At 39.4% G+C, this 57,671-nt stretch carries 57 protein-coding genes and 2 rRNA genes; 34 read left to right on the forward strand and 25 right to left on the reverse strand.

What is annotated here, in order from left to right; genetic code table 11:
- Positions 1 to 1,676: ribosomal RNA gene (locus GWI97_RS10395) — 23S ribosomal RNA — on the forward strand; the annotation flags it as partial.
- Between the two features lie 116 nt (positions 1,677 to 1,792).
- A 5S ribosomal RNA gene (gene rrf / locus GWI97_RS10400) occupies positions 1,793 to 1,908 on the forward strand.
- A 167-nt stretch (positions 1,909 to 2,075) separates the two neighbouring features.
- On the opposite strand, the gene idi is transcribed toward rrf, so the two are convergent.
- Both idi and GWI97_RS10410 read right to left on the reverse strand, forming a co-directional pair.
- Positions 2,076 to 2,612, reverse strand: a complete 537-nt coding sequence (gene idi / locus GWI97_RS10405) for an isopentenyl-diphosphate Delta-isomerase (protein WP_036934617.1) — start codon at positions 2,610 to 2,612, stop codon at positions 2,076 to 2,078.
- 135 nt (positions 2,613 to 2,747) lie between these two features.
- Complete coding sequence (locus tag GWI97_RS10410; RefSeq protein WP_036934612.1) at positions 2,748 to 3,392, reverse strand: epoxyqueuosine reductase QueH; 645 nt, start codon at positions 3,390 to 3,392, stop codon at positions 2,748 to 2,750.
- A 252-nt stretch (positions 3,393 to 3,644) separates the two neighbouring features.
- On the opposite strand from GWI97_RS10410, the gene GWI97_RS10415 reads away from it, so the two are divergent.
- The gene (locus tag GWI97_RS10415; RefSeq protein WP_036934610.1) at positions 3,645 to 4,748 is read left to right on the forward strand and encodes a glycerol dehydrogenase; all 1,104 of its coding nucleotides are present in this window, start codon (positions 3,645 to 3,647) and stop codon (positions 4,746 to 4,748) included.
- A gap of 56 nt (positions 4,749 to 4,804) precedes the next feature.
- Here GWI97_RS10415 and metA read toward each other — a convergent pair whose 3' ends face one another.
- Positions 4,805 to 5,734: a homoserine O-acetyltransferase MetA gene (gene metA, locus GWI97_RS10420; RefSeq protein WP_036934608.1), complete on the reverse strand. Its 930-nt coding sequence runs from the start codon at positions 5,732 to 5,734 to the stop codon at positions 4,805 to 4,807.
- 340 nt (positions 5,735 to 6,074) lie between these two features.
- On the opposite strand from metA, the gene aceB reads away from it, so the two are divergent.
- From aceB to aceK, 3 genes are all read left to right on the forward strand, one after another.
- Entirely contained in the window at positions 6,075 to 7,667 is a 1,593-nt protein-coding gene (gene aceB / locus GWI97_RS10425; RefSeq protein WP_036934607.1) for a malate synthase A, read from the forward strand.
- A gap of 69 nt (positions 7,668 to 7,736) precedes the next feature.
- Positions 7,737 to 9,044: an isocitrate lyase gene (aceA, locus tag GWI97_RS10430; RefSeq protein ID WP_036934605.1), complete on the forward strand. Its 1,308-nt coding sequence runs from the start codon at positions 7,737 to 7,739 to the stop codon at positions 9,042 to 9,044.
- A 76-nt stretch (positions 9,045 to 9,120) separates the two neighbouring features.
- Positions 9,121 to 10,842, forward strand: coding sequence for a bifunctional isocitrate dehydrogenase kinase/phosphatase (gene aceK / locus GWI97_RS10435; protein WP_036934601.1), 1,722 nt, complete (start codon positions 9,121 to 9,123; stop codon positions 10,840 to 10,842).
- Positions 10,843 to 10,923: 81 nt separating this feature from the next.
- Here the strand turns inward: aceK and GWI97_RS10440 are convergent, their stop codons facing one another.
- The 3 genes from GWI97_RS10440 to iclR form a co-directional block, all read right to left on the reverse strand.
- Complete coding sequence (locus tag GWI97_RS10440) at positions 10,924 to 11,565, reverse strand: bifunctional 4-hydroxy-2-oxoglutarate aldolase/2-dehydro-3-deoxy-phosphogluconate aldolase (protein WP_036938828.1); 642 nt, start codon at positions 11,563 to 11,565, stop codon at positions 10,924 to 10,926.
- Between the two features lie 78 nt (positions 11,566 to 11,643).
- Positions 11,644 to 13,500 carry a phosphogluconate dehydratase gene (edd, locus tag GWI97_RS10445; protein ID WP_087803317.1) on the reverse strand — a complete coding sequence of 619 codons (1,857 nt, stop codon included), beginning with the start codon at positions 13,498 to 13,500 and terminating at the stop codon, positions 11,644 to 11,646.
- Positions 13,501 to 13,813: 313 nt separating this feature from the next.
- Positions 13,814 to 14,650, reverse strand: a complete 837-nt coding sequence (gene iclR, locus GWI97_RS10450; RefSeq protein ID WP_036934598.1) for a glyoxylate bypass operon transcriptional repressor IclR — start codon at positions 14,648 to 14,650, stop codon at positions 13,814 to 13,816.
- Positions 14,651 to 14,903: 253 nt separating this feature from the next.
- Between iclR and metH the strand changes: the two genes are divergently transcribed.
- Together metH and GWI97_RS10460 are read left to right on the forward strand one after the other, a co-directional pair.
- Positions 14,904 to 18,581, forward strand: a complete 3,678-nt coding sequence (metH, locus tag GWI97_RS10455; RefSeq protein ID WP_087803319.1) for a methionine synthase — start codon at positions 14,904 to 14,906, stop codon at positions 18,579 to 18,581.
- A 128-nt stretch (positions 18,582 to 18,709) separates the two neighbouring features.
- On the forward strand, positions 18,710 to 19,288 hold the full coding sequence (locus tag GWI97_RS10460) for a hypothetical protein (protein ID WP_036934591.1): 579 nt from the start codon (positions 18,710 to 18,712) through the stop codon (positions 19,286 to 19,288).
- A gap of 174 nt (positions 19,289 to 19,462) precedes the next feature.
- Here GWI97_RS10460 and GWI97_RS10465 read toward each other — a convergent pair whose 3' ends face one another.
- Together GWI97_RS10465 and lysC are read right to left on the reverse strand one after the other, a co-directional pair.
- Positions 19,463 to 19,690: a hypothetical protein gene (locus GWI97_RS10465; protein WP_036934590.1), complete on the reverse strand. Its 228-nt coding sequence runs from the start codon at positions 19,688 to 19,690 to the stop codon at positions 19,463 to 19,465.
- Between the two features lie 143 nt (positions 19,691 to 19,833).
- Positions 19,834 to 21,213, reverse strand: a complete 1,380-nt coding sequence (gene lysC / locus GWI97_RS10470; RefSeq protein ID WP_036934589.1) for a lysine-sensitive aspartokinase 3 — start codon at positions 21,211 to 21,213, stop codon at positions 19,834 to 19,836.
- Positions 21,214 to 21,478: 265 nt separating this feature from the next.
- Between lysC and pgi the strand changes: the two genes are divergently transcribed.
- The 3 genes from pgi to ubiA all read left to right on the forward strand — a co-directional run bounded on the left by pgi (position 21,479) and on the right by ubiA (position 24,739).
- Entirely contained in the window at positions 21,479 to 23,125 is a 1,647-nt protein-coding gene (gene pgi / locus GWI97_RS10475) for a glucose-6-phosphate isomerase (protein ID WP_036934588.1), read from the forward strand.
- 221 nt (positions 23,126 to 23,346) lie between these two features.
- Positions 23,347 to 23,856 (forward strand): chorismate lyase, encoded by a 510-nt coding sequence (gene ubiC / locus GWI97_RS10480; RefSeq protein WP_036938822.1) that lies wholly within the window; start codon positions 23,347 to 23,349, stop codon positions 23,854 to 23,856.
- 28 nt (positions 23,857 to 23,884) lie between these two features.
- Positions 23,885 to 24,739 (forward strand): 4-hydroxybenzoate octaprenyltransferase, encoded by an 855-nt coding sequence (gene ubiA / locus GWI97_RS10485; protein ID WP_036934587.1) that lies wholly within the window; start codon positions 23,885 to 23,887, stop codon positions 24,737 to 24,739.
- A gap of 102 nt (positions 24,740 to 24,841) precedes the next feature.
- Here the strand turns inward: ubiA and plsB are convergent, their stop codons facing one another.
- Complete coding sequence (plsB, locus tag GWI97_RS10490; RefSeq protein WP_036934586.1) at positions 24,842 to 27,325, reverse strand: glycerol-3-phosphate 1-O-acyltransferase PlsB; 2,484 nt, start codon at positions 27,323 to 27,325, stop codon at positions 24,842 to 24,844.
- A 130-nt stretch (positions 27,326 to 27,455) separates the two neighbouring features.
- Here plsB and GWI97_RS10495 point away from each other — a divergent pair, with 130 nt between their 5' ends.
- Together GWI97_RS10495 and lexA are read left to right on the forward strand one after the other, a co-directional pair.
- Positions 27,456 to 27,827: a diacylglycerol kinase gene (locus tag GWI97_RS10495; RefSeq protein WP_036934584.1), complete on the forward strand. Its 372-nt coding sequence runs from the start codon at positions 27,456 to 27,458 to the stop codon at positions 27,825 to 27,827.
- 127 nt (positions 27,828 to 27,954) lie between these two features.
- Positions 27,955 to 28,566, forward strand: coding sequence for a transcriptional repressor LexA (gene lexA, locus GWI97_RS10500; RefSeq protein WP_036934582.1), 612 nt, complete (start codon positions 27,955 to 27,957; stop codon positions 28,564 to 28,566).
- Between the two features lie 109 nt (positions 28,567 to 28,675).
- Here lexA and zur read toward each other — a convergent pair whose 3' ends face one another.
- Positions 28,676 to 29,206: a zinc uptake transcriptional repressor Zur gene (gene zur, locus GWI97_RS10505; RefSeq protein ID WP_036934579.1), complete on the reverse strand. Its 531-nt coding sequence runs from the start codon at positions 29,204 to 29,206 to the stop codon at positions 28,676 to 28,678.
- Between the two features lie 275 nt (positions 29,207 to 29,481).
- Complete coding sequence (ssb1, locus tag GWI97_RS10510; RefSeq protein WP_036934577.1) at positions 29,482 to 30,009, reverse strand: single-stranded DNA-binding protein SSB1; 528 nt, start codon at positions 30,007 to 30,009, stop codon at positions 29,482 to 29,484.
- A gap of 252 nt (positions 30,010 to 30,261) precedes the next feature.
- Between ssb1 and uvrA the strand changes: the two genes are divergently transcribed.
- From uvrA to GWI97_RS10525, 3 genes are all read left to right on the forward strand, one after another.
- The gene (uvrA, locus tag GWI97_RS10515) at positions 30,262 to 33,096 is read left to right on the forward strand and encodes an excinuclease ABC subunit UvrA (RefSeq protein WP_161709959.1); all 2,835 of its coding nucleotides are present in this window, start codon (positions 30,262 to 30,264) and stop codon (positions 33,094 to 33,096) included.
- A gap of 664 nt (positions 33,097 to 33,760) precedes the next feature.
- The gene (locus GWI97_RS10520; RefSeq protein ID WP_036934573.1) at positions 33,761 to 35,092 is read left to right on the forward strand and encodes an amino acid permease; all 1,332 of its coding nucleotides are present in this window, start codon (positions 33,761 to 33,763) and stop codon (positions 35,090 to 35,092) included.
- A 64-nt stretch (positions 35,093 to 35,156) separates the two neighbouring features.
- Positions 35,157 to 36,506: an L-cysteine desulfidase family protein gene (locus tag GWI97_RS10525; RefSeq protein WP_103005140.1), complete on the forward strand. Its 1,350-nt coding sequence runs from the start codon at positions 35,157 to 35,159 to the stop codon at positions 36,504 to 36,506.
- 103 nt (positions 36,507 to 36,609) lie between these two features.
- Here GWI97_RS10525 and GWI97_RS10530 read toward each other — a convergent pair whose 3' ends face one another.
- From GWI97_RS10530 to dnaB, 3 genes are read right to left on the reverse strand one after another with little or no spacing between them, the layout of a single operon-like run.
- Entirely contained in the window at positions 36,610 to 37,806 is a 1,197-nt protein-coding gene (locus GWI97_RS10530; RefSeq protein WP_161751948.1) for an aromatic amino acid transaminase, read from the reverse strand.
- Between the two features lie 53 nt (positions 37,807 to 37,859).
- On the reverse strand, positions 37,860 to 38,951 hold the full coding sequence (gene alr, locus GWI97_RS10535) for an alanine racemase (protein WP_036934569.1): 1,092 nt from the start codon (positions 38,949 to 38,951) through the stop codon (positions 37,860 to 37,862).
- Between the two features lie 40 nt (positions 38,952 to 38,991).
- The gene (dnaB, locus tag GWI97_RS10540; RefSeq protein ID WP_036934568.1) at positions 38,992 to 40,401 is read right to left on the reverse strand and encodes a replicative DNA helicase; all 1,410 of its coding nucleotides are present in this window, start codon (positions 40,399 to 40,401) and stop codon (positions 38,992 to 38,994) included.
- Positions 40,402 to 40,554: 153 nt separating this feature from the next.
- Here dnaB and GWI97_RS10545 point away from each other — a divergent pair, with 153 nt between their 5' ends.
- Positions 40,555 to 41,538, forward strand: coding sequence for an NADPH:quinone reductase (locus tag GWI97_RS10545; RefSeq protein WP_036934563.1), 984 nt, complete (start codon positions 40,555 to 40,557; stop codon positions 41,536 to 41,538).
- 195 nt (positions 41,539 to 41,733) lie between these two features.
- Entirely contained in the window at positions 41,734 to 42,048 is a 315-nt protein-coding gene (locus tag GWI97_RS10550; protein WP_036934560.1) for a hypothetical protein, read from the forward strand.
- Positions 42,049 to 42,092: 44 nt separating this feature from the next.
- Here the strand turns inward: GWI97_RS10550 and dusA are convergent, their stop codons facing one another.
- Positions 42,093 to 43,127 (reverse strand): tRNA dihydrouridine(20/20a) synthase DusA, encoded by a 1,035-nt coding sequence (dusA, locus tag GWI97_RS10555; protein WP_161751949.1) that lies wholly within the window; start codon positions 43,125 to 43,127, stop codon positions 42,093 to 42,095.
- Positions 43,128 to 43,223: 96 nt separating this feature from the next.
- Here dusA and GWI97_RS10560 point away from each other — a divergent pair, with 96 nt between their 5' ends.
- Positions 43,224 to 44,306 (forward strand): tyrosine-type recombinase/integrase, encoded by a 1,083-nt coding sequence (locus tag GWI97_RS10560; RefSeq protein ID WP_109402803.1) that lies wholly within the window; start codon positions 43,224 to 43,226, stop codon positions 44,304 to 44,306.
- A 53-nt stretch (positions 44,307 to 44,359) separates the two neighbouring features.
- On the forward strand, positions 44,360 to 44,647 hold the full coding sequence (locus GWI97_RS10565) for a DinI-like family protein (RefSeq protein ID WP_072065180.1): 288 nt from the start codon (positions 44,360 to 44,362) through the stop codon (positions 44,645 to 44,647).
- Positions 44,648 to 44,690: 43 nt separating this feature from the next.
- Here the strand turns inward: GWI97_RS10565 and GWI97_RS10570 are convergent, their stop codons facing one another.
- The 8 genes from GWI97_RS10570 to GWI97_RS10605 form a co-directional block, all read right to left on the reverse strand.
- A complete protein-coding gene (locus GWI97_RS10570) occupies positions 44,691 to 44,936 on the reverse strand; it encodes a pyocin activator PrtN family protein (protein WP_072065179.1) in 246 nt (81 codons plus the stop codon).
- Between the two features lie 60 nt (positions 44,937 to 44,996).
- A complete protein-coding gene (locus GWI97_RS10575; protein ID WP_123822537.1) occupies positions 44,997 to 45,437 on the reverse strand; it encodes an SAM-dependent methyltransferase in 441 nt (146 codons plus the stop codon).
- Between the two features lie 19 nt (positions 45,438 to 45,456).
- On the reverse strand, positions 45,457 to 45,678 hold the full coding sequence (locus GWI97_RS10580) for a hypothetical protein (RefSeq protein ID WP_006533963.1): 222 nt from the start codon (positions 45,676 to 45,678) through the stop codon (positions 45,457 to 45,459).
- A 2-nt stretch (positions 45,679 to 45,680) separates the two neighbouring features.
- Positions 45,681 to 46,259, reverse strand: a complete 579-nt coding sequence (locus GWI97_RS10585; protein WP_161751950.1) for a hypothetical protein — start codon at positions 46,257 to 46,259, stop codon at positions 45,681 to 45,683.
- A 1-nt stretch (position 46,260) separates the two neighbouring features.
- Complete coding sequence (locus tag GWI97_RS10590; protein WP_159242316.1) at positions 46,261 to 46,716, reverse strand: hypothetical protein; 456 nt, start codon at positions 46,714 to 46,716, stop codon at positions 46,261 to 46,263.
- Between the two features lie 8 nt (positions 46,717 to 46,724).
- The gene (gene ssb, locus GWI97_RS10595; protein WP_161751951.1) at positions 46,725 to 47,222 is read right to left on the reverse strand and encodes a single-stranded DNA-binding protein; all 498 of its coding nucleotides are present in this window, start codon (positions 47,220 to 47,222) and stop codon (positions 46,725 to 46,727) included.
- 58 nt (positions 47,223 to 47,280) lie between these two features.
- Positions 47,281 to 48,108: a YfdQ family protein gene (locus tag GWI97_RS10600; RefSeq protein WP_161751952.1), complete on the reverse strand. Its 828-nt coding sequence runs from the start codon at positions 48,106 to 48,108 to the stop codon at positions 47,281 to 47,283.
- Between the two features lie 65 nt (positions 48,109 to 48,173).
- Complete coding sequence (locus GWI97_RS10605; protein WP_161751953.1) at positions 48,174 to 48,548, reverse strand: hypothetical protein; 375 nt, start codon at positions 48,546 to 48,548, stop codon at positions 48,174 to 48,176.
- Between the two features lie 397 nt (positions 48,549 to 48,945).
- Here GWI97_RS10605 and GWI97_RS10610 point away from each other — a divergent pair, with 397 nt between their 5' ends.
- Complete coding sequence (locus GWI97_RS10610; RefSeq protein ID WP_072070917.1) at positions 48,946 to 49,440, forward strand: hypothetical protein; 495 nt, start codon at positions 48,946 to 48,948, stop codon at positions 49,438 to 49,440.
- 225 nt (positions 49,441 to 49,665) lie between these two features.
- On the opposite strand, the gene GWI97_RS10615 is transcribed toward GWI97_RS10610, so the two are convergent.
- Together GWI97_RS10615 and GWI97_RS10620 are read right to left on the reverse strand one after the other, a co-directional pair.
- Entirely contained in the window at positions 49,666 to 49,869 is a 204-nt protein-coding gene (locus GWI97_RS10615) for a hypothetical protein (RefSeq protein ID WP_161751954.1), read from the reverse strand.
- A gap of 111 nt (positions 49,870 to 49,980) precedes the next feature.
- Positions 49,981 to 50,628 carry a LexA family protein gene (locus GWI97_RS10620; protein WP_161751955.1) on the reverse strand — a complete coding sequence of 216 codons (648 nt, stop codon included), beginning with the start codon at positions 50,626 to 50,628 and terminating at the stop codon, positions 49,981 to 49,983.
- A gap of 105 nt (positions 50,629 to 50,733) precedes the next feature.
- On the opposite strand from GWI97_RS10620, the gene GWI97_RS10625 reads away from it, so the two are divergent.
- From GWI97_RS10625 to GWI97_RS10685, 13 genes are all read left to right on the forward strand, one after another.
- Positions 50,734 to 50,910, forward strand: a complete 177-nt coding sequence (locus GWI97_RS10625; protein WP_161751956.1) for a Cro/CI family transcriptional regulator — start codon at positions 50,734 to 50,736, stop codon at positions 50,908 to 50,910.
- A 54-nt stretch (positions 50,911 to 50,964) separates the two neighbouring features.
- The gene (locus tag GWI97_RS10630) at positions 50,965 to 51,423 is read left to right on the forward strand and encodes a YmfL family putative regulatory protein (protein ID WP_161751957.1); all 459 of its coding nucleotides are present in this window, start codon (positions 50,965 to 50,967) and stop codon (positions 51,421 to 51,423) included.
- A gap of 88 nt (positions 51,424 to 51,511) precedes the next feature.
- Entirely contained in the window at positions 51,512 to 51,721 is a 210-nt protein-coding gene (locus GWI97_RS10635) for a hypothetical protein (protein WP_161751958.1), read from the forward strand.
- Complete coding sequence (locus GWI97_RS10640) at positions 51,711 to 51,890, forward strand: DUF4222 domain-containing protein (RefSeq protein WP_064720326.1); 180 nt, start codon at positions 51,711 to 51,713, stop codon at positions 51,888 to 51,890. Before GWI97_RS10635 ends, GWI97_RS10640 begins: the two co-directional genes overlap by 11 nt.
- A 9-nt stretch (positions 51,891 to 51,899) precedes the next feature.
- On the forward strand, positions 51,900 to 53,021 hold the full coding sequence (locus tag GWI97_RS10645) for a replication protein 15 (protein ID WP_161751959.1): 1,122 nt from the start codon (positions 51,900 to 51,902) through the stop codon (positions 53,019 to 53,021).
- A complete protein-coding gene (locus tag GWI97_RS10650) occupies positions 53,018 to 53,656 on the forward strand; it encodes a phage N-6-adenine-methyltransferase (RefSeq protein ID WP_161751960.1) in 639 nt (212 codons plus the stop codon). The genes GWI97_RS10645 and GWI97_RS10650 overlap by 4 nt, the downstream gene beginning before the upstream one ends.
- Positions 53,653 to 54,045 carry a hypothetical protein gene (locus tag GWI97_RS10655; protein WP_072069180.1) on the forward strand — a complete coding sequence of 131 codons (393 nt, stop codon included), beginning with the start codon at positions 53,653 to 53,655 and terminating at the stop codon, positions 54,043 to 54,045. Before GWI97_RS10650 ends, GWI97_RS10655 begins: the two co-directional genes overlap by 4 nt.
- Positions 54,045 to 54,215 carry a Lar family restriction alleviation protein gene (locus GWI97_RS10660; protein WP_023582529.1) on the forward strand — a complete coding sequence of 57 codons (171 nt, stop codon included), beginning with the start codon at positions 54,045 to 54,047 and terminating at the stop codon, positions 54,213 to 54,215. The genes GWI97_RS10655 and GWI97_RS10660 overlap by 1 nt, the downstream gene beginning before the upstream one ends.
- Positions 54,216 to 54,277: 62 nt before the next feature.
- Complete coding sequence (locus tag GWI97_RS10665; protein ID WP_099660106.1) at positions 54,278 to 54,664, forward strand: RusA family crossover junction endodeoxyribonuclease; 387 nt, start codon at positions 54,278 to 54,280, stop codon at positions 54,662 to 54,664.
- A gap of 18 nt (positions 54,665 to 54,682) precedes the next feature.
- The gene (locus GWI97_RS10670) at positions 54,683 to 55,486 is read left to right on the forward strand and encodes a KilA-N domain-containing protein (protein WP_099660107.1); all 804 of its coding nucleotides are present in this window, start codon (positions 54,683 to 54,685) and stop codon (positions 55,484 to 55,486) included.
- Positions 55,483 to 56,508: a DUF968 domain-containing protein gene (locus GWI97_RS10675; RefSeq protein ID WP_161751961.1), complete on the forward strand. Its 1,026-nt coding sequence runs from the start codon at positions 55,483 to 55,485 to the stop codon at positions 56,506 to 56,508. The genes GWI97_RS10670 and GWI97_RS10675 overlap by 4 nt, the downstream gene beginning before the upstream one ends.
- Before the next feature lie 27 nt (positions 56,509 to 56,535).
- A complete protein-coding gene (locus GWI97_RS10680; RefSeq protein WP_072065161.1) occupies positions 56,536 to 57,207 on the forward strand; it encodes a bacteriophage antitermination protein Q in 672 nt (223 codons plus the stop codon).
- Between the two features lie 101 nt (positions 57,208 to 57,308).
- Positions 57,309 to 57,557, forward strand: coding sequence for a hypothetical protein (locus tag GWI97_RS10685; RefSeq protein WP_115370633.1), 249 nt, complete (start codon positions 57,309 to 57,311; stop codon positions 57,555 to 57,557).
- Positions 57,558 to 57,671 lie beyond the last annotated feature (114 nt).

Here is a 57,671-nt window from a genome sequence, read left to right on the forward strand (position 1 = left end):
ATGCTGGAGGTATCAGAAGTGCGAATGCTGACATAAGTAACGATAATGCGGGTGAAAAACCCGCACGCCGGAAGACCAAGGGTTCCTGTCCAACGTTAATCGGGGCAGGGTGAGTCGACCCCTAAGGCGAGGCTGAAAAGCGTAGTCGATGGGAAACGGGTTAATATTCCCGTACTGGTGGTAACTGCGATGGGGGAACGGAGAAGGCTAGGTTGTCCGGGCGACGGTCGTCCCGGTTCAAGCATGTAGGCAGAGTGATTAGGCAAATCCGGTCACTTAATGCTGAGGTGTGATGACGAGCCACTAAGGTGGTGAAGCAATTGATGCCCTGCTTCCAGGAAAAGCCTCTAAGCTTCAGGTTACCAACAATCGTACCCCAAACCGACACAGGTGGTCAGGTAGAGAATACTCAGGCGCTTGAGAGAACTCGGGTGAAGGAACTAGGCAAAATGGTGCCGTAACTTCGGGAGAAGGCACGCTGGCGGTAAGTGAAGTCCCTTGCGGACGGAGCCGAAGCCAGTCGAAGATACCAGCTGGCTGCAACTGTTTATTAAAAACACAGCACTGTGCAAACACGAAAGTGGACGTATACGGTGTGACGCCTGCCCGGTGCTGGAAGGTTAATTGATGGGGTTATCCTTAGGGAGAAGCTCTTGATCGAAGCCCCAGTAAACGGCGGCCGTAACTATAACGGTCCTAAGGTAGCGAAATTCCTTGTCGGGTAAGTTCCGACCTGCACGAATGGCGTAATGATGGCCAGGCTGTCTCCACCCGAGACTCAGTGAAATTGAACTCGCTGTGAAGATGCAGTGTACCCGCGGCAAGACGGAAAGACCCCGTGAACCTTTACTATAGCTTGACACTGAACATTGAGCCTTGATGTGTAGGATAGGTGGGAGACTATGAAGTGTGGACGCCAGTCTGCATGGAGTCAACCTTGAAATACCACCCTTTAACGTTTGATGTTCTAACCTAGGCCCGTAATCCGGGTCGGGGACCGTGTCTGGTGGGTAGTTTGACTGGGGCGGTCTCCTCCTAAAGAGTAACGGAGGAGCACGAAGGTTGGCTAAGCATGGTCGGACATCATGCGGTTAGTGCAAAGGCATAAGCCAGCTTGACTGTGAGAGTGACGGCTCGAGCAGGTACGAAAGTAGGTCTTAGTGATCCGGTGGTTCTGAATGGAAGGGCCATCGCTCAACGGATAAAAGGTACTCCGGGGATAACAGGCTGATACCGCCCAAGAGTTCATATCGACGGCGGTGTTTGGCACCTCGATGTCGGCTCATCACATCCTGGGGCTGAAGTAGGTCCCAAGGGTATGGCTGTTCGCCATTTAAAGTGGTACGCGAGCTGGGTTTAGAACGTCGTGAGACAGTTCGGTCCCTATCTGCCGTGGGCGTTGGAAGATTGAGAGGGGTTGCTCCTAGTACGAGAGGACCGGAGTGAACGCACCACTGGTGTTCGGGTTGTCATGCCAATGGCATTGCCCGGTAGCTAAGTGCGGAAGAGATAACCGCTGAAAGCATCTAAGCGGGAAACTTGCCTCGAGATGAGTCTTCCCTGTCACCTTGAGTGACCTAAAGGAACGTTTAAGACTAAGACGTTGATAGGCTGGGTGTGTAAGCGTAGCGATACGTTGAGCTAACCAGTACTAATGAACCGTGAGGCTTAACCTGACAACACCGAAGGTGTTTTGTCTGAGAGACGAAGAGTAGATAAAGTAGGCTTGTTTAAGATTGATATTACTGGCGACTGACCGAAAGGAAAGAAGCGGGTAATAAAACCGAATTTGCTTGGTGGCCATAGCGCAGCGGTCCCACCTGATCCCATGCCGAACTCAGAAGTGAAACGTTGTAGCGCCGATGGTAGTGTGGGGTCTCCCCATGTGAGAGTAGGGAACTGCCAGGCATTAAATAAGACGAGAAAGCCAACCCACTGGGTTGGCTTTTTTGCGTTTAAGGTTTTTATAATAGATATATTAGTCGCTAATTCATTGAATTTAATAGTGACTAGATAGAAACAAAGACCAAAAACATAAGTTGCTTATTTTATTTAGATCGTTAATAAGATAATTGCTAAATAATGCCTTGGCTCCAACGAGAAAACTGTTCAATTCCCATTCGGTTTAAGATATAACGAAACCAAACACTGTAATTTTTCGCATTCTCTTCAATATCTTGATAAAGAGAATCGAGAGCGACCCAACGATAATCCATCACTTCATCGGGATTGCTATGTGGTAATTCATCACTAAATCCCAGAAATAGATGATCAAATTCATGCTCTATCAGATCATCTGTCACTTTTTCGTTATACAGAATGGTTCCGATAGATTGCATATCACATTTCATGCCTAATTCTTCATCTAAACGGCGATGAATAGCGTCTGACAGTAATTCGTTTGGAAGCGGGTGGCTACAACATGTATTTGCCCATAAACCACCAGAATGATATTTAGATATTGCACGTTGTTGAATAAGTAAATGCTGATTTGAATTAAAGATAAATAATGAAAAGGCTCGATGTAAGGCGCCTACAATATGAGCTTCAAGTTTTGGCATTGTTCCTAGCTCATTATCATTTTTATCTACGAGAATGACAGCGTCTTCCACAAGAAATCACCTTAATAAAATAATATATGTTGTTATAACGTGAATATAACATGACTGTATATCAAATAACGATTTATTGTGTTGTCCTTTTTATGGCATCACTTTTGTGATGCCTGGAATAAAAGGAAAAAAGATCTAAGCAGTATAATATTGAACACCAATCTTAATAAGTTCTCGACCTTGTGATTTACGGTGTTTATTTGTATCTCTTAATGAATAAATACACCCACAATATTCTTGTTGATAGAATTGTTCTCGCTTACTTATTTCTATCATCCTGGCTGAGCCCCCTTTTTTACGCCAATTATAATTCCAATAAACCATATTTGGATAAGGCGCTACTGCTCTTTCGCCACAATCATTTATTTGTTTCATATCTTTCCAGCGTGAGATCCCAAGTGAACTTGAAATAACAGAAAAACCATTTTCAGCGGCATAAAGAGCTGTTCTTTCAAAACGCATATCAAAACACATTGTGCATCGGATACCACGTTCAGGCTCTTTTTCCATTCCCTTAGCTCTTTCAAACCAATTGTCGGTATCATAATCGGCATCGACAAAAGGAATATTATGTTTCTTAGCAAAACGGATATTTTCCTCTTTACGAATTAAGTACTCTTTTTGAGGGTGAATATTGGGGTTATAAAAAAAGATTGTATATTCAATGCCTGAAGCTTGTAATGATTCCATGACTTCACCAGAACAAGGGGCACAACAAGAATGCAATAAGAGTTTATTGGCATTTGCAGGTAACGTCAGTTTTTCTCGTATAAGTGTCATTGATGATCCTAAATTACGTTATTTTAGTTATAAAACAATGCTTATATTATAGGTATAAATGTTTAATTAACCGGTTGTTTTGAAATTATTTAAAAATAATCATATGTTTTTTATGAATTTTAATCAGGCGATATCAATATATTAGATAACACCTATCAGAGAGTTTACTAGATTCATATTCTGATGAGAGGTAAGATGAAAGACTAATTCTGCTATTGTTTATAGCAAAATCTAAAATAAAGGAATTTAGTTATGCCGTCTATATTACCTCGTTCTGTAACCTCCCCAAAAAAATTCTTTATTGGTAGCCAACTTCTTGCTTCTGTTGGCAAATACGTTAAAGATTTTGGTGATAATGCTTTTATTATTAGTGATGAATTTTTCTTAGAAAAAGTAACCCAAGAAGCGCTTCCTTCTCTTAAAGAAAATAAGATTGAAGCAATGGTTGAAAAATTTAATTACGAATGTACTGAAGCTGAAGTTCATCGCCTTGGTAAAATTGCGATTGAGAATAAAGCGAACGTTATCATTGGTATTGGGGGTGGCAAGACATTGGACGTGTCTAAAGCGGTTGCTTACTATCAACATATTCCTGTTATTTTATTCCCTACGATTGCCTCTACTGACGCACCTTGTACGGCACTTTCAGTGTTATACAAAGAAAATGGTGAGTTTGATAAATATTTATTTTTACCACAAAACCCTGATGTTGTTATTGCAGACACTGCGATTATTGCCTCTGCACCACAACGTTTTTTCTCAGCGGGTGTAGGTGATGCTCTAGCGACTTACTTTGAAGCACGTGCTTGCTATCAAGCAGACGGTTTAAACTTAGTCAATCAACGCCCATCACGTACAGGCCTTGGTTTAGCACAATTATGCTTTGAAATGTTAAGTGAAAACATTGATAAAGCAATGGATGCTATCCGCCATAAAATTACTACACCAGCATTAGAACAAACTATTGAAGCAACAATTTATCTTAGTGGTGTTGGTGCCGAAGCTGGCGGTTTAGCCGCTGCTCATGCGGTCAACAATGGTATGTCTGCGGTTGAGTCTTTACATCGCGTTCAACATGGTGAAAAAGTTGTTTTTGGTTTATTAACACAATTAGTGTTAGAAAATGCGCCACAAGAAGAAATTGATGAAGTGATCCGTATTATTAAAGCGGCTGAATTACCACTGACACTTGAAGATATGGGTATGAAAGAATTCATTGAAAGCGAATGGCGTACTGTGGCGAAAATTGCTTGTGCAGAAGGTGATACCATGGGCAATATGCCGATGAGGGTTACTGAAGAAGACGTTTATAATGCAATGATTGCTGCTAATGCATTGGCTCACCGTTATAAATAATCCTTAATTTGACAAGCCGTTATCTTAAAACCCCAAATTGATTTTGGGGTTTTTCTTTATTCTAATGTTGGATTCATTTGCGTAAGATCGAAAGGTGTTATCTGATAAACATAGTAGTTTAACCAGTTTGCAAACAATAAATGACCATGACTACGCCAAGAAGCGATAGGTTTTTTATTCGGGTCATTATTAGGAAAATAATTTTCTGGTAATTGTGGATCTAAACCTGCTTTAACATCTCGATGATATTCATCTGCCAGTGTATTGGGATCGTACTCAGGATGCCCTGTTGCAAAAACGACTCTTTTATCTTTTGATGCAAATAAATAAGCGCCGGCTTCTTCTGAAGTTGCAAGGATTTCTAAATCAGTATTATGTTTAATAAAGTCGATAGGAAAGCCAGCATAGCGAGAATGAGGAGCAAAAAAAGTTTCATCAAATCCGCGAGTTAACAATGAAAGAGGAGAGCAAGTATTATGACTGTATACCCCTGAAATTTTTTGCTCTAGCGTATATTTTGGCAAGCCATATAAAATATTTAATCCTGCTTGTGCCGCCCAGCAAATAAAAAGTGTTGAGGTGACATGTTCTTTAGCCCATGTAATCACTTCTTTTATTTCAGTCCAATAAGCCACATCTTCGAATTCAATTAATCCTAATGGTGCCCCTGTCACAATAAGACCATCAAAATTTTGTTCTTTAATTTGGTCAAAATCACAATAGAAAGTATCGAGATGTTCTACAGGTGTATTTTTAGGAATACGTGAGTCAATACGTAATAATTGAATATCAATTTGAAGGGGGCTATTAGAAAGCAACCGCAGAAATTGGTTTTCTGTTTCTATTTTCTTTGGCATTAAATTAAGGATAAGCACTTTTAAAGGGCGAATATCTTGAATACTCGCTCTACTGGATGTCATGACAAAGACATTCTCTTTTTGTAAACAACTGACTGCGGGTAGTTCATCCGGTACTCTAATTGGCATTTCAATAACCTCCATGAAACATCTAGACATCTAGAAGCCTAAATCTATCTAATAACTTTTTGAATGTCGAGGTTTTCATGTTGTGTATGAAGAATATTCATATAAGGAAATGCTATATAGCTAAAATCATCAAGTATTCACATTCCTCTTTTCCTTTCATTGTCGATCTCTTCTTGATGCCTCAAGTTATTTTTGAAAATTTCATTTTTGTACAATAAAAAAACACCATTGTAATCACATTGTTAAAAATTATTTAAATAAAAATGGAATTCATTTTTGATTTTTGTGAAAACTGCATTAATCTTAATCAGGTGTGTAAACGATTTTAGGGGAATGCCGAATGTCACAATCGTTAATAATAGAAGAATTAAATTTTACGCAATCTTTTGGTGAACAGGAAAAAGAAATAATAAATCATGATGTTAAGTGTTTTTTAACTGATTTGGTAAGTCACTTTTCAGAGAGAAGGCATGCATTATTAGCAGAAAGGGATCATTGGAAAAATAAAGTTGATAACGGAATGCTCCCTGATTTTATTTCGGAATCGAGTTCCATTATAAATTCAGAGTGGAAAGTAAACCCAATACCTAAAGATCTGCAAGACCGTCGTGTCGAAATAACCGGACCTGTCGATCGCAAAATGGTTATCAATGCATTAAATGCCAATGTGAAAGTCTTTATGGCAGACTTTGAAGACTCTTTAGCGCCTACGTGGGATAAAGTGATTGATGGACAAATCAATTTGCGCGATGCGGTCAAAGGCACCATTTCTTATACGAATGAACAGGGTAAATGCTATCAACTAAATGCATCACCAGCAGTATTGATCGCTAGAGTTAGAGGGTTACATCTTCCTGAAAAGCATGTCTTATGGCAGGGGAAACCCATTGCTGGCGGGTTATTTGATTTCGCATTGTATTTTTACCATAACCATAAAGCACTGTTAGAAAAAGGAAGTGGGCCGTATTTTTACATTCCTAAATTGCAAACCTGGCAAGAGGCTAAATGGTGGAGCGATGTTTTTCATTTCACAGAAAAACGTTTTGGTTTAGCTATAGGTACGATTAAAGCTACCGTATTGATTGAAACCTTACCGGCTGTTTTTCAAATGGAAGAAATTCTCTTTCACATGAAAGAGCATATTGTCGGGCTTAACTGTGGTCGTTGGGATTATATTTTCAGTTATATCAAGACATTAAAAAATTATCCTGATCGTGTATTACCTGATAGACAAGGGATCACGATGACTCAGCCTTTCTTAAGTGCTTATTCTCGTTTACTTATTCAAACTTGCCATAAGCGTGGTGCTTTTGCGATGGGAGGAATGTCGGCTTTTATTCCAAGTCGAGATCCAGAGCAAAATGGTGTCATTTTGAAAAAAGTATTTGATGATAAAGAGCTTGAGGCAACAAATGGCCATGATGGTACTTGGATTGCCCATCCGGGACTAGCTGAAACGGTATTAGCGGCTTTTGATGCAGTGTTGGGATCTCGTTCAAATCAACTCGATGTGCAACGTAATGAAAAAATAACAGCTGACATGTTATTAGCGCCTTGTACTGGTGAACGCACAGAAAAAGGGATGAGAGCTAATATCCGTGTTGCTGTGCAATATATCGAAGCGTGGATCTCTGGCAATGGTTGTGTGCCTATCTATGGATTAATGGAAGATGCCGCAACAGCAGAAATATCACGTACCTCTATTTGGCAATGGATCCGCCATCAAAAAACACTGTCTGATGGGCAAATCGTGACTAAAGATCTTTTTCGTAACATGCTGAAAGAAGAGCTTGAGGTGATACGTCAAGAAGTCGGTGATACACGTTTTGAAGAGGGGCGTTTTAAAGAAGCTGCCTCTTTGATGGATAACATTACAACCCAAGATGAATTAGTCGATTTTCTGACTTTACCGGGTTATCAACTTTTAAATTAAAAAAGATACGCCAAAACGTATTTATAAACTGCAAACATCATCACTACCGTATTTATAGGAGCTGTTTTTATGACTATTAGTAGATCAGAGCAAATCGCCCAATTAGAGAAAGAGTGGGAACAACCTCGCTGGAAAGGTATTACTCGTCCTTATAGCGCTGAAGATGTCATTAAATTAAGAGGTTCGGTTAACCCAGAACATACCTTAGCGCGACGTGGCGCTCAAAGGCTTTGGTCATCATTAAATGGAAAATCGAAGAAAGGTTATGTTAATGCACTCGGTGCTTTAACGGGTGGGCAAGCCTTGCAACAAGCAAAAGCAGGATTAGAAGCGGTTTATCTTTCAGGCTGGCAAGTTGCTGCAGATGCTAACACCGCGGCAAGTATGTATCCTGATCAATCTTTATACCCTGTTGATTCAGTGCCTAATGTTGTTCAGCGTATTAATAATACCTTTAGACGTGCAGATCAAATTCAATGGTCAAATGGTATTGGCCCTCAACATAAAGACTATATTGATTTTTTTCTTCCTATTGTGGCTGATGCGGAGGCTGGCTTTGGGGGAGTATTAAATGCTTTTGAATTAATGAAAGCCATGATTGAAGCTGGGGCAGCGGGGGTTCACTTTGAAGATCAGTTAGCTGCTGTAAAAAAATGTGGCCATATGGGGGGAAAAGTATTAGTTCCAACCCAAGAGGCTGTACAAAAGCTGGTTGCAGCACGTTTAGCTGCTGATGTATCTGATGTGCCAACGTTATTGGTTGCAAGAACAGATGCTGATGCTGCTGATCTCTTAACTTCAGATTGCGATCCTTATGATAGTTCGTTCTTAACAGGGGAACGTACACCTGAAGGCTTCTTCTGTACTCATGCAGGTATCGATCAAGCTATCAGCCGAGGTCTAGCTTATGCGCCTTATGCTGATCTGGTGTGGTGTGAAACATCGCTCCCTGATTTGAAAATGGCGGCTAAATTTGCAGAAGCTATTCACGATAAATATCCCGGAAAAATGCTGGCTTATAACTGTTCACCTTCCTTTAATTGGAAAAAGAATCTTGATGATCGCACGATTGCACATTTCCAAGATGAGCTCTCGGCAATGGGATACAAATTCCAATTTATTACTTTAGCAGGGATTCATAGCATGTGGTTCAACATGTTTGATTTAGCACATGATTATGCCAAGGGCGAAGGTATGAAACATTATGTTGAGAAGGTACAACAAAAAGAGTTTGCTGCACTTAATCAAGGTTATACCTTCTCATCACATCAACAAGAAGTAGGGACCGGTTATTTTGATAAAGTGACGACGATTATTCAAGGTGGTATGTCTTCTGTGACGGCATTAACGGGCTCAACAGAAGAGCAGCAATTCTAAAGTTTAAAAATATTGTTCTCTCTTTTTGTGGTGATAATTCAGGAGCAGGATGCTCCTCTTTTTCGTGAGGTTGTGAATGACGCCGGAAGATTTGATTGCTCAAACAATTTTACAAGGTTTTGATGCTCAATATGGTCGTTTCCTTGAGATAACGTCAGGAGCGCAATATCGTTTTGAGCAAGCAGATTGGCACGGTGCTCAGCTAGCGATGAAAGAGCGCATCCGTTTATATGATAATCATGTTGGATTAGTGGTTGAACAGCTTAGATCTATTCGTCATGATATTGATAAAGAAAGTTTTTTTTTACAAAAAGTAAAAGAAAACTATACATTATTACTCCCCAATTATCCTCGATTTGAGATTGCAGAAAGCTTTTTTAATTCTGTTTATTGTCGTCTATTTCATCATCGTGAATTAAATAAAAAAAACCTCTTTGTTTTTTCCTCGCAACCTGCTTATCGCTTTACACAAGCGCCTCGACCGTTATCAAAGCAGTTTGTTATTCAAAGTGATTTGGCGACATTGTTGCATGACATTCTATCACGTTTACCTTTACGATTGCCGTGGCAAAATAAGCAACGAGATATTACTTCAATCTGTAATGTGCTTAATGCCCAATATTCTTCTTTGCAGTTACACAATGCGGTATTTCATATTGCAAATGAACTATTTTATCGTAATAAGGCTGCTTGGCTAATAGGTAAAATTGTGATTGATAATCAATATATTCCGTTCTTATTACCTATTCATAATATTGAACAACAATTGTTGATTGATACTTGTTTGATAACCGCAGATGAAGCCAGCATTGTCTTTGGTTTTGCCCGTTCTTATTTTATGGTTTATGCCCCATTTCCTGCGGCATTAGTCGCATGGCTAAGAGATATATTACCGGGTAAATCTATCGCTGAGCTTTATATGTCTATAGGATGCCAAAAACACGGTAAAACAGAATACTACCGGGAATACCTTGCTTTTATGAATTTTTCATCGGAGCAATTTATCGAAGCACCTGGAGTAAAAGGTATGGTGATGTTGGTATTTACGTTACCAACGTATGATCGCGTTTTTAAAGTCATCAAAGATAAGTTCGCACCACAGAAAACAATCACAGCAGAGCGCGTAAAAGAGTGCTACCAGTTGGTTAAAGAGCACGATCGTGTTGGACGAATGGCGGATACTCAAGAGTTTGAGAATTTCGTGATCGATAAGAAAAGAATTAGTCCTGAATTAATGGTTATTTTGGAACAAGAGATCCCCAATAAATTAGAAGATCTGGGTGATAAATTACTGATCCGTCATCTTTATATGGAACGAAGAATGACGCCACTTAATATCTATATGGCGCAGTGTGATGATAATCAACTTAAAGCAGTCGTTGAAGACTACGGGCAAGCATTAAAAGAGCTTATCGCTGCGAATATTTTTCCCGGTGACATGTTATTTAAAAACTTTGGTGTAACTCGTCATCATCGTGTTATTTTCTATGATTATGATGAAATTAGTTATATAACAGATATGAATTTTCGGGCGATCCCGCCAGCTCGTTATCCTGAAGATGAATTAGCCAGTGAACCCTGGTATAGCGTTGCACTTAATGATGTTTTCCCAGAAGAATTTCGTTATTTTTTATGCAGTGATAAGCAAGTTTGTTGTTATTTTGAGGCTCAACATCGTGATCTTTTATCACCAGAGTATTGGCAACAACAACAGCAAAGAATTAAAGAAGGGTATATTGAAGATGTTTACGCTTATTCTCAAACTAAGCGATTTGTTTATTGTGATCCGTCAGGATAAAAAAGGTTAAACAAAGATAGGCATAAAGGGGATGGGGGATGCCTATCTTTATTGGGCTAAATATATTTTTTATTACAAAAATTAGCGCTGAGCGCCAGCAACGGCTTCTTTAGCTAATTCAGTAATACGCTGGAAATCACCTGCTTTAACCGCATCATTAGGGACTAACCAGGAGCCACCAATACAAAGTACGCTTTCTAGCGCAAGATAATTACGATAATTATCTGGTGAAATGCCTCCAGTTGGGCAAAAGCGAACTTTTGAGAATGGTCCTGCAATCGCTTTTAATGCTTTAACACCCCCATTAGCTTCTGCTGGGAAAAATTTAAATTCATTTAAACCGTAACTCATCCCTAGCATTAATTCAGAAACCGTTGAAATACCTGGAATTAAAGGAATATTCCCCGCAACAGCTGCTTTAAGTAGTGCATCTGTTAATCCAGGGCTAATAGCAAATTGAGCGCCTGCCTCAGTAACTTGTGCTAATTGTTGCGGATTAATCACAGTTCCTGCACCTACAATGGCTTCTGGCACTTCTTTTGCAATACGGCGGATGGCGTCAATAGCGCAATCTGTACGTAATGTGACTTCTAAAACCCTTACGCCACCTGCAACTAAAGCTTTTGCAACTGGTACCGCTTCATCAATATGATTAATAACAATAACAGGAACAACTGGCCCTGATTTTAGTACAGACTCTGCACTCGTATTCCAATGATTCATCATTTGTATTTCCTAATTAGAAAATGGTGAGCAAATGAATTAAATCTGCTCCTCGTTAGGTATTAAAACTTGTTGGTATTAAAAATCAATACAACAAGCACCTTGTTCAGCTCCGGATAAATGACGACGCAAATTCACAAACAGTTCACGGCCACAGCCTATATCATTTGCACTTAAATCAGGCACTTTATCTTGGCGAGCATTGAGTGTTTGTTCATCAACAAGGAGTGTTAACTCACCGGTTTTACCATCAACACGAATGATATCGCCATCGTGTACTTTGGATAATAAACCACCATTAATAGCTTCTGGCGTGACATGAATTGCAGCTGGTACTTTACCTGATGCACCTGAAAGTCGACCATCAGTCACTAATGCGACTTTGTAGCCTTTATCCATTAATACCCCCAGTGGCGGCATTAATTTATGTAATTCTGGCATACCGTTGGCTTGTGGCCCTTGATAACGTACAACCACCACACAATCTTTATTTAACTCACCTGCTTCAAATTTAGTGGCAATATCATGTTGGCTATTAAAGACAACAGCAGGTGCTTCGATAATTTTATTCTCATCAGGGACAGCAGAGGTTTTCATTACAGCTCTACCTAAATTACCTTGCATTACTTGTGTGCCACCATGTGAGGAAAAAGGTGTATTGATATCAGCGATGACATCTTTATCTAAAGAGTTTGTCGAACCTTCACGCCAATCGAGCTTACCCTCATTTAGCCAAGGTTCTAAGGTATAACGTTCAATACCAAATCCTGCAACAGTATTGACATCACGATGAATTAAGCCTTTTTTCAGTAGTTCACGAATAATTAGTGCAATACCACCTGCGGCTTGAAACTGGTTGATATCAGCAGGTCCATTAGGATAAATGCGAGCAATCAGTGGCACGACTTGTGAAAGTTCAGAAAAATCATCCCAATTAATGATAATGCCAGCCGCGCGTGCCATCGCAACTAAATGCATTGTCAGGTTAGTGGATCCGCCTGTTGTTAACAGAGCAATAATGCCATTTACAATCACCTTCTCGTCAACTAATTGACCGATAGGGAGGTAGTTACCGGAGTTCTCAGTAAGACGTACTATTTGGCTAGCTGCCGCCTCAGTCAATGCATCACGTAATGGTGTATCTGGATGGACAAAAGAAGCGCCAGGTAAATGTAGTCCCATCATTTCCATGACCATCTGATTTGAGTTCGCTGTACCGTAAAAGGTGCAGGTACCAATGCTATGGTAAGATGCAGCTTCGGCTTCTAACAAAGCGTTACGATCCACTTTACCTTCAGCATAAAGCTGGCGAATACGTACTTTTTCTTTATTAGGTAAACCACTCGTCATTGGACCTGCAGGAACAAAAATAGCAGGAAGATGACCAAAAGAGAGTGCTGCCATCGTCAGTCCAGGAACAATTTTATCGCAGATCCCTAAATAGAGTGCACCATCAAACATATTATGGGATAAACCAACAGCCGCTGACATTGCAATCACATCACGGCTAAGGAGTGATAACTCCATGCCGTCTTGACCCTGAGTGACACCATCGCACATAGCTGGAACACCGCCCGCAACTTGCCCTACGGCACCAACAGCATGTAATGCTTTTTTAATTTTTTGAGGATAATTTTCATATGGTTGATGCGCTGACAACATATCATTGTAAGCAGTGATAATGGCAATATCATTATGAACCATATTTTTTAGGCGATTTTTATCATCAGCCTGACAAGCAGCGAAACCATGAGCTAAATTACCGCAAGCCAACTGAGCACGATGTACTGTTTGGCTTTTTGCAACTTCAATTTTTTTCAGATAAGCGCGACGGGTCAATTGTGAGCGAGTAATAATACGCTCTGTCACCTGTTTTACAGTCTCGTTAAGCGGAACAAAGTCGTTCTGAATTGGGTCATGGTTTTTAGGGTTCATAATGATGCTTCCTTTATTCACACAGGGTGATCAGCGTTACTATTGGCTATGAAAAGAGAGTATGAGAATTTAGCTATAGTATTTTGTTACCGGTAACATTGTTACGGGTAACAAGATGAGTTGCAATACTCTTAGCGCGTCTTAAACAACATCTGTGATCAACATCAATTTTTTTAGGTGATAAATAATGGTTTTTTTATATTTAACGGAAATAAAGCTTAAAACCTGTCATTTTAAAAAAGCTGAATCGGTTTAATTAAGGAGTTCCTTCCTCAGTGTTATCGTTTTGCAATGAGGAAGGTGATAGATAGGATTAACTTTTTATTCCACCATATTCACGACTAATTTGTTTTGCTGCTTTGATAACCATTGCGCCTAATTCAGTGATGCGTGAATCTGTCATTCTAGATACGGGCCCTGAAAGTGAAATTGCGGCAAAAGGCTGGTGGTGTTCATCATAAATACAAGCGCCAATGCAACGTAGGCCTAAAGCATGCTCTTCATCATCAAAAGAGAAGCCTTGTTTACGGGCCTGCTCTAGGTTTTCTTTTAAAGATGAAGGAAGTGTTCGGGTATGTGGGGTATAGGCCATCAAGCCTTTTTTCTGGAGTAAAGGCAGTAATTTATTTTCTGGTAATGTTGAAAGAAATGCTTTACCGGCACCTGATGCATGCATCGGTAATTTACCACCAATAGGTGCTGACATTCTCATTAGTGCATTACATTGCACTTGATCGACGATTACGGCATCAAATTCAATTTGGTCAAGAATAGCCAGATTGACGGTTTCACCAGAATCTTCCATCAACTGACGCAAAATAGGATGCACCATCACTAAAAGATTACGAGTTTGCAGAAAGCTACTACCAACAATAAAAGCATGTGTACCAACAACCCACAATCCTAAATCTCCAACTTGACGGACAAAACCATGCTGTTGAAGTGTAGTGAGTAAGCGGTGCGTTGTGGAATTGGGTAATCCAGCTTGAAAGGCGAGATCAGTTAGGGCAATACCACCCGGAGATTCGGAAATATATTCCAATAATGTCAGTCCACGACTTAACGACTGAACCGGCCCTCCTTGTGCAGTGCTTTGAGTGGCAGTTGTTTTCGTCTTACGCACTTTTTTATTTGTAGGGGAAACTGTCATGCATACACTCCAGAAATGCTATCCATATTAATATCTATTATGAACTATCTCGCATAATAAAACTCCTCCGATCACTGCATTTTTCAAAACAAAGTGTGTGATAAGAAATATTTATTAAAAGTATTTATTACTGAGTGAAAATCTCTCATCTTCGTCTTAGAAATCTTTGTAAAAAGATATGGTAGGATAAAAAAACAACGAAAGAAAAATAAAGAAATAAGAATAAAAACATTCTCGGTTAAGAGGAAACAACGTGGCAAACATAAAACAACAACTAGTGGAAGCATTAGAAAAACGTATCTTAGTACTTGATGGTGCAATGGGTACAATGATCCAGCAATATCAACTGACAGAATCTGATTATCGAGGTGAGCGTTTTGCTGATTGGGGTTGTGATGTTAAAGGAAATAATGATCTTTTAGTGTTAACACAACCCCAAATTATTGCCGATATTCATGACGCTTATTTCCAGGCGGGGGCTGATATTGTTGAAACCAACACCTTTAACTCGACTTCCATTGCGATGGCTGATTATCAGATGGAGTCGCTCTGTTTTGAATTAAATGAAGAAGCGGCAAAATTAGCGAAAACCTGTGCAGATAAATGGAGTACTTTAACTCCCGATAAACCGCGTTATGTCGCTGGTGTTTTAGGACCAACAAATAGAACGGCGTCCATATCTCCTGATGTTAATGATCCCGCTTTTCGTAATGTTTCATTTGATAAGTTGGTGGTCGCGTATCGAGAAGCGACTCGAGGGTTAATTAAAGGCGGTGTCGATTTAATTATGGTCGAAACTATTTTCGACACATTAAATGCGAAAGCAGCTATTTTTGCGATAAAATGTGAATTTGAATCGCTGAATATTGAATTACCTGTGATGATATCTGGCACCATTACAGATGCTTCAGGAAGAACGTTAACGGGTCAAACCACAGAAGCATTCTACCACTCCTTACGCCATGCCGATGCGCTTTCATTTGGTTTAAACTGTGCGCTAGGCCCTAAAGAATTACGCCAATATATTCAAACACTTTCACAAATTTCTGAAACCTATGTCAGTGCTCATCCTAATGCAGGTTTACCTAATGCGTTTGGAGGCTATGACTTAGACGCTCAAGAAATGGCTGAGCAAATTAAAGAGTGGGCACAATCTGGTTTTCTCAATATTGTGGGAGGATGTTGTGGAACAACACCTGAACATATTCTTGCAATTTCACAAGCAGTAGAAGGTATTGCCCCAAGAACATTACCAACTCTTAAGAAAGCGTGTCGCCTTTCAGGTTTAGAACCTTTAGTGATTGATGAGAACTCATTGTTTGTGAATGTGGGGGAACGAACTAACGTAACGGGCTCTGCAAAATTTAAGCGCTTGATAAAAGAAGGTAATTATCAAGAAGCATTGGATGTTGCGCGTCAGCAAGTTGAAAATGGTGCTCAAATCATCGATATCAACATGGATGAAGGCATGTTAGATGCAGTTGAAGCCATGACACGTTTTCTCAACCTTATTGCTGGTGAGCCTGATATTGCCAAGGTTCCGGTGATGATCGACTCTTCAAAATGGGAAGTAATCGAAGAGGGATTAAAGTGTATCCAAGGCAAGGGAATTGTTAACTCGATTTCTATGAAAGAGGGAGAAGTTCCTTTTCTTGAACATGCTAAATTAGTGCGTAAATATGGTGCTGCTGTTGTTGTTATGGCGTTTGATGAAGTGGGGCAAGCGGATACTAGAGAGCGTAAAATCGAAATCTGTCGCCGGGCTTATCAGTTATTAACAGAGCAAGCAGGTTTTCCACCTGAAGATATTATTTTTGATCCTAATATTTTTGCAGTCGCGACAGGTATTGCTGAACATAATAATTATGCTGTTGATTTTATTGAAGTCTGTGCAGATATTAAATCTCAACTACCTTATGCTTTAATTTCTGGTGGGGTATCTAACGTTTCATTCTCATTTCGAGGGAACGATCCTGTTCGTGAAGCTATTCACTCTGTTTTTCTTTATTACGCCGTAAAAAATGGCATGGATATGGGGATTGTGAATGCAGGACAACTTGCTATTTACGACTCATTGCCTGATGAGCTACGTAATGCTGTAGAAGACGTTATTTTAAATCGCCATGAAGAAAGCACTGATAATCTATTAGCATTGGCAGAGCGTTATCGTGGAACGAAAAGTGATGAACAAAACCATCAACTTGCTGAATGGCGACAATGGGATGTAGAGAAACGTCTAGAATACGCTTTAGTTAAAGGGATCACCGAATTTATTGTTGAAGATACCGAAGCGTGTCGTCAACAGGCCTCAAGTCCGATTGAGGTTATTGAAGGGCCATTGATGAATGGTATGAATATCGTCGGTGATTTGTTCGGTGAAGGTAAAATGTTCTTACCTCAAGTTGTAAAATCAGCGCGAGTGATGAAGCAAGCTGTTGCGTATCTTGAGCCTTATATTCAAGCCACTAAACAAGCAGGTACTTCCGCAGGTAAAATTTTACTGGCTACCGTAAAAGGCGACGTTCACGATATCGGTAAAAATATTGTGGGTGTTGTTTTGCAGTGTAATAACTATGAGATTATTGATTTGGGTGTGATGGTGCCTTGCGATAAGATCCTGCAAACGGCGATTGATGAAAAAGTCGATATTATTGGTCTTTCAGGTCTGATTACCCCGTCACTTGATGAAATGGTGAATGTGGCTAAAGAGATGGAAAGGCGGGGCTTTTCGTTGCCATTAATGATTGGTGGTGCCACAACGTCTAAAGCTCATACTGCCGTAAAAATAGAACCAAATTATAGTCATCCTACCGTTTATGTACAAAATGCATCACGTACGGTAGGTGTTGTAGCTGCTCTATTATCTGAAACTCAAAAAGCTGATTTTGTTGCAAAAACACGGCGTGAATATGAAATAGTACGCCAGCAATACGCTAGAAAAAAACCACGTACACCGCCAGTCTCTTTAGATATTGCGCGATCCAATGCACTCAAAATTGATTGGCTGAATTACACGCCCCCCAAACCGAACCAACTAGGTGTGCAAGAAATTACGGCAAGCATTGATGTGTTGCGTGAATATATCGACTGGACACCTTTCTTTATGACGTGGTCTTTAGCAGGAAAATACCCGCGTATTTTAGAAGATGACGTGGTGGGTGAAGAGGCGAAACGGGTATTTTCTGATGCAAATGCGATGCTGGATAAGCTAAGTCATGAAAACTTACTCACACCTAAAGGGATTATGGGGATCTTCCCTGCTAATCGTCTGGGGGATGATATTGTTATTTATCAAGATGAAAGCCGACAGCATGCGTTATTGCACAGTTGCCATTTGCGTCAGCAAACAGAGAAAAAAGAGTTTCCTAACTACTGTTTAGCAGATTTTATTGCGCCCGTAGAAAGTGGTGTTCCTGACTATTTCGGGGCTTTTGCTGTAACTGGAGGGCTAGAAGAAGACACGCTAGCCAATGCTTATGATAATGCTCATGATGATTACAATAAAATTATGGTCAAAGCGTTATCAGATAGATTAGCAGAAGCTTTTGCTGAATATCTGCACCAACAAGTGAGAACAAAAATTTGGGGTTATAGTCCTGATGAAAATCTCTCTAATGACGAGCTTATTCGAGAAAAATATCAAGGAACACGTCCTGCGCCGGGATATCCAGCTTGTCCTGAACACACAGAAAAAGCGAAAATTTGGCAGTTGCTTGATGTTGAAAATCGCATTGGTATGAAGCTAACAGATGCTTATGCTATGTGGCCAGGTGCTTCAGTATCCGGTTGGTATTTTAGTCATCCTGAAAGTAAATATTTCGCGGTTGCTCAAATACAAAAAGATCAGGTTGAAGATTACGCAAAACGCCGAGGGATGAGCGTGAGTGAAGTTGAACGCTGGTTAGCACCTAATTTAGGGTATGAGTCTTAGTTTATTTCAAGGTCTCAATAATGTAATAAAGAGTGAGGGGATAGTAATATCCCCTTATTATTTCCTCTCGCAGTTCCCACTAAAGGTGTATAAGCTATAAGCCTGTATCAGAAAAAAAGGACATTATGATGAACTATACTTTGTATCTTCAGAAAACCCCACCTGCTGGCGCTGAAGTGCCATTTCCTTCTTTAGCAAAAGGAAATTACCCATTAAGTGAAGTTTTAATTAATGCGTTTTTAAATTTGATGCAACTAACAGGAAGCTTAGATACAGAGACAATTTTAGATGAAAAAGCATTTGATAAAATTTGGCTGAGAGCTGAAATGACACCAGCACGAATTGAAGAGGTGGGGGATTATATTTATCATCAAATTCCTACTTCCCCTGAGCCTGTTGAAGAAGAAATCGTGTTATTTAAACAGGCAATGAAAGAAGAAGAGGCGCTATTAGCCAAAGAGAGTGAAAAAGACGGCAATATCCCTATCCATAAATTTGCTACGAATGATGGTTGGATAGTCACACCAAAAGAGTGCGAAATAATTGCTGCTACACTTACCGCTAAACTACTGGAAGATAACCGGGTTTTTGTTGAAAAAATTGCAAAAATGTCACATCTTGCTCATCGTTCTTTAGAAATCGCTTTAATTGATTTTGGTAAATTTAATCAATTTGCTAAGAAATATGGTGGTTATCGGGTTTATTAAAAAATAGAGAATAGGCTTCTTAGAGAAAGAGGCCTTTTTAATTCTTTAAATTTAAAGATTTTTTGAATTTATTTCTTTTATTTTGTCTATATTATTTTATATTATAGTGTGTTCTTTGATTTTTGATGATTTATTATCTACTTTGTTATCAAGGTAACTAATTGATTTTACGCGCTATTTATCTATCGTTGATGGAGTAAAATCCTTTGCTGTTCCATCCTTTTCAATTTGATATATTGCATTAGTTTTTTGTTCTTTCGATAAGGTTACACTGCTTATTTCTGAATTATAGATATAGGTGATGCTGGCTCTTAAATTCTCCAAATCAGATTTTGAAATTGATTTTTCACTTGCTGCATTTTTTAGAGCATTACAGATGCTAAAGTCATTATATATTTTCATTTTCACTACCTTATTAATTAAATAAGGTGTTTATTTTAATAAGTGATAAAACAATGACTTTAAAACTTTTATCTTTTTTAAACCCAAGGTTAAAAAAAGAGAAATAATTATTTATCTCTCTTTTATATATTATTAGTTATTAATTAAAATAACGTATCATGCAATTTACGTACAATATTATCCGCATCTTTGCCATCAACTAATAAACATAAATTGTGAGTACTTGCACCATGGCTAATCATACGAATATTATAATCTTCTAATGTACCGAAAATCTTAATACCTAAACCATTTACCTGTGAAAGTGAATTACCAATCACGGCAACTAATGCCAGATCTTCTTCTACTTCAACACGGCATAATGCAGAAAGCTCGGTTAATAATGCATTAGTTAATAAACTACCTGATGAATTGGTTGTACCTGTTGTATCAAGGGTTAAAGCAATACTGACTTCAGAGGTTGTTATCACATCAACCGAAATATGGTGGCGCGATAAAATGGTAAAAATTTCAGCTAAGAAGCCACGCGCATGAAGCATTTTTAGGCTATGTAACGTGAGTAATGTTTGCTTTCTACGTAGTGCAATCGCACGGAATACAGGTGGATTTTCTGTTTGAGCACAAACTAAAGTTCCCCCTTCTTCAGGGGCTTTGCTTGAACCCACAAACACTGGAATACCACTACGAACGGCGGGCAATAATGTGGCAGGATGCAAAATTTTAGCCCCAAAGGTAGCCATCTCTGCCGCTTCATCGAAAGCAATTTGATCAATACGATGCGCCTCTGGCACTATTCTTGGGTCGGTGCTGTAAATACCTGGTACATCCGTCCAGATATCTACACGAGACATGCCTAGTGCTTCACCAATCAGAGCTGCAGTATAGTCACTTCCACCACGCCCTAGGGTTGTGGTTCTCCCTTTTGGTTCTTGGCCAATAAAGCCTTGTGTGACAATAACGGTTTCTTCTAAACGAGGTTGAATAAGACTTTGTGTGAGTTCTGTGAGTTGCACCATATCGGGTTCAGCATGACAAAATAGATCATTCGTTTTCATCACTTTTCTGACGTCAAACCAATCTGCTTGTATGCCTTTTTCACGTAGTAACTCAACAAAAAGTAAGGTTGACATTAATTCGCCATGACTGACAAGTTCGTCTGTTAATGCATCAGAAGTTGCTAATGCAGCCGCTTCAGAGAGCATCTCAATATTCTCAAGCAGGCGATTTATTTCTTGTGAAATAATTTCTGGCTGAGAAAGTTGATTGATAATCGCGTACTCAATATCACGAACTTGTGAAAGTAAAGCCTCTCGTTGTGTGGGTTCAGTGCCAGCTGCAAGTTCAATCAGTAGATTAGTGACTCCTGCAGATGCGGAAAGGACGACGACACGAACAGACTTTTGTTTCAGGATAATATCTGCACATTTTTCCATTGCTGAATAGTTAGCAACACTGGTGCCACCAAATTTAGCGATAGTGTATGGCGAAGATGAAGATGAAGGCGTAGCAGTATTATCAGTCATTGTCGTATTCCTTTAAGCAAAAATGAGATGTTGGACACAATTAGGAATATCGGTTATTAAGTAGAGAGTCAATGCGGAGTGAAGAATAATCAATTTAATTAATAATCAGCTTCACATTATCGGTTTTACCAATGTAGGTAATTAGTACTAGATTTGTTGATTGGTTTTGACCAATATCATCAAATGAGAAAGAATTGACTGTAACTATTAAATGTCAGGCTACAATCTGAGAATATTGGATTGTAATCTTAAGAGAGTATTGTGAATGAAAAATGTAAACCCAACTCAAACCCTAGCTTGGAAGGCATTAGAAAACCATTATTCGGTGATCAAAGATACCGAGATGAAAACGCTTTTTGCTCAGGATCCATCACGTTTTGAGCAATTCTCAAAAATGTTTTCAGACCACATTCTAGTGGATTTTTCAAAAAACCGTATTACGAAAGAAACATTAGAGAAATTGCAGGCTTTGGCTAAGGAATGTGATGTAGAAGGTGCGATAAATAGCATGTTTGTGGGTGAAAAAATCAACCGCACTGAAGATCGTGCTGTATTGCATACTGCATTACGTAATCGTAGCAATACTCCCGTCATTGTTGATGGCAAAGATGTTATGCCAGAAGTTAATGCAGTACTGAATAAAATGAAAAAATTCAGTGAGCGTATTATTAGTGGTGAATGGAAAGGTTATACAGGCAAAGCAATTACTGATGTTGTCAATATTGGTATCGGTGGCTCTGATCTTGGCCCTTATATGGTAACAGAAGCATTACGCCCGTATAAAAATCACCTTACTATGCATTTCGTTTCGAATGTTGATGGTACACATATCGCCGAAACACTGAAAAAATGCGATCCCGAAACGACATTATTCTTAATTGCATCAAAAACATTTACAACACAAGAGACCATGACAAATGCGCACTCTGCAAGAGATTGGTTCTTAGCCTCGGCTAAAGAGAGTGCTTTTGTTGCTAAACACTTTGTCGCTTTGTCCACGAATAGCACAGAAGTTGAAAAATTCGGTATCGACACTGCCAATATGTTTGAATTCTGGGATTGGGTGGGTGGGCGTTATTCATTATGGTCAGCCATTGGTTTGTCTATCGCATTATCTGTTGGTTATGACAACTTTGAGCAATTACTCGAAGGTGCGCATGCTATGGATAATCACTTTAGAACCGCTGATGCTGAAAATAACATTCCGATGATCCTTGCTCTGATTGGCATTTGGTATAACAATTTTTTTGGCACAGAAACTGAAGCGATTCTGCCATACGATCAGTACATGCACCGTTTTGCAGCGTACTTCCAACAAGGCAATATGGAATCAAATGGTAAGTATATTGATCGTGATGGAAACAAAGTCAATTATCAGACGGGGCCTATTATTTGGGGTGAGCCGGGTACAAATGGCCAGCATGCGTTTTATCAACTGATACACCAAGGCACAAAAATTATTCCTTGTGATTTTATTGCGCCTGCGATTAGCCATAATCCACTATCAGATCATCACGCTAAATTAATGTCTAACTTCTTTGCTCAAACAGAAGCATTGGCCTTTGGTAAAACACGCGAGCAAGTAGATACAGAATTTGCAGCTGCAGGAAAAGATCCTAAAACGATGGGCTATGTTGCACCTTTTAAAGTGTTTGAAGGTAATCGTCCAACTAACTCTATATTGTTAAAAGAAATTACGCCTTATTCTTTAGGCGCATTAATTGCGATGTATGAACATAAAATCTTTGTACAAGGCGTTATTTTTAATATCTTCACTTTCGACCAATGGGGGGTTGAATTAGGTAAACAGCTTGCTAATCGTATCCTTCCTGAATTAAAAGGTAAGGAAAGTGTTAACAGCCATGATAGTTCAACAAATAACCTAATTAATCGTTACAAAGCTTGGCGTTAATCGAATAAATTGAATATAAGTAGTTGGTTAGATACAAAGGAGGTTTTATGACCTCCTTTGTTTTTTTGATCAGTGAGTGCTCAGTTTGATTTTCTTTTAACGCTTTTTTAGATTATTTATGCGAAATGTTATCAGCTTTTAACTTCCCTTAGTCACATCATGATATCCTTATGGATCATGATTCACACAAGCTAGGATCATCGACGCGCGATGATGAAATAATGTTCAGAAAATCAATAATTACACCTGCTCCTATCCATTGGTTGCCCAGTGAGGAACATGAAAGTATTAATGAAAGTACATTAAGCTGGTTAATGGAATTAGGCTCAATGACACGGCGATTTGAGCAATATTGCCAAAAAGTCACTGTAATGCCTTATCAAGAAGGATTTATTGACTTTATTGAGTCTGCTGATGAAAAAACCTGTCTACCCAAAAGTCAGCGTTATTGGTTAAGAGAAGTGGTATTGTGTGGTGACGATATTCCTTGGTTATTAGGGCGGACGTTAGTACCCGAAGAGACCCTGACAGGCGAAGATAGAAAACTGGTCAATCTCAGAACTGTTCCACTTGGGCGTTATTTGTTTCAGGAAACAACCTTAAGTCGCGATTTTATTCATATCGGGCAACAAAACGGGTATTGGTTACGCCGTTCTCGTTTCCAGCTTTCAGATAAACCTTTATTATTAACTGAGGTATTTCTACCTGCATCACCAGTGTATGAGAAGTAATTAGGGGGAGCTAAAATTGGAGGGAAGTATGACGCAAAGTAAATGGCAAGCATATAGCCGTTTAATGCGTATAGATAAACCTATCGGAGCGCTATTATTACTTTGGCCAACTTATTGGGCTTTATGGATTGCTGCTAAAGGCTTTCCTGATTGGCATATCCTGATTGTTTTTACTATTGGCGTGTTCTCTATGCGTGCTGCTGGGTGTGTAATAAACGACTTTGCTGACCGAAAAATTGATGGCAGTGTTGAACGAACTAAAAATCGACCATTACCTAGTGGGGCTGTGACAGAAAAAGAGAGCAAAATTTTATTTATTGTTTTGGTTCTCTTATCTTTTGGATTAGTCCTAACACTCAATACGATGACCATTTGGCTCTCTGTTGCAGGGCTTGCGCTCGCCTGGTTTTATCCTTTCGTTAAACGATTTAGCAATCTGCCTCAACTGATTTTAGGTATGGCTTTTGGTTGGTCAATTCCTATGGGGTTTGCGGCTGTTTCTGAAAGCTTACCATTAGTATGTTGGTTATTATTTTTGGTCAACATTGTTTGGTCTGTAGTTTACGATACGCAATATGCAATGGTTGATCGTAATGATGATATAAAAATTGGTGTTAAATCTACTGCCATTTTATTTGGTCGTTATGACAAGATTATTATCGGTATTTTACAGCTTGTGATGTTGGCATTATTAGTTTTTATCGGTATCTTATTGAATTTAAAAGGTATTTACTATTGGTCGCTATTATTAGTGACTGCCTTGTTTATTTATCAACAAAAGCTTATAGCAGAGCGTGAAAGAGCGCCGTGCTTCCAAGCTTTTATGAATAATAACTATGTTGGTTTCGTTTTATTTGCAGGTATTTTATTTAGTTATTTTTAAGATAAGTAAGCGCTAAACTATTCTCTACGATTAAGTCAAAACAAAAAGGGATAAGCAATGAGCTTATCCCTTTTCTATAACAAGTCATAACGTTATGACTGATTATTTATTAGCTTTAGGTTCACTTTTTTCATCAATTATCTGTGCTGAATTGTTATCTTCAGTGACACCAACACTCTCAATAGTTAAGCGGATCTCTGGTGACATCAATTTAGCAATCACTTGGTAAAGAGCAGATGCATCTGCTTTTAGAATATCTTCGTTATCATTGAGATAGCCTTCTTCACGCAGTGTTGAAACTAAGGTGGAGAAAACCGCTTTATCAAAGAATTCAGGTGCGTTGATACCATGCAAGACAGAAAGACGTTGCGCTAGGATACGACTCTCTTTTTCCAGTAATGCCCGACTAATTTCTGGGGCAAAATTGAGTAAAGATAGTGTAATGCCATAACGTTGTAATGTTTCTCTGACGCTGGCTGCTAAAAGTTGCAATGGGCGAATACGTGCTGGATTAATACGTAGTAAACCATCACTATCACAAAAAATTAGACGCTGGCGACACAATTCTGCAATCAAGGTATTAATGACTTCAGGCAATTCTTCTTTCTCATAGCGAATAAACAATTCTGCTTTAATCAGAGGGAAGATTAATTCAACCTGTTTCATTAAATCATCACGATGAATTTTTTCATGATGCAAGATGATACTGGCAATTAATGATGGTGTGACCATTAAGTGGATCGTGTTATTACGGTAATACGTCATTAATACCGCACTTTCACGAGGAAGTACCACAATATCACCCAGACTGTCTTTTTCGACTTGGAATTTATCTGATTGCAGAGCGTGTTCTAATAACGCCTCGGCGCTTTTATTAGACACAATCATGTCTGCAGAATAAGGTACATTGCGTAATAATTGCAGATAACAATTGACTTGCTCTAACAGCTGTTCTCTTGTAAGTGCTCGCTGACGTGATGCTAACAGTGCCGTTGATACCAAGTTAATCGCATTAATTGAGGCTGCATTATTGATATGAACCATAATATTGTCAGCCAGTGCGCTTACTGCTGGGTTTAACCAGCTTGGGCGCTGAGGCTCAATGGGATCAATATCATCACGCCACTGTGGAACCGCCTGATTTAGGTATTGTGCAACAGAGATAGGCTCACCAAAGTTAACGTAGCCTTGACCAAGGTTACGTAATTTACGTAATCCTCTTATCATCTGCATAAAGCCTTCTTTCTCTTTTGTTGCACCACGTAACTCTTTGGCATACGTCGCCACTTCCATAACGTGTTCATATCCAATGTAAATTGGTACAACAGAGATTGGGCGAGTTTCACCACGTAACATTGCTTGTACTGTCATTGAAAGTGTTCCTGTTTTAGGATCTAACAATCGACCTGTACGCGAACGTCCACCCTCAACAAAATATTCAATAGAGTAGCCACGTGTAAATAGCTCACCTAAATATTCACGGAAAATAGTGGAGTACAGCTTATTACCTTTAAAGGTTCTTCGTATAAAGAAAGCCCCTAAACGGCGGAATATCGGGCCTGCTGGCCAGAAATTAAGGTTAATACCCGCTGCGATATGTGGGGGAACCAAGCCTTGATGATAAAGCACATAAGAAAGCAGTAAGTAGTCCATGTGGCTACGGTGACAAGGTACATAAACAATCTCATGTCCATCTTGTGCGAGTTTGCGTACGCGTTCGGCATTATAAACGTTGATACCTTGATAGAGCTTATTCCATGTCCAACTTAGTACGCGATCACTAATACGCACTGCTTCATACGAGAAGTTAGCAGCAATTTCTTCCATGATATCAGTGGCATTTTTACGTGCTTTATCGAGAGAGATTTTTTTCGCTTTTGATTCATCTTCAATGGCTTTTTCAATGGCTTTTGATGAAAGCAATTTATTGAAGAGATCTTGGCGTGCTGGTAATTTCGGACCAACGGCCGCTAAACGCTGGCGAGAAAAATGAATACGCGCAACGCGGGCAAGCTTTCGCGCTATACTGGTGTCAGTTCCGTGTTCGTTCGCCATTTCACGCATTGATACAGTGGGTGAAAAACGAACAAAACTGTCACGCCCCAGCCAAAGGATCGCGATAAATTTTTGGATACCGTTAAGCACACGTAAATGCGGGACGCCATTGTGGCCTTCACGGCCAGGCGAGCGACCAAACATTACAGAAACAGGCAACATTTCGATATCAAGATGCGGATTATTACGATGTGCATCAAGATAAGCGTGGAATGTTTTCACGGAATCTTTACGAGGATCAGGTGAGTAGTAACGGAATACTCTTGGGCCGTCATCAATAAAGACATACGCAGGGAGCTTCGTTCCACTTATCTCAATGGGTTTCAGTGGATCAGGTAATCCTAAAGATAAACATTGCTGTCTTAATGTTAGTAAGTCTGCCTTTGAATGATAAGGCAGCACATAAAGAAAAGATCGCGACGAATCCAACCCTAATTCAGTGATAGGATCAGTCGGAACTCGTTTACTTTTTACCAGTAATTTTAGTGGTAAATTCAATGTGTTATAATATAGTTTACGCCAAGCTGACATAAATAGTTGTAGCCTCTTATTAGCAATACTTCGAAAGCATAACAGAAAGTCTTTCGTAGATCTGTGGTGCTGTGACAATATTAATAGAGAAAAGTGGCAAAATAATCGTTTGTTTTCGATAGAGTTTATTATGACTAATCAAAATAAAGGTCTTACCCGAATCATCAAAGCTGGTGGCTATTCATGCAAAGGCATTCGTGCTGCTTGGATAAATGAAGCCGCTTTTAGACAAGAAGTCATTGTGACCTTGGTTGCAATTATCCTTTCATTTTTCATTGATGTCAGTGGTCTAGAGCGCATTTTACTCGTTGGTTCCGTTGTATTGGTTGTAATTTTGGAACTGGTAAATAGTGCCATAGAAGCAGTTGTCGATCGAATTGGATCTGAATACCACGAATTATCAGGACGTGCAAAAGATATGGGTTCTGCCGCCGTTCTTATTGCTATTATATTGGGATTATTTATTTGGGTAACCATTCTTTGGGGACATTTCTTCGCATAAAGTTAAAAAATTCTATTTTTGTCGAAGAATAATCCAAAGATGCGTATTTTATATTCATTTAAGGTTTCAAATCGTCATATACCTGTATATACTCACAGTCTGACTGTATAAACAAACAGGGGGCGGAATGAAAGCATTAACTGCAAGGCAGCAGCAGGTTTACGATTTGGTTCGTGATCACATTTCGCAAACGGGTATGCCACCAACACGGGCTGAAATAGCTTCCCAACTTGGGTTTCGCTCACCAAATGCGGCAGAAGAGCACTTAAAGGCGCTTGCTCGTAAAGGTGTGATAGAAATTATCTCTGGTGCATCTAGAGGTATCCGTTTGCTAATGGAAGAAGAGCCAGAAGGATTGCCATTAATTGGGCGAGTCGCTGCTGGTGAACCATTGTTAGCGCAAGAACATATTGAAAGCCATTATCAAGTTGACCCAATGCTATTTAAACCAAGCGCAGATTTTTTATTGCGCGTTAATGGTATGTCGATGAAAGATATCGGTATTATGGATGGCGATTTACTTGCTGTACATAAAACGCAAGATGTTCATAACGGGCAAGTGATTGTGGCACGTATTGAAGATGAAGTGACCGTAAAACGCTTTAAGAAAAGCGGTAATAAAATTGAGCTTCATGCAGAAAATCCAGAATTTTCACCTATTATCGTCGATTTACGCGAGCAAAACTTTACTGTTGAAGGTTTAGCAGTAGGGGTTATTCGTAACGGTGAATGGTTGTAATTTGTACCAAAATAAGTCAACACAACTTATTTTATAAAGATGCAGATGATGGGTAAAACCACAAAATCATCTGCATTTTTCATTTGTAGAATTTCTAGCAGTAATGCAATCAACGAGGCTTATAGTCGCCGGTTTTTTTCTGCTTTAGATTATCATCCATACTGTGATCATGATGACAACCTTCAGGGTGTGTACACTCTTGTGCTTCATGGCACTGTGAACATAACCCATGAATTTCTATTACGCTGTGGCGCAGATGAAATCCACTCTCTTTTGCCAGTAATGAAATCGCATCTTCAATTTTATGGCTGTTCTTTTCAGTGACAGATAAACAACGGTCACAAATTAGCATTACTGACGTATGTTCAACATCATCAAAATGATGACAAAGCACATAACTGTTGGTGGATTCTATTTTATGGATAAATCCTTGCTCAAGTAAAAATTCTAGCCCGCGATATACCGTGGGTGGCTTTGCTTGTGGTTCAACTTGGCGTAATAAATCCAATAAGTCGTATGCGCTGATAGCAGAAGGTTGCTGCATTATCAGACGCAATACTGCCAGACGTTGTGAAGTCAGGCGAACACCTCGTTTCTGGCAGAGCTTTTCTGCCTGAGCGAGCAATTTCTCTTCATTCATGGGGATCAGATGCTCTCAGACGTTGTTAATGATCCAAATCCTATCATATTTTTCAAGAGCAAACCTTTGTGTAAAGTGGGGTTTTGTGAAAATAACCTCGGCTCTTAATTTTCTTTTAAAAGAAGATGCTGATGGAAACAACGATGTTTTGTATCTGAATTGAAAAATTTTCATCTTGTAACGCTATTTTAGAGGATGATATGTAGTGACGATAAGCAACAAAAAACCCAGCCTAAGCTGGGTTAATTTTTTAAAGGTTTTAAGATTAAGCAATCTTAGAACGGAATATCGTCATCAAAATCCATTGGTGGTTCATTGCTTGGCGCTGGCGTTGCTGCGGGTTGTTGTGCTGGGCGAGATTGTGCGCCACCGCTAAATTGTTGTGATGCTTGTGGCTGTTGTGGTTGACCCCAACCGCCTTGACCACCTTGTGAAGGTGCATTATCTTGACCACCACGGCCACCTAACATCTGCATTGTGCCGCCGATGTTAACGACAACTTCAGTGCTATATCTGTCTTGGCCGCTTTGATCTTGCCATTTACGTGTTTGTAATTGACCTTCGATATACACTTGTGAACCTTTACGCAGATATTCGCCTGCAATTTCCGCTAATTTTCCGAAAATTACCACACGGTGCCACTCGGTTTTTTCTTTCATTTCACCGGTTTGTTTATCGCGCCAGCTTTCTGATGTTGCCAGTGTTAGGTTAGCAACTGCACCACCACTTGGCATATAACGGATTTCCGGATCCTGCCCTAAATTACCGATAAGAATAACTTTGTTTACGCCTCTGCTCGCCATGTGAGGTACTCCTGCGAAAGTAAATTTTTTGAAATCATAAGCGAATAAGTTTATCACGTACGCTAAAATTTGAATATGACGAGTAATGAATTTCTCAATTGTGAACATTGTCGACATTTTTCTGTCTCATAATGACGGATTTACATCATCATTCAATTTCACTATATATACTGTATATCCATTCAGTTAACTTTGTGTCATAATTATCCGATTATTTCTTTTTCGGCGACTCTCTCAATCCGGGATATATTCATGGATAAAATCGAAGTACGGGGCGCTCGCACCCATAATCTAAAAAATATCAATTTGGTCATTCCCCGCGATAAACTTATTGTTATTACGGGACTTTCTGGCTCAGGTAAATCCTCTTTAGCCTTTGATACGCTTTATGCGGAAGGGCAACGACGTTATGTTGAATCGCTTTCTGCTTATGCTCGTCAGTTTCTTTCGTTAATGGAAAAACCTGATGTTGATCACATTGAAGGTTTGTCTCCCGCTATTTCGATTGAACAGAAATCTACGTCACATAACCCACGTTCAACAGTGGGAACGATTACTGAAATACACGATTACCTACGTCTTTTATTTGCACGTGTTGGTGAGCCTCGTTGTCCTGATCATGATATTCCATTAGCGGCACAAACGGTCAGCCAAATGGTCGATAATGTTCTTGGGCAGCCTGAAGGTAAGCGCTTAATGCTGTTAGCACCCGTGGTGAAAGAGCGTAAAGGTGAACACATTAAGTTACTGAATAATCTTTCAGCTCAAGGCTATATTCGTGCTCGTATTGATGGTGAAGTGTGTGATCTTTCTGATCCGCCGACCTTAGAATTACAGAAAAAACATACCATTGAAGTGGTGATTGACCGCTTTAAAGTGCGTGATGATCTTGCTCAACGTTTAGCGGAATCTTTTGAAACTGCATTAGCGCTTTCAGGCGGTACAGCGGTTATCTCTGATATGGATGATAACAATGCAGAAGATATTATTTTTTCTGCCAATTTTGCCTGTCCTGTTTGTGGTTACAGTATGAGCGAATTAGAACCTCGTTTATTCTCTTTTAATAACCCGGCCGGGGCTTGTCCTACTTGTGATGGTTTAGGCGTTCAGCAATTTTTTGATCCTGATTTAGTGATCCAAAATCGTGAGATCTCTCTTGCTGGCGGTGCAATAAAAGGGTGGGATCGCCGTAATTTCTACTATTTCCAAATGTTGCGCTCATTAGGTGAACATTATCATTTTGATGTTGAAGCGCCCTTTGATTCTTTGTCTGATAATATTCAAAAAATAATTTTGTCGGGGTCTGGTAAAGAGAATATTGAGTTTAAATACACTAACGATAGAGGTGATGTTGTTGTTCGTCATCATCCTTTTGAAGGTGTATTAAATAATATGGAACGCCGTTATCGCGAGACAGAATCAAGCGCAGTGCGTGAAGAGCTTTCTAAGTATATTAGTAATCGCTCTTGTGCTTCTTGTGGTGGTACACGTTTACGCCGTGAAGCTCGTCATGTGTATGTTGAAAATACGACGTTGCCTGAAATAGCAGATTACAGCATTGGCCATGCGATGACCTTTTTCCAAAATCTAAAGCTTAGCGGTCAACGTGCAAAGATTGCAGAAAAAGTCTTAAAAGAGATTAGTGATCGATTGAAGTTTTTAGTCAATGTTGGTTTAAACTATCTCACGCTTTCGCGTTCAGCTGAAACATTATCTGGTGGTGAAGCACAGCGTATTCGTTTGGCAAGCCAAATTGGTGCTGGGTTAGTCGGTGTTATGTATGTATTAGATGAACCCTCAATAGGGTTACACCAGCGAGATAATGATCGTTTGCTTGAAACATTGATCCACTTACGTAACTTAGGTAATACCGTGATCGTTGTTGAGCATGATGAAGATGCTATCCGTTCTGCTGATCATATTATTGATATTGGCCCAGGTGCGGGTGTTCACGGCGGTGAAATTGTTGCTCAGGGGACACTTGAAGATATCATCAATAATCCGAATTCATTAACCGGTAAGTTCTTAAGTGGTGAGCGCCGTATAGCGATCCCAGATAAACGAGTTCCTGTTGAGCGGGAAAAAATGCTGACGATTTTAGGTGCCAAAGGTAATAACTTAAAAAATGTAAATCTAAAATTACCTGTCGGTTTATTTACCTGTATTACAGGGGTGTCAGGCTCTGGTAAATCAACGCTTATCAATGATACGTTATTCCCTATTGCGCAACGTCAATTAAATGGGGCTACAACTATCGTACCTGCACCTTATTTAGATGTTGAAGGTTTAGAACATTTCGATAAAGTTATTGATATTAACCAAAGCCCAATAGGTCGTACTCCTCGTTCAAATCCAGCAACCTATACTGGTGTCTTTACACCTATTCGTGAGTTGTTTGCAGGGGTTCCTGAATCTCGTACTCGTGGTTATACGCCAGGTCGTTTTAGTTTCAACGTAAAAGGTGGACGCTGTGAAGCTTGCCAAGGTGATGGTGTTATAAAAGTTGAAATGCACTTCTTACCGGATGTGTATGTTCCTTGTGATCAATGTAAAGGTCAGCGCTATAACCGTGAAACCCTTGAAATTAAATACAAGGGAAAAAATATTCACGAAGCTTTGGATATGACTATCGAAGAGGCAAGAGAATTTTTTGATGCTGTTCCTGCTCTGGCTCGTAAGCTACAAACATTGATTGATGTTGGGCTGTCTTATATTCGCTTAGGACAATCTGCTACAACGTTATCAGGGGGAGAGGCACAACGGGTTAAGTTAGCGAAAGAGCTATCAAAACGTGGTACTGGGCAGACATTATATATTTTAGATGAACCAACAACTGGGCTTCATTTCGCGGATATTGAACTGCTACTCGACGTTCTACACCAATTGCGTGATCAAGGTAATACGATTGTGGTGATTGAGCATAATCTTGATGTTATTAAAACCGCAGATTGGATTGTTGATCTCGGTCCTGAAGGTGGAAGTGGAGGCGGAAAAATTTTGGTGTCGGGTACACCTGAGCAAGTTGCAGAATTTGAAGGTTCACATACCGCAAGATTCTTAAAGCCAATTCTAGAGCGTGGTTATTAATATCACAGTACTTATTCCCTTATAATCTAAGCGCCACAAATAATAATGCCTTTGTTGTTTGTGGTGCTTTTTTCAAGAAAAGTAAATCTCTTATAAATGATAGAATTTAATTCTATTGAAAAACATCTTCTCTTTTCACTGTTCACTTCTTTATGTATTTTTATTTTATTAATCTACTTTTTTATAAAAAAGTAGATTAAATAGTTATTCATGCTGTTTTGTAACACATATTTAACCAAATACGATATAACAAAGCTAAATAGAAAGGATTATCATAGTCTATCGTGATAGACAGCACAGTTTATTTGGTGATTTGTTTCAATTGTTATACTTAACTATTATTGTATAACAATATATATTTTATTTTATAAATCAATTGGTTATTTGTTTTTTGAGGATGCATTTGAGAGGAGGTTATTATTTACTATGCTCTTTGAACAGATAATCCTACTTTTCTCCTTAAGGGGGAATTTTTTTCTAAATCATTTCAGGCTATCACGATTTATAACAACTTTTTTCTCCGTAATATTCCCTATCATTTACCCATAATAAATAACACCTGCAAAGAGTAAGGTTATTTTGATATCGCGACGTTAGATAGATCTTTTTACCCCCAAAATTCGTTTTGCTATTAACAATTACAATATAAAAAGTGAGTACTAATATGGAAACGGCTTCCTCAAAAACAGAGACCACAAGCTATCCCGCAACTAGTGCTGGCGCTCGTCGCGCAGGTATGACTGAACAAGAATGGCGCGCAGCTATTAAATTCGACAGCAATGATGTGGGCTGGGTTATCATGAGTATTGGTATGGCTATCGGTGCAGGTATCGTATTTTTACCTGTGCAGGTAGGTCTTATGGGATTATGGGTGTTCCTACTCTCCTCAATTATTGGTTATCCAGCGATGTATCTTTTCCAACGTCTATTTATTAATACGTTGGCCGAATCTCCTGAATGTAAAGACTATCCAAGTGTTATTACGGGCTATCTCGGTAAGAACTGGGGTATTTTATTAGGTGCGCTTTACTTTGTGATGTTAGTGATTTGGATGTTTGTTTATTCAACGGCAATTACTAACGACAGTGCTTCTTATTTACAAACTTTTGGTGTGACGGAAGGATTGTTATCAGAAAACCCATTCTATGGCTTGATCCTGATTTGTGCTTTAGTGGCTATCTCTTCTCGTGGTGAGCAATTATTGTTTAAAGTATCAAGCTTTATGGTGCTGACAAAACTATTGGTTGTTGCTGCATTAGGTTTATCAATGATAGGTATGTGGCATTTACATAATGTGGGCGCGTTACCACCTGTAGGGCGTTTAATTAAAGAAGCCATTATCACCTTACCTTTTACACTGACTTCAATTCTGTTTATTCAAACATTAAGTCCGATGGTTATCTCTTACCGTGGCCGTAATAAAAACCGTGAAGTCGCTCGCCATAAAGCATTACGTGCAATGAACATCGCGTTTGGTGTGTTGTTCTGTACAGTTTTCTTCTATGCAATCTCATTCACGCTAGCAATGGGCCACGATGAAGCCGTTAAAGCCTACGAACAAAATATTTCAGCATTAGCTATTGCGGCGAAATTCTTCCCTGGCGGTTGGGTAACCGTTGTTAGCGTTATGCTTAATATCTTTGCCGTAATGACTGCATTCTTTGGTGTTTACCTAGGTTTCCGTGAAGCAACACAAGGGATTGTGATGAATATTCTTCAACGTTATATCCCGACTGAAAAAATCAACCAAAAATGGGTACAAAACGGCATCATGGTTTTTGCGGTGCTACTCGCATGGGGTGCCATCATCCTTAATGCACCTGTGTTGAGCTTCACTTCAATTTGTAGCCCAATCTTCGGTATGGTGGGGTGTCTTATTCCAGCTTACTTAGTGTACAAAGTACCAATGTTACATAAATACAAAGGTGCATCACTTTATTTGATTATCTTTACCGGTTTACTGCTCTGTGTCTCTCCGTTCTTGGCATTCTCATAGTCGCCAACTTCGGTTCTAGTTAGGCGTTGTTGTTAAAAACTAAATTAATCCAAGGTGTTAGATTATGAGCCAGAACAAGAATTCTCATTTATGGTCACAGTTTGTTCGCCAGCTACGTGAAGGTGTTAAACCTGCAGTAGGTTGTACAGAGCCAATTTCATTAGCACTGGCTACGGCTAAAGCTACCGCACTTTTAGGCGAGCCAGTTGTTCGTGTTGAAGCTTGGGTTTCACCAAACTTAATGAAAAACGGAATGGGCGTAACCGTACCAGGAACGGGAATGGCTGGACTTCCTATTGCAGCTGCATTGGGTGCAACGGGTGGCGATCCAGAAGCTGGATTAGAGGTCTTGCTAAAGGCCTCTGCTGAGGCAATCGCTCAAGCTAAAACTCTGGTTTCTGGCGGTTGTGTCACCGTGGGAGTAAAAGCCCCCTGTGAAGATGTCCTGTATTCAGAAGCTAAAGTGTATGGCCAGTCTGGTTATGCCATTGTCAGTATCGCCAGAGAGCATACACACGTTGTTCGTTGTGAATGTAATGGTGACGTTGTTTTTGAGGAAGATAAAAACGCATTTGCCAATAACTGTGAATGTACTGATGAAAAACCTTTTACTGATGTGTGTGCCGAAGATATCTATAACTTCGCACTTAATGTGCCAGTGAGTGAGATTGAGTTTATGCTCAATGCAGCCTATTTAAACGGTGCATTATCAGAAGAAGGGCTAAAAAACACCTATGGATTAGCAATCGGTCGTACATTAATTCTGCAACAAGAGAAAGGGTTGTTAGGTAAAGATTTACTTAATGAAATCATGATCAGAGCATCAGCCGCTTCTGATGCTCGCATGGGTGGGGCGGTATTACCTGCAATGAGTAATTCAGGCTCAGGCAATCAAGGGATTGCTGCAACATTACCCGTTATGGTGGTTGCTGAATTTATCCATGCTGATGATGAAACTTTATTGCGTGCGTTAGTTTTATCACACTTAATGGCGATTTATGTTCATAGCCATTTTCCCCCCCTTTCTGCTCTTTGTGCTGCAACGACAGCTTCAATGGGAGCCGCTGCAGGAATGGCATGGTTGCTCACAAAAGATTTCACCACAGTGAGTATGTCTATCAACAGTATGATTGGTGATATCAGTGGCATTATCTGTGATGGCGCATCGAATAGCTGTGCAATGAAAGTATCAAGTAGTGCAGCGAGTGCTTATAAAGCCGTATTAATGGCGATGCAAAATCAAAGTGTTGCGGGTACTGATGGTATTGTCAGTGACGATGTCGATAGCTCAATAGCGAATCTCTGTGCATTAGCTAGTCGTGCAATGCAACATACGGATATTCAAATTATTGAGATTATGGAAGAAAAAGCGCGTCGTAATGTTGGGGAAAAGAAGCAAGCTGTCAATATATAAAAGGCGAAAACCTAAAGCGACAGTGATGTTGTGATGCAGTAAAAAGAAATACCTGCTTATGAGAATAGGCAGGTATTTTTATCATGAAATCACGTTGATTGGCTTAAATACTTACAGCAGCGAAAGCTTGGGCTATGCGCTGAACATTTCCTGTATTGACGCCAGCCATACAAACACGGCCTGTACCAACAAGGTAAATACCAAATTCTTCTCGCAATCTATCAACTTGTGCTTGTGTAAAACCGGTATAACTAAACATGCCACGTTGCGTTAATAAGTGATCAAAGTTCTTTTCAGGTAATGCTACTTTTAAAGCATTCACTAAAGTGACTCTCATCTCTTTAATGCGATCACGCATATGTGCTACTTCTTTTTGCCATTGTGCGGTTAATACTTGGTCTGACAGCACTTTGTTGACAATTTGCGCACCATAGTTTGCAGGGCTTGAATAGATACGGCGTACACCCGCTTTTAGCTGACCTAATACATGTTCGCATTCAGTGGCATTATCACAAACAATGGATAATCCGCCTGCGCGTTCACCGTAGATCCCAAATATTTTTGAAAAAGAGTTACTGATAAGTATCGGTAATCCTGCTTTTGCCATAGTCCGAATAGCGTAAGCATCATCCTCTATGTTTTCGGCAAATCCCTGATAAGCAATATCTAAGAATGGAATGGCTTGGCGAGATTTTAATACTTCAGTGACTTGATCCCATTGATCTTTAGTCAGATCAGAACCTGTTGGGTTGTGGCAACATGGGTGCATTAATACAATGCTTTTTTCGGGTAGTTTTTTAAAGCAATCTAACAGAGCTTCAAATTTTACGCCTTTGGTTTCAGGATCAAAGTAAGGGTAGTGATTCACTTTGAAACCTGAGCCAGCAAAAATAGAACCATGATTATCCCAAGTTGGATCACTTATCCACACTTCTGATCTTGGGAAATAGCGATGCAGAAAATCAGCACCCACTTTTAATGCACCTGATCCACCTAGTGTTTGGATTGTGGCAATTTTCTTTTCTGCAATTAGAGGATTATCTGCACCGAAAAGGAGATCTTGAATTTCGCTACGATAAGGCGCCAGCCCTTCCATTGGTAAATAAAGTGTTGCGGTGGGTGTCATGGCATTGAGTTGCTGACGTGCAACTGAAACTGTTCCTAAAATAGGGGTCTTGCCTTCTTCGTCATAATAAAGACCAATGCTTAAATTAATTTTATCCTGACGTGGGTCTTTGTTATAAACATCCATCAATGAGAGAATCGGATCTCCCGGAAACGCTTCAACCTGTTGAAACACGGCTTCTTCTCCAATCACTTTTAGTGTGTCATAGGGATACAATATCGTGTGTATTATTGTTCGTCTAGGTATTCCATGATGACGCGCGAGGTTAATTTAGTAATCAACTCATAGGCGCTAATACCACTATATTTGGCAATTTCTTCTACGGGCAACACATCTCCCCATAAAATAGCTTCATCACCAACACTATCAATCAGTTCAGTCCCTAAATCGACGCTGATCATATCCATCGAAACACGACCCACAATAGGCACTTTTCGACCATTGATCCACACAGGAGTACCTGAAGGTGCACTGCGAGGATAACCATCACCATAACCAATGGCGATAACGCCAAGATAAGTGTCTTTTTCACTTACCCATGTGCCACCATAACCAACAGGCTCACCGGCTTTATGCTTACGAACAGCGATCAGGCTTGTTTTTAGCGTCATTGCAGGAATTAAGCCAAAGTCTTTTCCCGTTCTTTCATCACCAGTAGGAGAGATACCATAAGTGATAATGCCGGGGCGAACCCACTGATAATGGACTTGAGGCCAAAATAAAATACCAGCAGAAGCTGCGATAGACTTATCACCGGCTTTATCTTGAATAAAATCTTGAAATAGTGAGATTTGTTTTTGTGTCGCCTCAGGAACATCGGGTTCATCAGCACGACTAAAATGGCTCACAATATTGATAGGTTGTTGTACATTTTTGCAGGCGGAAAGCCGTAAATAGAAGGCTTGCGCGTCTTCAGGACGTACTCCTAAACGGTGCATACCCGTATCGATTTTCATCCATACTTTAACGGGTTCATCTAAGTCAGCCTGTTCTAATGCTTCTAATTGTTCTTGGCTATGAACAACGGTTTCAATATGGTTGACGACTAAAATAGGTAGATCAACGACATCAAAAAAGCCTTCTAGCAGGAGAATGGGTTTGACAATACCCCCACTTCGTAAGGTTAATGCTTCACCAATACGTGCAACACCAAAACAATCAGCATTATCCATTAAGGTATATGCTGTTTCTAATAACCCATGACCATAAGCGTTTGCTTTCACGACAGCTATCAGGTGGCTATGTGGGGCATAGTCTCTCACATGCTGAAAATTGTGACGCAGAGCGCGGCGATCTATCACTGCGGTTGCCGCTTTCATATTATTTCAATACTTCCTTTAATTAAGTCAAGGTTAGTGATTATTCATCGTCGTAAGCAGGACCAGCATAGTTATCAAAGCGTGACCATTGACCGTTAAAGGTAAGCCTTACTGTACCAATTGGGCCGTTACGTTGTTTACCGATGATAATTTCTGCAACACCTTTTAAATCGCTACTTTCGTGGTAAACCTCGTCGCGGTAAATAAACATGATAAGGTCAGCATCCTGCTCAATAGAGCCTGATTCACGTAAGTCGGAGTTAACAGGGCGTTTATCAGCACGCTGTTCCAAACTACGGTTTAACTGTGATAGAGCAACCACAGGAACTTGTAATTCTTTAGCTAATGCTTTTAAAGAACGAGAAATTTCAGCAATTTCTAGTGTTCTGTTTTCAGATAATGAAGGTACTCTCATTAGCTGCAAGTAGTCAATCATGATAAGGCTTAAACCGCCATGTTCACGATAAATTCGACGAGCACGAGAGCGTACTTCTGTTGGTGTTAAACCTGATGAGTCATCGATATACATATTGCGTTTTTCAAGTAAAATACCCATGGTGCTTGAAATACGCGCCCAATCTTCATCATCAAGCTGGCCTGTACGAATTCTGGTCTGATCGACACGAGATAATGATGCCAACATACGCATCATGATTTGGTTACCGGGCATCTCTAAGCTGAAGATAAGTACGGGTTTTTCTTCTGTCATTGCCGCATTTTCACATAAGTTCATGGCAAATGTGGTTTTACCCATAGAAGGACGTGCCGCGACAATAATTAAATCTGATTTCTGTAATCCTGCGGTTTTCTTATCAAGATCTTGATAACCACTTGAAACCCCAGTGACACCATCGTGAGGTTTTTGATAGAGCTGTTCTATTTTTTCAACAGTTTCTTCTAAAATTGCTTCTATTGCTTTAGGGCCTTCGTCTTTATTAGCTCGAGTTTCAGCGATTTGGAATACTCTTGATTCAGCAAAGTCGAGTAGATCTTCACTGGTGCGTCCTTGAGGATCAAAACCGGCATCTGCAATTTCGTTGGCAACTTTTATCATATCGCGAACAACCGCACGTTCTCGGACGATATCCGCATAAGCGTTAATGTTCGCCGCACTTGGCGTATTTTTTGAAAGCTCAGCTAAGTAAGCAAATCCCCCCACGCTGTCTAGTTCGGCATTTTGTTCTAATGCTTCGGATAATGTAATCAGGTCAATAGGTTTACCTAATTCCAGTAAGCGTTGCATTTGCGAGAAAATAGTACGATGAGGTCGACTATAAAAGTCTTCTGCGGTAACACGTTCAGAAACATTATCCCAACGTTCGTTATCTATCATCAGACCGCCTAACACGGACTGCTCTGCTTCCAGCGAATGGGGAGGTAGCTTTAATCCCTCCATTTGTCGGTCTTTGATATCAGACATCAGCTTGTCAGTGGTCTTATTTCTGGCCATAAATCCTGCATAAAAATCGAAAAAGTATCAGTACGCTCTAGTATACGCTAACCCAATTATCTGTGCCTTGTAGAAATAGCTATCCTTTGTCATTATCTATAAAGGTCTTTAGAGCTCGCTTATTTAACCCCTCATCCTATAAAGGAGATAGCAATGGCTAAACGCATTCAATTTGCAGCTCATGGCAGTGCTGATGTTCTCGAACTAGCAACATTTACACTGGCTCCTCTTGGTGATCACGAAGTTCAGGTTGCCAACAAGGCAATTGGTATTAACTATATTGATACTTATGTACGTAGTGGGCTATACCCTGTAAGCCAATTCCCTAGTGGATTAGGCACTGAAGCTGCGGGCATTATTATCAAAACAGGCGCTAAAGTGACTTCACTAAAAGAAGGGGACAGAGTTGTGTATGCGCAATCTCCGCTAGGGGCTTATAGCGATACGCATAATGTACCAGAAAATAAAGTGGCACGTCTGCCAGATAATATCTCTTTTGAACAAGCCGCAGCCTCTTTCTTAAAAGGATTAACGGTTTATTATCTCTTCAATGAAACCTATAAATTACAAGCAGGTGAAACCTTCTTATTCCACGCAGCTGCTGGTGGCGTTGGTTTAATTGCAAGCCAATGGGCGAAAGCAATTGGTGCAAACATGATTGGTACAGCAGGTAGTGATGAAAAGGTTGCTAAAGCAAAAGCCGCAGGTGCATGGGAAGTGATTAATTATCAAACTGAGTCGATTGTGGAACGTGTATTAGCGCTGACTAATAACCAAAAAGTGCCGGTTGTTTATGATTCTGTCGGTAAAGCGACTTGGTTAGACTCATTAGATTGTTTACAACACCGCGGTTTAATGGTGAGTTTTGGTAATGCGTCGGGTGCAGTGACAGGTGTTGATTTAGGCATTCTAAACAAAAAAGGTTCTTTATATGTTACGCGCCCATCCATTTCGGGTTATATCACAACACGCGAAGAGCTAGATGCTGCAAGTGAAGCACTATTTGCGTTAATCGGAAGCGGTAAAATTGATGTTAGTGTGCCAGATAATCAAAAATTTGCTTTAGCTGATGCAAAAGAGGCACATCGTTATCTTGAAAGTCGACAGTCTCAAGGCTCAAGCCTGCTTATTCCTTAATTAATGTTAATCAACACCAAAACCTGTTTGAAATAAATTAAACAGGTTTTAAATATTTATTTATTATTCGTAAAGATAATTGATATCTATCTTCATTGTCAAAAAAAAACCTTTTAAATTATTTTAGATTTATTTTTATTCTCATCTATTTTAATTTACGTTTCCACGGTTCTATTAATTAAATAGGGAATGTTTATGCAAAAAGATGAATTGAAAGATTTTATTGATTTTATTTATGAAGATAATAAAGTTAGTAATGTTGAATTACAATTTATTCGCGATGTTGCAGATGAAAAAATAGAGATGTTATTTGAACGATTTGGTGAAAATAATAATTTATCTGCATTTCAAAAATCAATGGATGTCTCAGTTCAATTAATGCAAAATGCATTTTTTGATATAAAAAAGAAAGAAGGAACAGAAGACGGAAAACGCGAAGTTAAAGAAGCATTTGAATTTCAAATTGCTTATTTAGTAGCAAATTATAATCGTTTCTTCTCATTGCTTTAATAATAAAAAAACCAGCCTATTATGGCTGGTTTTTTGTTTTGAAATTATTTTTCAGTCACAAATTTGAGTGCATTTTCTAATACAGATAAATCAGCGCCTTGCTTATGGGCATTTTCACTTAAATGACGTCGCCATTGCCTTGCGCCTGGAATACCCTGGAAAATTCCTAGCATATGACGAGTGACATGGCCTAAATAAGTCCCTTGAGAGAGCTCTTTTTCAATATAAGGATACATTGCTTTTACGGCGGTGACTGTATCAGCAATCGGTAACCGACTATCAAAGAGTTCATGATCAACATACGCTAAAATAGACGGGTTTTGATAGGCTTCACGTCCAACCATCACACCATCCATATATTTTAAGTGTTCTTTTGCCTCTTCTAGCGATTTAATACCGCCATTAATAGCCATAGTAAGATGCGAGAAATCACGTTTTAATTGATAAACACGAGGATAATCTAAAGGGGGAACTTCACGGTTTTCTTTAGGGCTTAAACCTGATAACCATGCCTTACGTGCATGGATAATAAAGGTATCGCAATTGTTATCACGGCTAACAGTATCAATAAAATCACATAAAAATTCATAGCTATCTTGTTCGTCGATCCCAATCCGCGTTTTTACAGTAACCGGAATATCAACTACATCACGCATGGCTTTTACACAATCTGCGACGAGTTGTGCATCTCCCATTAAACAAGCGCCAAAGCGTCCATTTTGTACGCGATCTGAAGGACAACCCACATTTAAGTTGATTTCATCATAACCACGCTCTTGCGCTAATTTTGCGCATTGTGCTAAAGCGTGCGGATCGCTTCCGCCCAATTGTAATGAAACTGGGTGTTCTTCATCACTGTACTTTAGGTAATCGCCTTTGCCATGAATGATGGCACCTGTTGTGACCATTTCAGTATAAAGCAACGTATTTTTGCTGAGTTGACGAAAGAAATAACGACAATGGCGATCAGTCCAATCCAACATCGGCGCAACAGAGAAGCGGTTCAACGGGTAATTCCCTTGAGCGCCCTGTGTTTGCTTGTTTTCTAGTGTTTTATCGGTTGGTGTATTTTCGTGCATTATAACCCATTTTAGTGTATTTTCTCTTTATCAGGACACCAGTGAGGACACCAAAATTTGGTGTCCTGCTGAGAGTGAGAGAGGATTTATATAGAGATGGCTTACTATACCATATCAAAACGCGATAGAGCAGACGGCACTGCTCGATACAGATGTTCCGTTTCTGTGAAAGCTGGTGGAAAGAGAATTTATAATGAAAGCAGAACGTTCACCAAACAGGCTCATGCAAAAACATGGGGAACTAAACGTGTTTTAGAGCTAGAGCAAAACGGCATACCAGATCCAACTGATGCAACAAAAATAACAGTCAGAGATTTACTGTTTAAATATTTAAATGATCCAGATCTTGGCGGGAAAGCAGGAAGAACAAAACGGTATGTTTTAGAAATGCTGTTTGATTCTGATTTGTCTAAATATGGGCTAACAGAGCTTACCGTTTCACATATTGTTGATCATTGCAGACATAGACACGCATCAGGTGCATCACCCTCAACCATTAACCATGATGTTAGTTATTTGACCTCGGTATTAAAATCGGCAAAACCTATCTATGGTATAGAATATACGGCTAATCCAGCGTATGAGGCACGCCCGTTACTCATTCAAATGGGATTGATTGGTAAATCACAACGGCGTAGTCGTAGACCTCAAAAAGAAGAATTAAAACAACTAAGAGAAGCGCTTAAAAAACGAAGCGAACACAGAGAGTGCATTATCCCTTATGTTGATATTTTAGATTTTTCTATTCTTAGTTGCATGCGAATTGGTGAAGTGTGCAAAATTCTATGGGCAGACGTTGACGAGAAAAACAGATCAGTAATTGTTAGAGATAGAAAAGATCCGCGTAAAAAATCAGGTAACCACATGTCAGTGCCTTTACTGGGGGATGCATGGGCAATACTGAGTCGCCAACCAAAAACAAGTGATAGAATTTTCCCTTATAACCCTAAATCAGTTACTGCAGGTTTTCAGCGCACCAGGAACGCATTAGGGATTGAAGATCTTAGATATCATGACTTAAGAAGAGAAGGGGCAAGTCGTTTATTTGAAGCTGGCTTTAGTATTGAAGAGGTGGCTCAAGTGACAGGGCACAGATCTTTAAATGTTCTTTGGCAGGTATATACAGAGTTATACCCCAAATCATTGCATGATAAATTTGATAAATTGAATAAAAGTTGATCTTTTTCACCTCTAAATTATACTGTATAAATAAACAGTAAATGGAGGTGTTCATGATTCATATAAAATTATTTTTTGATAAAGCAATTCAAAAAAATACCCATCCTGATATGTTTAACGCGCTGAAAAAAGAAGTAAAAAAGAAACTTTCCCCTTCTTATTCTGAGTTGGAGGTTAGCGCTTTGTGGGGTTCACAAACAAAGTTAATCATTGATGGGCTAAAGAAAAATGAAAAAAAAGACAAAATAACTGATGCATTAGAAGAAATATGGAGCGATACAAGCTGGATGCCTGAGGTTGAGTCGTCTAACTCTGATGAGCTTGAATATTTTGATAAGTAAAAGATAACAAGCTGGATTATATCTATTTTCCAGCTTGTTTTTCTCACTGAAGGTGTTCAAATTCTTGTTTTGCTATTTCTCTTTTTTTATCTATCCATTCCGCTAAATCTACAATATGCACCAATCTTCCTGATTTTTGATTATCCCTGTATGTTGGAAATGGTAACTCGCCAAGGTTAGCTTTTTTATCAGCCCAAGAAGGCGATATGCTAAGGAATTTCTCAGCAACAACAGATAGAGGAATTTGAGACGTTTCATATTCAGCTAACAATAAAAATACTGTATTCATATTTTCTCTCCACACTGTCCGTACACAGTTTAAATAGATATTAGTTAATACTGGTGGTAATTATTTACTGATCTCCTTAAGAAAAGAGATCCAGTGCGTCTTATCATTTTTCCCTACACGCTGTACTGCTGTTGGTTTTTGGTCTGTTAGCGCTAAAATTTGTTTAACTGGTATTTGGGTTTCATTCCATTTGAATAGCAATGTTCCTCCTGGTCTAAGTACTCTAAATGCTTCACTAAACCCTTTACTTAAATCTTCCCTCCATGAGTCTTTATTTAACGAACCATATTTTTTAAACATCCAGCTATTTTTACCAACCCTGATTAAATGAGGTGGGTCAAATAACACTTGGTAAAATGTATTATTAGGAAATGGAAGGTTTTTAAAATCAGAAATAACATCTGGTGTTATATTTAAAATTCTTCCGTCACATAAAATATGTTCTTCTGCTCTAATATCATTAAATAAAACACGGTCATCTTGTTTATCAAAATAAAACATACGTGAGCCACAACACATATCAAGTATCGGTTTCACTCTTAACCTCAAATTTAATATTTGAATCTTTATTTATCGATAATCTTAAACACGTCTTGTCATGATAATAAGATAATAGATCCTCTTCTTTTTGTAGATCTATTGATGCTTCATTTCCCCAATATCTTAAATACCTAATTCGATACCAGTTATTACCAATTTTAATAACATCATTGGGATTTAATTGGTTTATTGATTTATCCATTATTAAATCCTTTTAAACTCAATAACCCACACCCACGGATTAGACGACCAACTTCCATCTCCATATATTTCTTCCCATAAAGTAGGAAATTGATCACTAGGGGTAAGAGCCTTATCGGGAGTTCCACCTCCACGCCCATACCAACAACCTTCAGATTTAGCATCATCGTTACTGATATCATTCAGTCGCTCAACTCGAATGTTGGTGATTTCTAACGTAATGCGCGAATATCTACGAGGCATGTGTATAGATGGCGTCCACTTAATTTCTTCATACCACCCTTCTTCTAAATCAGATGGTTTATGTGTAGCTTTATATGCAATTGTTGATTCAGTGCATACTCCAGCTTTAAATGCTTCACGAACATAAAGGCGATCACCAATTTTACCCAAGGGGCACAAATTATGTTTTGGAGCATCCAAGACATGTGTAGTTGTGCCACTTCTTGTTTTGGTCGGTTTTTTTAGCCATATTCCATTATCAAGCATTACATTTTTAACGATGCGACGAGTTTGAGTTTTACGCCCATCGAGAATGGCTTTGACCATTTCAGCATTAAAAATAATTCCACGCTCTTTCATGTCATCCACCTATACGCGTAGCTGTTCTGATACGTTGGTAGATTTCGTGTGCTTGAATTCTCTCTTCGCCAATATCGCAAGCACAGAAATATGCATAAGCTGTTTTTTCAGCTTCTCGATGGGCTTTAAAAAACTGTTCTTTTAATTGATATTTTGAAGAGCGTAACCAAAGACAGACGGGTCCATCTTCACTTTCGTATATAGCTCCAACAAACCAGCCTTCACCAGGAGGTTCCGTTGGCATCCAAGCTGATACATTAGGGTTACCGTGAGTGAAATAGTTTTGGAAAACAGGTGTATTCTCTCCGACATCTTCACTCATATAAATACAGCGTTGCTCTAATTGGTTATCCGCTACCCACTGCATAATTTCATTACTATTTTCGGAATATGGCAGTTTTGAATGAGTCCAATAACCATTTTCATCATATTCTACGAATTCTGGAGTAATTGACATAAAGCCTCCTAAATCACATTAATTAAATGGCGTGGATACATAAGCCCAATTGGAGCAAAGGGAATATCATCCTCAAAATCCATTGGTGGTTGACTACTTTGGGCTTGAGGTTGAGCTGGTGGCTGATTTTGCTGTGCCGACTGTGAACCTGCTGATTTAGTAGCACCACCTAGCATTTGCATTGAACCACCAACCTTTACAGCAATTTCTGTTGTATATCGTTTAACACCGTTATCATCCCACTCGCGGGTTTGTAATTGCCCCTCGATATAAACTTGCGAGCCTTTGCACAAATAGCCACCTGCGATATCTGCGAGCTTTCCAAACAAAACGACACGATGCCATTCTGTCTTTTCTCGGTTTTCACCCGTTTGTTTATCTCGCCACTTTTCTGATGTGGCCACAGCTAAATTGGCAACAGCACCACCAGAAGGCAGGTAGCGAATTTCAGGATCGCGCCCTAAATTGCCGATAAGAATTACTTTGTTTACTGATCCGTTAGCCATTTTCAGTTATTCCTATTTGAGTAATATCGCCACCCATAAGATGGCGATTAATTAATAATTAAGCTGAAAATTTGCCAATGAATGTTTCGATTTCACTTTCATCGAATTCATTGCAAAGCATATCTCGAAACTCTTGAGCAATTTGTTCTTCAAGGTTTTCAAGTTGAACAATACGGAGCACTAAAGTAGGAACATCACCGCCAGTAAGCACGCTATAACGCAATTTAATGCTACGTTCTTTTAACTCGTCATACGGAGTGCATGTAAACTGGAATGCAGTTGGCATAACATCTTTGCTTCTTGCTTCAACATTTTCTAATACTGAACGTTTAGCACTAAAATCGTGATCTTCATGTTCAGCAGAGCGTGTTGATTCAATCGTAATACGGCGAACAGCAGAAATAGCTTGTTTGATATCTAAAACATTACCTTCTGCATCAAACGCCATTAAATAATCACGCCAATCTTCTAACCACTCGGCTAATTCTTTTTGACGATATTTAACACCATCAATTTTTAATAGTGCTGAGAATGGAGCGGTTTGTTTTAATTTTACAAGTGCTGTGTTATCAGCATGACCAGGCTCACCAATTGTGCCGATATTAAAAATAGTTTCGGCACTCATTTCATCAGCATCAATAAAGCAACTAACACCTTCTTCAACTGCATTTTTGATTGAGTATTTAACAAAGTCGCTAATGCTGGTTGTTTTCATTTCACCACGGAAACGGAAGCGACCTTCTTGTAAGTTTTCTAAACTACTTACTTTAAAGTCATTAGGAAGGACAATGGCAGGGCAAAGAGACTTCTCTATTGCATCGAGACTTAATGAAGCCACCGCCATATTTTGAATTTGCGAAATAGCATTACCGTCTAATTGAGACATGAATAAACTCCTACTTATTTAAAAGCATTAAATTAAATGGATAGGTTTAATTAAAAATAAGGAAACTAATTAACGGATTTTAATTTCCCGTCGGGCTGACCCTGCAAAGAAAATAATTGACCTTGTTCTTCTTGCATAATGGTCAACTTACCACCTTTACCCACGTACATTGGCGTTTTGGTGGTGTCTTCTTCAGCCCGTTTTCCGCGTGGTGTTGGTGCAGAGAATTTAAGTTTATGAGTTATTTCAACTCGTTTTTCTTCCATTGAATTACTAAGGCGAGCAATATCTAATTCAATAGTGACCTTGCCTTTTCCACCATTATTTAAAACGCCTAAAGCCACATCATTTAAAACAGCAGAGACTTTATTTTCAAAAACGCCAGCGTCCAATTCGGAAAGAAAGTCGGGAACATTTGTCTTACGATCTTCTTGGCTCATTTCTATAACCTCACGTTATCACTTCACACAATAAGAAAGGGCACTAGCGAGTTGACATAATCCTGATAAGACATTTCACAAGTAATGCCAGTACCCTTACTTATTGTTAGAGTCATAATCAAAAAGAGCGGACCACCTGTGGTTTCATCAGCCCGATTGGGATTCGGATTTCTAGCTGACTGCAGGTTACTTTTTTTCACGCCCACGCTCTTTGGTTATAAAACTAACTCAAAAATGGCTGACTGAGCAGAACATTATCACCACACCCCCGTTAATGGTTTAAGACTCAGCCAGCCATTGTTTCTCTTCACACTTCAAATATTGTGCCTGATTATTTTCCCACCTCAGGCGGTGGTGGTATTCTTGGAAGATCCGACACAACCAAGAGAATGTTAAAATGTCAGGTTTCAGCAGAGCATTACAATTAAAAATTCTGGAAATTGCAGTACAGGATTACCCTAATGCTATTCAACCCCAAAATATACCGTCAGATTTTTCTGACATTGATGATGATATTTTATTAAAAAACATTGCATATCTTAGTGAAGAGGAAATGATAACCGGTGGAGTAATCCATGTAATGGCTGGTGCATTTCCTGAACTTACACTAATAAAAGCAACTAGACATGCTATAAATCTACTTACTGAGGAAGGTAGTATATCCACCTCTCTTAAAGTAATTACAGTCAGACTACATGATGAAACATTAAATGAAATTCGTGATTTCATTACTTTAAACGTCCCTGACCCAGAAGAAAGGAAAGGGTATTTGCAGCGCTTAAAAGAGCTTCCCGTTGACGCCACAAAACACATTGTGCTTCAACTACTGGGTAAGGGGCTGAATCAGATACCGGACGCAGTTCAGTGGCTACAAACAGTGCTCCGTTCTTAACAAATTCAGATTCTTCACTATGTTTTACAAACTTAAGCCAACCGACGGTTTTATGTAGTTCTAACCAAAAATCTTCATAAATATTGTCGGTTGACAGAGTTAGCGCGTTCTTATGAAAGACTAAGGCATAGATCCTGATGTTTTGTTTTTTATTAGTAGCATTACTCACGCCAATTTCCCTCCACACAGTTGTTTCTCTTCACACGTTCTCTTCACACATAAAAATCATTTACTTTGTATCTGAATAGCACTTTTATTTGTGTACTTAGTTATTTCAGCTTTAATATTTTCTAATTGAGCCACCAGCACATCACGTCTTACATACAATTCAGATAAGTGGTCAATATCCTGCAATTTTTCTCTCATCCATTTAACTGCATCGGTACTCGTTAAATTATTTGGAAGTAAGATTATTGGTTCAGTTGTCATAAGTATTCTCAATAACTATTTAGTATAGATATTAGTAAACTTACATTTTAAGTCAAGAAAAAAATATAAGTTACCTTACATTTCTTTCTTTTTTGTGAAGGGGGGATGGAATTAGTCTAGATTTATAATAACTTGCTTAACTTTACCTGCTATAACGCAGTCACCATTTATCTGAATAGGGTTAAATTGAGGGTTTAAAGGAGCTAAGTATTTGTTTGGTCCATCAATAATAAGTTTTTTGATAGTGGCCTCATCGCTACCTTTTTGTTGTGCTATGACTATTTTCCCATTTATATCATCTAGATATCCATAATCTGGTTCAACTATAACTACCGCACCTTCGGGAATACTTAATTCTCCATTGTAGGTAGTCATAGACTGCCCTTTGACTATTAGAGCAAATGCCTGATCTGACAACTTTAAATTGGTATCAATGTACTTGTAATCACTAGGATCTGACTCGCAGTATGTTTCAGTCCACTCCCCAGCCTGTACCCAACTGATGATTGGTATAGCCTTGTAAATAGGAACTTGTATTTCAACATCATCCTCAGGAAGCCCCACTCCAAACATTAACCACTTTGGATTACAGCTCAAAACAGATGATAGTTTTAATAAACTTTCTGCAGATAAACCAGTGTTATCACTTTCCCATTGAGTAACCGCCGATGCCGAAATACCAACACGTTCGGCTATATCTTTTTGGGTCATTTTTAGCTGTCGTCTACGCTGCCTTATTCTCTCTCCTACTGTTTCCATAAATAGCCTCAAGTTCACACATTATACGTAAGCAATCTTACATTTTATTGACATTAGTATCCTGCTACATTAGATTGTAAGCATACTTACTTTATGGAGAGTGTAATGCTTAAAAGTTTAGTTTTAGAACATTTTGGGGGAACAGTAAAAACAGCCATTGCACTTGGTATATCTCATAGTGCTGTTTGCCAGTGGTCGATTATTGTTCCTGAAAAACAAGCCTTAAAAATAGAGCGACTAACTAAGGGGTTCCTTAAATACAACCCTGATTTATATAAATAATAGCAAACCCGTTTAAAGCAGTTAACTACAAGAAATCATCAAGGGTGGTAGGAAATGAGTAACCAATCAATAAAACAGGTAGTGAAAGAAATGTGTGAAGCGACAGCTGGTGGACGCGAGGCGATGGCTGGTGCGCTTGGTCTGTCTTTAACATCATTCAACAACAAGCTTTATGAGAAAAACGGTTGTCGCTCATTTGATTTAAACGAGTTGTTAGCAATGCAAGATATTTCTAAGACCGTTTTATTTGCTGAGTTTGTTGCTCGTGAATCAAATCGCTTGTTGGTAGATAGAGTCAATCCAGCTGAACTAGACACAACCGAGTTATTCACATTACGAAGCAATGTTGACGAAATACAAGGGCGTTTAGCCTTATTAATGAAAGATAGTTTAGCTGATGGCGTTATTGATGGTGATGAAGAGCAAAAGATAAAAATGATGTTGGATGGATTAATTTCACAGACCCGCACATTTATGAATGCGTTTGTTTCGTTACATCAAAAGAGAAATTAAAGATGGCTATATCCAGAAAGGGTGAAGCCAAAGGTGTACGGCCTCTGGCTTCGGTTTGCAAATTTCAATTGTGTGAAGAGAAATTAGCATGAGTAGATTAGCGCATTTAATACCTAAAAAGCAATTCCGTTGTTTACCTGTCTCGGGTAGTCAGTCATTTCGCTATGTAGAAATCATAGCCTCTGACGAACAACCAGACAACTACCAACAAAAAACAGGTTTGGTAGATAGACCGTCTCTTAAAAAGGCATGGGCTGATTTTTATTTTTCAAGTGGAGAGCGGGGCAATGAGCAATGAGAACCCAAACCAACTTGATCGCTACTACAAAAATCACAGGGGTATCGTTGTTCATGTTGTTCGTTATGACAGAGAAAAACAGCGCGTCATTTTTATGCTTGATGGTTGTGACGATCCACAATGTGAACCCTTGCAACGATTTAAAGAAAAATACACAAGAGTTAAGTGAGGCGTTGCTATGACGACTATTTTTGATGTTGTGCAAGCCATGTCAGGGCAGAAAAACGTCATTGTTATACCTGTTCCATATTTGGACTTTTTCAAGGGTGATCAGCAAGCTCATGCCTTGTCTGCAATTTTAAATCAACTTGTCTTCTGGTCTGGTGTTTCATCAAGTGCTGATGATGGCTGGTTCTATAAAAGCCATGAAGAGCTGGCAGAAGAAATTCACGGACTTTCTGGTGAAGAGCAAGCTCGACGCCTCGTTGATAAATTACGTAAAAAATATTTCCCTGGTGTGATTGAAACCAAAACAAAAAAGGTCAATGGCACGCCAGTTACTCACTACAAGATAGATGGAAATAAACTTATCTCTATGATTTTCCCATCTATTTCTGAAACGTCGAAAGTGAGGGATGGAAACGTCGAAAGTGAGGAATCGGAACGTCGAAACTGCGGAATGGAAACCGCAGAAATGCAGAATCATGGAAACGTCGAAAGTGAGGAATCCTATCTTTATACAGATCTTAACTCAGATAAAAACTTACAGATCACTAAAGACCTTTCGTCGCAGAATTCTAACGAATCCAGCGACCAGCCGAAAAATGATTTTTTAACTCGTTATCCAGAAGCGGTGATTTACAGCGCTAACTTCCAAAAATGGGGCGATGAAGGTGATTTGAAAACGGCAAAATGGATGTTTGGTCGTGTTAAAAAACTGAATCCATCTGCGCTAGAGCCTACTTGGTATGACTGGGCGAACGATATCCGTTTGATGCGTCAAATCGATGGACGTACCCATGAACAAATTTGTGCATTGTTTGATTGGGCCAACAAAGATTCATTCTGGCACCAAAACATTTTAAGCCCTCGTAAATTACGTAAACACTTTGATGAGCTGACTGTTCGTAGCCAAGAACCAAAGAACGAGCCAAAGGTTCAAGTTGATACCGTTGAACGTGACAGCGCATTCTCACGCTTGATTGGTTCTCGTTCTAAACCTCAAAACCGTATTGAAGAGATCGCACTTGAATTAGCGGGTAAGACAGGCATTCGTCGTATGAGCGAGTTTTCTGGTCGTCAAGCATGGAACAGCATTTGGAAACAAGCGACTGAAATGTCACAGGAGGTTCAGCAATGATTGATTACGTACTGAAATTACAGGAATTAAAAAGTCAACCTGCTCATAAATTAAAAGAAATTGGCGATCAGTGGCGTACACCTGAAAACCTGTATTGGGGTATCAATTCACTCTATGGGCCGTTCACGCTAGATCTATTTACTGATGCACAAAACAGCAAATGCCCTCATTTCTACACGGTTGAGGATAACGCGCTTACTCAGGACTGGTCGGAAAAACTCAAGGAAATTGGTGGTTCTGCTTTCGCTAATCCACCGTACTCACGTAGTTCATATCATGAAAAACAAGCTGTTACTGGTGTTCGCCACATTATGAATCATGCGTTAGCAATGCGTGAAAAAGGCGGGCGCTATGTTTTCTTGCTGAAAGTGGCCACAAGCGAAACATGGTGGTGTGAAGTAGCGGATCATATTTGTTTTATTCGCGGTCGTATTGGTTTTGACGTTCCGGAATGGTTTGTTCCAGCAGATGAAAACCAAGTACCAACAGGGGCATTTTTTGCTGGCGCTATCGTGATATTTGATAAAACGTGGAATGGCAAACCAATGGATTACATTCAACGTAGTGAGCTGGAGCAAATCGGTAAAACATTTGTTGAACAGGCTAAATGGCTTGTATCGAGAGGTGTTGCATGAAAATCACAGAGCAAATCTTAGCGTTGTACAAAGTGGGTGAAGAAGTTAATCGCGACATTGTTATTCGTGATTTAGACACTAATTTAGCTGGCGCATCAAGAGCGTTGGCACACCTTTGGACTTTAGGTGCATTAGTCAGAATTAGCGAAGAACGTCCATTACGCTACAGAGTAACTAAAGAGGCAGAAAGAGTTCATTCAGTAATAACAGAATCACGTAAATCAGGTGAGTCAGTCTACATTGAAAAGCTGAATACTCAGAAAGCTAAAAAATGCGCATTACCCACAATCAAATGGGTAAAACACGCCACCTCTAATTTTGCTCTCATGGGTAAATTGCCAACCGAGCCGTATGACTCATTAGTGAGAGCTGTAAGAGGTAATCACTAATGAACAATAAAAGCTGTCCATTCTGTAACTCTAAAAAACTAGAAGTCATGCAAGTGATGATCAATACATTCACTCGCTGTCAGAAATGTGGAGCAAGAGGCCCTATTGCTAATAATGCGGATGAAGCTCTGAAGGCTTGGGATAAAAGGAGTGTAAACGATGCTAACTAAATACATGTTGTTCGTTGGTTTTTGGTTCGTTGTGACATTACTGATTGGGTTGTGGGGTACTTATGCCTGAATTAACCCTAACACTACCATTTCCACCTAGTGTAAATACTTATTGGAGAAATACCCAAAGAGGAACCCTAGTCAGTGTAAAAGGGCGAGTATTTAGAGCAAATGCGATTGCAGCAGTCTATGAACAATTAAAGCGTAGACCTAAGGCTATTGAGAGTGATGTGTTTGTTTCTGTGAAATTATATCCCCCAACTAAGCAGGCTAGAGATATTGATAATTTCTTAAAAGCACCTTTTGATGCCCTTACTCATGCCGGTGTATGGGTGGATGATAAGCAGATTAAAAAAATGGATGTTGAATGGATGGACGTTATTAAAGGCGGGAAGCTTGAAATAATCATTCGTCAGCATAGTAAAAGCGTGATGTACGGTCACGAGTAAAACGTGGAGAGAAATAGCATGAATGGATTAATTGTTATTGATGGCTTTCAGGTTCGTAGAGATGTAGCCGGTCGTTATTGTTTAAATGATTTACATCGAGTATCGGGTGGTGAAAAACGGCATCAACCATCGAATTGGAGTTCATTAGCTCAAACTAAAGAGTTAATTGATGAAATTTCGACCGCTCCTGAGATCACAGGAGCGCCCATTGTTACTGTGGCTGGTGGATATAACCAAGGCACCTATGTTTGCAAAGAATTAGTGTATGCCTACGCAATGTGGATCAGTGCTTCTTTTCATTTAAAAGTGATCCGTACCTTCGATGCTTTAATGTCACAACAGCACCAAGAGAAACTCAGTGATAAGGTTCAAGCGGGTGTAATACTGCTTGAGTCAATGTCTAAAAGTTTAAATTTTTCGAATTCATCAAAATTAGGGGCTTATCAAAAATTACAGGCCATGGCGGGCTTACCTGAGTTAGCGCCTGTTTATGCGATTGATGCGCCAAGTGGTTCCATGGATGGTTCCAGTCGTCCAACAGTTGCATTATCAACGCTGATCAACAGACACAACTTACCTATTTCAGCACGACAAGCCTATAAACGATTAGCCGATCTTGGCATTGTTGAACGCTTATCACGTCCAAGCACGAAAACTGCTAACAAAACTAAAGAGTTTTGGTCTGTTACGGCAAGAGGTTGTCAGTTTGGGAAGAACATGACTAGCCCTAATAATCCTCGTGAAACCCAACCGCATTTCTTTGAGAGTAAAACGGATGAATTGATCCGCATGGTGATGCTGAATAAACAGGTGAGTGCATGAAATTATTATTAACGCCTTATATTCAACCAGAACTTGGTGTTGTGCTACTTAAACCGGGTGCTGAATTACTTGAGCAATTTAAGAAGCACCATCGTGTGATTATCAGTGATGTGCCTAAAAGTTTAGATGTGTTGCCCTCTGGTGCATTAACGGGTGATGAACAGCCTATTTTAAACAATAAGCACATCGTCCAATTTCTTAATAGCAAAAAAGTGATCCATACCATCGATAAAGTATCACCGATGGATACGTGGGTTATCCGTCATATTCAATGCTGCCAGATTGATAATGATGAAGATAATTACCATCACCATGAGTTAGTGACGACCTTTCACGAAGCTGGCGTGATCCGCACTTGTTGGCATCATGATAACCATATTAGAAATTCATCTGCTGGGTGGGTTGCTGAATTGGCTCATAAAAATCGTATCAATTGGATGCTAGACACTGTTCGTTTTCGCTTGAGATTAGATAGTGCCCATCAGCTAACGATACCTGATTTTTTCTCATTTGCGGTTATGCATAACTTGGTTGATGAATTACCCGAAGCAATATTACGCCAGATTTTAAATTGGTCAGATAAACAAGAAGAACGCAGAGTTCACGGTGGTTTTCCTGAAGCTGATATTATCCCAAGTAACGTAACAGCATTATCTGCAATGAATGAGCGTTTAGATGTGATAAAGCCGGTTATTAATGTTGCGGTTGATCCTGAGCCACCAGCGTCATTTCTTCTTAAACCTAAAATGCAACGTTGGGTAAATACCCAATGGTTGCAATGGGTGAAGACTCAACCGTGTTGCGTGTGTGGGCAACAGGCTGATGATCCGCACCATATCATAGGTCATGGCATGGGCGGTATGGGAACGAAGGCTCACGACTTATTCACTATTCCATTATGCCGCATTCACCATGACGAGTTACATCGTGACCCCAAACTATGGGAAGTCACTCACGGCAATCAACTCGAATTGTTATTTCATTTTTTAAACCGTTCATTAGGCATCGGTGCATTTATTTAACGTGTGTACGGCACGAGTGGAGGAAATATGCCAATTTATGCGCATGACTTGGAATATTTAAGTGATATGGCATCGATAGCTACATCAAACTTAAGAGCTTCAACAAAGGGTCAGTTAGAAGCATTTGAAGATTTTGGGTTAACAGACACGAGAGCAACACCGAGAGTTAGAATGCGAGATTTAAAATTAAACGGACGTTTTGTTTGTCGTGATACTGATCCAATTTATGTATTAGAAACTCGCTGTCGTCGAACTCCAAAGCCGATGATAGATCCTGTGGATTTTTTATTATGCTCTTGGCGTAGGGCTATTAATGCATTAAGTGAAGAACAACACTCATGGATAATGTATTGTTATGGATATAGTTTGAAATTTGAGCATCAAGTGAATATCAGTGTTCATGTATGGTCTGAATTTGAAAAACAGCATAACGGTAAAAAGATAACTAAAAAGGTTAAAGAACGACTTAGATCATTAGTCTGGTTATCGGTTCAGACTTGCACTGGGCGTAATTATTCACAAACAGATCTGGCTCGCTTGGTGGGTGTTAAGCGTAATAATTGGAAAATGAATTATGATATATATTGGAATAGCCTTTTAGATATTTGTTGTGAGTTAGATAAGTCGGCATTACTTTCTATGAAGCGAGTTAGAATCGAGTTGATTAATAAAAATAATCACGACAACTTGCAAAAATGAACAAAATAGGTCATATTTAAGTCTAATTTGGTATATTGCCAAAATTGTTTATAACCTCGCTTCGGCGGGGTTTTTTATTATCTAAAATAAGGAACGAAATTATGTACGCACTTAAATTAATTACTGAACGTGAAGGTCGTAAAGTGGAAGAAGTCCACTGCTTAGGGGAAATGTACCGCCTAGAGTTTTACCCAGAATCAGAAAATAAAGATATCGTGGCGAGAGTTGAGCACACAAGGAAAGATGCCATCCCATCATTTGATATTAATCGAACAGATCATGCTTACATTACGACAGTAACAGGCGATACTGTTCGGGTTATTTCCAGAGGCAGAAAAGCTTGCCAGTAAGGTCACTTAGGTGGCCTTTTTTATTGGAGAAAATATGAAAAATTTATTTATTAATCTATGTGTAAAGCTATCTGGTAAGACTAAAGAGCAATTAAATTTAGCTTGGTCACTTCA

It is taken from the genome of Proteus sp. G2300, assembly GCF_009915965.1.
Taxonomy (GTDB): Bacteria; Pseudomonadota; Gammaproteobacteria; order Enterobacterales; family Enterobacteriaceae; genus Proteus; species Proteus vulgaris.

Excerpts from the sequence above, each read along its gene's own strand:
- GWI97_RS10410 (WP_036934612.1), bottom strand. The coding sequence starts at position 3,392 with ATGACACTTATACGAGAAAAACTGACGTTACCTGCAAATGCCAATAAA.
- GWI97_RS10415 (WP_036934610.1), top strand. The coding sequence starts at position 3,645 with ATGCCGTCTATATTACCTCGTTCTGTAACCTCCCCAAAAAAATTCTTT.
- metA (WP_036934608.1), bottom strand. The coding sequence starts at position 5,734 with ATGCCAATTAGAGTACCGGATGAACTACCCGCAGTCAGTTGTTTACAA.
- aceB (WP_036934607.1), top strand. The coding sequence starts at position 6,075 with ATGTCACAATCGTTAATAATAGAAGAATTAAATTTTACGCAATCTTTT.
- aceA (WP_036934605.1), top strand. The coding sequence starts at position 7,737 with ATGACTATTAGTAGATCAGAGCAAATCGCCCAATTAGAGAAAGAGTGG.
- aceK (WP_036934601.1), top strand. The coding sequence starts at position 9,121 with ATGACGCCGGAAGATTTGATTGCTCAAACAATTTTACAAGGTTTTGAT.
- GWI97_RS10440 (WP_036938828.1), bottom strand. The coding sequence starts at position 11,565 with ATGAATCATTGGAATACGAGTGCAGAGTCTGTACTAAAATCAGGGCCA.
- edd (WP_087803317.1), bottom strand. The coding sequence starts at position 13,500 with ATGAACCCTAAAAACCATGACCCAATTCAGAACGACTTTGTTCCGCTT.
- iclR (WP_036934598.1), bottom strand. The coding sequence starts at position 14,650 with ATGACAGTTTCCCCTACAAATAAAAAAGTGCGTAAGACGAAAACAACT.
- GWI97_RS10460 (WP_036934591.1), top strand. The coding sequence starts at position 18,710 with ATGAACTATACTTTGTATCTTCAGAAAACCCCACCTGCTGGCGCTGAA.
- GWI97_RS10465 (WP_036934590.1), bottom strand. The coding sequence starts at position 19,690 with ATGAAAATATATAATGACTTTAGCATCTGTAATGCTCTAAAAAATGCA.
- lysC (WP_036934589.1), bottom strand. The coding sequence starts at position 21,213 with ATGACTGATAATACTGCTACGCCTTCATCTTCATCTTCGCCATACACT.
- pgi (WP_036934588.1), top strand. The coding sequence starts at position 21,479 with ATGAAAAATGTAAACCCAACTCAAACCCTAGCTTGGAAGGCATTAGAA.
- ubiC (WP_036938822.1), top strand. The coding sequence starts at position 23,347 with ATGTTCAGAAAATCAATAATTACACCTGCTCCTATCCATTGGTTGCCC.
- ubiA (WP_036934587.1), top strand. The coding sequence starts at position 23,885 with ATGACGCAAAGTAAATGGCAAGCATATAGCCGTTTAATGCGTATAGAT.
- plsB (WP_036934586.1), bottom strand. The coding sequence starts at position 27,325 with ATGTCAGCTTGGCGTAAACTATATTATAACACATTGAATTTACCACTA.
- GWI97_RS10495 (WP_036934584.1), top strand. The coding sequence starts at position 27,456 with ATGACTAATCAAAATAAAGGTCTTACCCGAATCATCAAAGCTGGTGGC.
- lexA (WP_036934582.1), top strand. The coding sequence starts at position 27,955 with ATGAAAGCATTAACTGCAAGGCAGCAGCAGGTTTACGATTTGGTTCGT.
- zur (WP_036934579.1), bottom strand. The coding sequence starts at position 29,206 with ATGAATGAAGAGAAATTGCTCGCTCAGGCAGAAAAGCTCTGCCAGAAA.
- ssb1 (WP_036934577.1), bottom strand. The coding sequence starts at position 30,009 with ATGGCGAGCAGAGGCGTAAACAAAGTTATTCTTATCGGTAATTTAGGG.
- uvrA (WP_161709959.1), top strand. The coding sequence starts at position 30,262 with ATGGATAAAATCGAAGTACGGGGCGCTCGCACCCATAATCTAAAAAAT.
- GWI97_RS10520 (WP_036934573.1), top strand. The coding sequence starts at position 33,761 with ATGGAAACGGCTTCCTCAAAAACAGAGACCACAAGCTATCCCGCAACT.
- GWI97_RS10525 (WP_103005140.1), top strand. The coding sequence starts at position 35,157 with ATGAGCCAGAACAAGAATTCTCATTTATGGTCACAGTTTGTTCGCCAG.
- alr (WP_036934569.1), bottom strand. The coding sequence starts at position 38,951 with ATGAAAGCGGCAACCGCAGTGATAGATCGCCGCGCTCTGCGTCACAAT.
- dnaB (WP_036934568.1), bottom strand. The coding sequence starts at position 40,401 with ATGGCCAGAAATAAGACCACTGACAAGCTGATGTCTGATATCAAAGAC.
- GWI97_RS10545 (WP_036934563.1), top strand. The coding sequence starts at position 40,555 with ATGGCTAAACGCATTCAATTTGCAGCTCATGGCAGTGCTGATGTTCTC.
- GWI97_RS10550 (WP_036934560.1), top strand. The coding sequence starts at position 41,734 with ATGCAAAAAGATGAATTGAAAGATTTTATTGATTTTATTTATGAAGAT.
- dusA (WP_161751949.1), bottom strand. The coding sequence starts at position 43,127 with ATGCACGAAAATACACCAACCGATAAAACACTAGAAAACAAGCAAACA.
- GWI97_RS10560 (WP_109402803.1), top strand. The coding sequence starts at position 43,224 with ATGGCTTACTATACCATATCAAAACGCGATAGAGCAGACGGCACTGCT.
- GWI97_RS10565 (WP_072065180.1), top strand. The coding sequence starts at position 44,360 with ATGATTCATATAAAATTATTTTTTGATAAAGCAATTCAAAAAAATACC.
- GWI97_RS10570 (WP_072065179.1), bottom strand. The coding sequence starts at position 44,936 with ATGAATACAGTATTTTTATTGTTAGCTGAATATGAAACGTCTCAAATT.
- GWI97_RS10575 (WP_123822537.1), bottom strand. The coding sequence starts at position 45,437 with ATGTTTTATTTTGATAAACAAGATGACCGTGTTTTATTTAATGATATT.
- GWI97_RS10580 (WP_006533963.1), bottom strand. The coding sequence starts at position 45,678 with ATGGATAAATCAATAAACCAATTAAATCCCAATGATGTTATTAAAATT.
- GWI97_RS10585 (WP_161751950.1), bottom strand. The coding sequence starts at position 46,259 with ATGAAAGAGCGTGGAATTATTTTTAATGCTGAAATGGTCAAAGCCATT.
- GWI97_RS10590 (WP_159242316.1), bottom strand. The coding sequence starts at position 46,716 with ATGTCAATTACTCCAGAATTCGTAGAATATGATGAAAATGGTTATTGG.
- ssb (WP_161751951.1), bottom strand. The coding sequence starts at position 47,222 with ATGGCTAACGGATCAGTAAACAAAGTAATTCTTATCGGCAATTTAGGG.
- GWI97_RS10600 (WP_161751952.1), bottom strand. The coding sequence starts at position 48,108 with ATGTCTCAATTAGACGGTAATGCTATTTCGCAAATTCAAAATATGGCG.
- GWI97_RS10605 (WP_161751953.1), bottom strand. The coding sequence starts at position 48,548 with ATGAGCCAAGAAGATCGTAAGACAAATGTTCCCGACTTTCTTTCCGAA.
- GWI97_RS10610 (WP_072070917.1), top strand. The coding sequence starts at position 48,946 with ATGTCAGGTTTCAGCAGAGCATTACAATTAAAAATTCTGGAAATTGCA.
- GWI97_RS10615 (WP_161751954.1), bottom strand. The coding sequence starts at position 49,869 with ATGACAACTGAACCAATAATCTTACTTCCAAATAATTTAACGAGTACC.
- GWI97_RS10620 (WP_161751955.1), bottom strand. The coding sequence starts at position 50,628 with ATGGAAACAGTAGGAGAGAGAATAAGGCAGCGTAGACGACAGCTAAAA.
- GWI97_RS10625 (WP_161751956.1), top strand. The coding sequence starts at position 50,734 with ATGCTTAAAAGTTTAGTTTTAGAACATTTTGGGGGAACAGTAAAAACA.
- GWI97_RS10630 (WP_161751957.1), top strand. The coding sequence starts at position 50,965 with ATGAGTAACCAATCAATAAAACAGGTAGTGAAAGAAATGTGTGAAGCG.
- GWI97_RS10635 (WP_161751958.1), top strand. The coding sequence starts at position 51,512 with ATGAGTAGATTAGCGCATTTAATACCTAAAAAGCAATTCCGTTGTTTA.
- GWI97_RS10640 (WP_064720326.1), top strand. The coding sequence starts at position 51,711 with ATGAGCAATGAGAACCCAAACCAACTTGATCGCTACTACAAAAATCAC.
- GWI97_RS10645 (WP_161751959.1), top strand. The coding sequence starts at position 51,900 with ATGACGACTATTTTTGATGTTGTGCAAGCCATGTCAGGGCAGAAAAAC.
- GWI97_RS10650 (WP_161751960.1), top strand. The coding sequence starts at position 53,018 with ATGATTGATTACGTACTGAAATTACAGGAATTAAAAAGTCAACCTGCT.
- GWI97_RS10655 (WP_072069180.1), top strand. The coding sequence starts at position 53,653 with ATGAAAATCACAGAGCAAATCTTAGCGTTGTACAAAGTGGGTGAAGAA.
- GWI97_RS10660 (WP_023582529.1), top strand. The coding sequence starts at position 54,045 with ATGAACAATAAAAGCTGTCCATTCTGTAACTCTAAAAAACTAGAAGTC.
- GWI97_RS10665 (WP_099660106.1), top strand. The coding sequence starts at position 54,278 with ATGCCTGAATTAACCCTAACACTACCATTTCCACCTAGTGTAAATACT.
- GWI97_RS10670 (WP_099660107.1), top strand. The coding sequence starts at position 54,683 with ATGAATGGATTAATTGTTATTGATGGCTTTCAGGTTCGTAGAGATGTA.
- GWI97_RS10675 (WP_161751961.1), top strand. The coding sequence starts at position 55,483 with ATGAAATTATTATTAACGCCTTATATTCAACCAGAACTTGGTGTTGTG.
- GWI97_RS10680 (WP_072065161.1), top strand. The coding sequence starts at position 56,536 with ATGCCAATTTATGCGCATGACTTGGAATATTTAAGTGATATGGCATCG.
- GWI97_RS10685 (WP_115370633.1), top strand. The coding sequence starts at position 57,309 with ATGTACGCACTTAAATTAATTACTGAACGTGAAGGTCGTAAAGTGGAA.